Origin of the sequence: Georgenia sp. SYP-B2076 (genome assembly GCF_003991205.1) — a bacterium.
GTDB lineage: Bacteria > Actinomycetota > Actinomycetes > Actinomycetales > Actinomycetaceae > Georgenia.
Genome location: NZ_RXOZ01000036.1, coordinates 1 through 57,443, shown reverse-complemented (window position 1 = coordinate 57,443; position 57,443 = coordinate 1). Strand labels below are relative to the sequence as shown.

Sequence of the window (57,443 nt, the reverse complement as noted above, 5' to 3'; positions counted from 1 at the left end):
CACAAGAGCCCCCGTCCTTCGACGAGGGCTCCGCGGTGCCCCCTACTGGATTCGAACCAGCGACCTTCTGCTCCGGAGGCAGACGCTCTATCCACTGAGCTAAAGGGGCGTGCACCCCTGCGGGCGCCTGACGATGTTATCAGCCGTTTGCCCCCTCCTTCACCTCCGCCCCGCGCTCGGCCGCTCCCCGGGCCGAGAAGAGGGGCGATCCCGCGCCGGGGAGACAGCGCACCGAGCGCGGCCCTAGCCTGGCCACGGGTGCCCGGCGAGACGCCGCGGCGCCGGAGGGAGAAGCAGATGAGCCACGCGCCGTCCGACGACCCGGCAGAGGCGCCGGACGGCCCCCACGGCGCGCCGGCCGGGCAGGGCGCCGGCGCCGCGCGGAGGTGGCTCGCCCCCGTCGTCGCCCTGGTCCTCGTCGTCCTCGTCGCGGCCGCGGCGATGGTGCTCCTCGGCCGGGACGGGGCCGGGCCCGCCGCCCCCGCGACGCCGACGCTCGCGCCCGCGGACGCCCCCTCGGCCCCGGGATCCGCCGCGGCGACCGCCGCGCCGTCGGCCGCGCCGACCGGGACCACCCGCACGGTCAGCCCCGACCCGCTCGAGCCGCGCATGGGCGCCGCGGTGGCCGGCACGGTCTTCACGCTCGCAGCCCCGGGGTGGGGCCCGGACACCGCCGCCACGGCTGCGGGCGCCCGCGAGGCCCTGGCCGGCACCTACACCGATGGCACCACGAACGTGCCCGTCACCGCGGCGGCCTTCGGCACGATCGAGGCGCAGGACGCCTACAGCGCGGCGCTGGTGGCCGACCTCGACGCCGCCGGAGCCACCAAGGGGGAGGAGGGCTCCGTCTATGTCGACGGCACCGGGCACTACTGGTACTACCTCCTCGAGGACGGCGTCACCGCCAGGCTCGTCTGGCGCACGGACGACGGCGTGGTCGTCACCCTGACCGGCCCCGGCAAGCCCCTCGCCGAGCTCTACAAGCACATGCCCCTGTGACGGGCGGCCACGTGCCCCTGTGACGGGCGGCCATGTACCCCTGTGACCGGCGGCGAGGCCGGACCCGCACCCGCCCGTGGCGGCCCGTTCTCGCCGCTGACTGGCCTGCGACTACCCTGTCCTGGTGACCCCAGCTGAACTTGCCGCCCTTATCCGCGCCGTCCTGCTCGACGCCGTCGCCGCCGGCGAGGTCGCCCTCGCCGCGGAGGACGTGCCGGAGCCCAAGGTCGAGCGGCCGCGCCAGCGCGAGCACGGCGACTGGGCCACCAACGTCGCGATGCAGCTCGCCAAGAAGGTCGGCACCAACCCGCGCGCCCTCGCCGAGCTCCTCGCCGCGCGCCTGACCGAGGCCGACGGCATCGCCGCCGCCGAGGTCGCCGGGCCGGGGTTCCTCAACATCCGCATCGAGGCGGGCGCGGCCGGCGAGCTCGCTCGCACCATCGTCGAGACCGGCGCCGGGTACGGGCACAACGACGCCCTCGCCGGCCACGTCATCAACATGGAGTTCGTCTCCGCGAACCCCACCGGGCCGCTGCACATCGGCCACACCCGGTGGGCGGCGCTCGGCGACGACCTCGTGCGCCTGCTCCGCGCCTCGGGCGCGACGGTCGCCCCGGAGTACTACGTCAACGACGCCGGCTCCCAGATGGCCAAGTTCGGCGCCTCGATCCTCGCCCGGGCCACCGGCACCGAGGTGCCGGAGGGCGGGTACCAGGGCGAGTACGTCGCCGAGCTGGCCGCCAAGGTCCTCGCCGAGCGCCCCGACCTGACCGAGCTGCCCCCGGGCGAGGCCGTCGCCGTCGCCCAGGAGCTCGGCTACCGCCTGCAGATGGCCGAGATCGAGCAGACGCTCGCCGACTTCAACGTCCACTTCGACGTGTGGTTCTCCGAGCGTGAGCTGCACGCCAACGGCGCCGTGAAGAACGCCGTGGAGCGCCTGCGCGAGCAGGGGCACGTCTTCGACGACGGCGGCGCCGTGTGGCTGCGCACCACCGACTTCTCCGACGACAAGGACCGGGTCATGGTCCGCGCCGACGGCACGCCGACCTACTTCGCCGCGGACGCCGCGTACTACCTGTCGAAGAAGGACCGCGGCTTCAACGAGAAGATCTACCTCCTCGGCGCCGACCACCACGGGTACGTGGGCCGGCTCAAGGCCATCGCGTCCTGCGCCGGCGACGACCCGGACACCAACATCGAGATCCTCATCGGGCAGCTCGTCTCCGTCTCCGGCGCGCGGATGAGCAAGCGCGCGGGCAACATCGTCGAGCTGCGCGACATCATCGAGTGGATCGGCACGGACCCGATCCGCTACTCCCTCGCCCGGTTCCCCGCCGACTCGCCCCTGACCCTCGACGGGGAGAAGCTCCGCGAGCAGAACCTCGACAACCCGGTCTACTACGTCCAGTACGCCCACGCGCGCACCCGCAACGTGTCGCTGAACGCGGCCGCGCACGGCGTCACCCGGGAGGACTTCGAGCCCGCGGCCCTCGACCACCCGGCCGACGCGGACCTCCTCGGCGTGCTCGGGCAGTTCCCCGGCGTCGTCGCGCACGCGGCGAAGACGCGCGAGCCGCACCGGGTCGCCCGGTACCTCGAACAGCTCGCCGCGGCCTACCACACCTGGTACGGGCAGACCCGGGTCACGCCCCGCGGGGACGCCCCGGTGGAGAGCTCGCACCGCGCCCGGCTGTGGCTCAACGACGCCACCACCCAGGTCCTCGTGAACGGGCTCGACCTGCTCGGCGTGAGCGCGCCGGAGCGGATGTGAGCGGCGCCCACGCCGCCGCGGCGCCCCAGGAGCTCGCCCGCACCGCCCCGGAGCCGGACGGCACCCCGGCCGGCGTCTGGTCCACCTCGGTGCGCCGCGGCGAGGACGGCGCCCTGAGCGTCGCCGGCGTCGACGTGCGCGCCATCGCCGCGGAGCACGGCACGCCCGCCTACGTCGTCGACGAGGCGGACCTGCGCGCCCGCGCCCGCGCCTTCGCCGTCGCCTTCGACGCCGCCTTCGCGCCCGCCGAGGGCCTCGCCGGCGCCGACGTGTACTACGCCGGCAAGGCGTTCCTCTCCGTCGCCGTCGCCCGCTGGGTGCACGAGGAGGGCCTGCGGATCGACACGTCCACCGGCGGCGAGCTCGCCGTGGCCCTGCGCGCGCAGGTCCCGGGCGCCCACATCGGCCTGCACGGCAACAACAAGTCCGCGGGCGAGATCGCCGCGGCGCTCACCCACGGCGTCGGGCGCCTCGTCGTGGACTCCCTGCCGGAGATCGAGAAGGTCGCGGCCGTAGCCGCCGAGCTCGGCGTGCGCGCTCCCGTCATGGTCCGCGTCACCACCGGGGTGCACGCCGGCGGGCACGAGTTCATCGCCACCGCGCACGAGGACCAGAAGTTCGGCCTGTCGCTGGCCTCCGGGGCGGCCCGGGCCGCCGTCGACGCGATCCTCGCCCACGAGGAGCTGGAGCTCGTGGGCCTGCACTCCCACATCGGCTCCCAGATCCTCGACCTGGCCGGCTTCGAGGTGGCAGCCCGCGCCATCCTCGGGCTGCGCGCCGAGATCGCCGCGGACACCGGCGTGCTGGTGGGGGAGGTCGACCTCGGCGGCGGGTACGGCATCGCCTACACCGGCACCGAGGGGGCGCCGAACGCGCCGGGGGCGGTCGCGGCCGCGCTCGCGGACGTCGTGCGCCGCGCCTGCGCCGACCTCGGCACGGCCCCGCCGCGGATCTCCGTCGAGCCCGGCCGCTCCGTCGTCGGACCCTCCGGCCTGACGCTGTACACCGTGGGCACGGTCAAGCCCGTCGCCCTCGACGACGGCGGGTCGCGCACGTACGTCAGCGTGGACGGCGGCATGAGCGACAACATCCGCCCCGCCCTGTACCAGGCGGACTACACCGCGGCGCTGGCCTCGCGCGCCTCCCGCGCGGAGCCGGTCACCGCCCGCGTGGTCGGCAAGCACTGCGAGAGCGGCGACATCGTCGTCCGGCACGTGGCGCTGCCCGGGGACGTCGCCGACGGCGACCTGCTCGCGGTGCCCGCCACCGGCGCCTACGGGCGCTCCATGGCGAGCAACTACAACATGGTTCCCCGCCCGCCCGTGCTGGCGGTGGACGACGGGACGGTCCGGGTGCTCGTGCGGCGCGAGACGGTCGACGACCTCCTGGCCCTCGACCTCGGCTGACCGCGCCGGGCGCCGTCCGTGGACACCGTCCGGGGCACCGGCCGGGCGCCCCCTATCCTGGCCGGGGCCCCGACCGCGGGTTCCGGACAGGCCCGGCTTCGACGAGAGGATCGACGGTGAGCACACCGACCCACGAGACGGCGCAGCGCCCAGGCGGCGTCGTGCGCATCGCCCTGCTGGGATGCGGCACGGTCGGCTCCCAGGTGGTGCGGCTGCTCCAGGAGCACGCCGACGACCTGGCCGCCCGCGCCGGCGCCCGCCTCGAGCTCGCCGGGATCGCCGTGCGCGACACCGCCGCCGAGCGGTCCCCGTGGGTGCCGCGCGAGCTCCTCACCGACGACGCGGCCTCGCTGGTGCGCACCGCCGACGTCGTCATCGAGCTCATCGGCGGCATCGAGCCCGTGCGTCCCCTCGTCCTCGCGGCCCTGGAGTCAGGCGCCACCGTCGTCACCGGCAACAAGGCGCTGCTCGCCGCCCACGGCCCCGAGCTGCACGCCGCCGCCGAGCGCAGCGGCGCGGACCTGTACTACGAGGCGGCCGTCGCGGGCGCGGTGCCGGTGGTCTACGGGCTCCGCGAGTCCCTCGCCGGCGACAACGTGAACGCGGTCCTCGGGATCGTCAACGGCACGACGAACTTCATCCTCGACGAGATGGCCACCCGCGGCCTCAGCTTCGACGACGCCCTCGCGCTGGCCCAGGAGCGCGGGTTCGCGGAGGCGGACCCCACCGCGGACGTCGACGGGCACGACGCCGCCGCCAAGGCCGCGATCCTCGCCTCCCTGGCCTTCCACACCCGGGTGAGCATCGACGACGTGCCCGTCACCGGCATCCGCGCCATCACCGCCGAGGACATGGCCGAGGCCCGCGAGTCCGGCCACGTCATCAAGCTCCTCGCCGTCGCCCGGCGTCTCGCCGACGACGGCACCCGCGGCATCAGCGTGCGCGTCTACCCCGCGCTGGTGCCCACCAGCCACCCGCTCGCCGCGGTGCACGGCGCCTTCAACGCCGTCCTCGTCGAGGCGGCCTCCGCCGGGACGCTGATGTTCTACGGCCAGGGCGCGGGCGGGGCCCCCACCGCCTCCGCCGTGCTCGGCGACGTCGTCGCCGCCGCCAGCCACAAGGTCCACGGCGGCAACGCGCCGCGCGAGTCCGTCTACGCCGCGCTGCCGCTGCTCACCCCGGAGCAGACGCCGGCCCGCACCCAGGTCCAGCTGCGCCTGGCCGACAAGCCCGGCACCCTCGCCAAGGTCGCCGGCGTCTACGGCGAGCAGGGCGTGTCCATCGAGAGCGTGCGGCAGACCGGCGCCAGCGACGGCGACGCCCGCATCACGATCATCAGCCACCTGGCCACCGAGGCCGCGCTGGAGCGAACGGTGGCGAAGCTGTCCGAGGAGCCTCGCGTCCGCGAGGTCGTGTCGGTGATGAGAGTCGAGGGAGTCTGATGGCGCACCTGTGGCGCGGAGTGATCGAGGAGTACCGGGACCGCCTGCCGATCGGCGAGGGCGACCCCGTCGTCACGCTCGGCGAGGGCGGCACGCCGCTGGTCAGCGCCCCGGTCCTGAGCGGGCGCACCGGCGCCGAGGTCTACGTCAAGGTCGAGGGCGCGAACCCGACGGGCTCGTTCAAGGACCGCGGCATGACCATGGCCATGTCCAAGGTCGCGGCGACGGGCATGAAGATGGTGGTGTGCGCGTCGACCGGCAACACCTCCGCGTCGGCGGCGGCCTACGCGGTCCGCGCCGGCCTCGGCTGCGCCGTCGTCCTGCCCGCGGGCAAGATCGCCGCCGGCAAGCTCGCCCAGGCGATCGTCCACGGCGCCACCCTCGTGGCGGTGGACGGCAACTTCGACGACTGCCTGCGCATCGTGCGGGAGATGGCGGAGACCTACCCGGTCGCCCTGGTCAACTCCGTGAACCCGTACCGCCTGCAGGGGCAGAAGACCGCCGCCTTCGAGGTGGTCGACGCCCTCGGTGACGCCCCGGACATCCACGTGCTCCCCGTGGGCAACGCCGGGAACATCTCCGCCTACTGGATGGGCTACAACGAGTACGCGGGCAGGGCGACGGCGGCCTCGGTCGACGACGCCGCCACCCGGCTCGCCCCCGTCGCCACGCGGACCCCGCAGATGTGGGGCGTGCAGGCCGAGGGCGCCGCGCCGTTCGTCAAGGGCGCGCCCGTGGAGTTCCCCGAGACCGTGGCCACCGCCATCCGCATCGGCAACCCCGCGTCGTGGTCGCTGGCCACGGCGGCCCGGGACGACTCCGGCGGGTGGATCGACGCCGTGAGCGACGCCCAGATCCTCGACGCGCAGGCGCTGCTCGCCGCCGAGGTCGGCGTCTTCGTCGAGCCGGCGTCGGCCGCCTCGGTCGCCGGGCTGCTCCAGGCCGCCGAGCGCGGCAAGGTGCCCGCCGGCGCGCGGGTCGTGTGCACGGTGACCGGCAACGGCCTCAAGGACACCGCGACCGCCCTCGGCGAGACGAAGGTCGCCCCGCAGGTCATCGCGCCCACGCTCGAGGCCGCCGTCGCGGCCCTCGGTCTCTGACCCGCGCGCGGCGGCGGCGATGCGGCTGGTGCGCGACCAGGTCCGGGTGCGGGTGCCGGCCACCTCGGCCAACCTCGGCCCCGGGTTCGACTCCCTCGGCCTGGCCCTGGGCGTGTGGGACGAGATCCGCGTGCGCGCGGTCGCGGGCCCGACGACGGTCCAGGTCACCGGCGAGGGCAGCGGGGACCTGCCCGATGGTGAGGCGCACCTCGTGGTGCGCGCCGTCCGGGCGGGCCTCGAGCACGCGGGCGCCCCGCAGGCCGGCCTCGAGCTGACCTGCCACAACGTCATCCCGCACGGGCGGGGCATGGGCTCCTCCGCCGCGGCGGTGGTGGCCGGCCTGCTGGCGGCGCGGGGCCTGGTGGGGGAGCCGGAGTCCCTCGACGACGCCGCCCTCCTGGCGCTGGCCAGCCGGATCGAGGGCCACCCGGACAACGCCGCGCCGGCGCTGCTCGGCGGGGCCACGGCCGCCTGGGTCGACGCGGCCGGCCCCCACGCGGCCCGGGTGCCCCTGCACGAGGGCTTCGCGCCCACGGTCCTCGTCCCCACGAACCAGCTGCTCACCCACACCGCCCGGGCCGTGCTGCCCGCCGAGGTGCCCCACCGGGAAGCCGCGTTCAACGTGGCGCGCACGGCGCTGCTCGTCCTCGCGCTCGGCGGGCAGAAGGACCTGCTCATGTCCGCCACGGAGGACCGGCTGCACCAGGGCTACCGCGCGGACGCCATGCGAGGCACGGCCGAGGCGGTCCGGCTGCTGCGCGAGGCGGGCTGGCCCGCGGTGATCTCGGGAGCGGGCCCCAGCGTGCTCGTGCTCGAGTCGCTCGACGACGCCACCGTCGCCCGGATCGAGGGCCACGGCTGGCGGGTCCTGCGCCCCGGCGTCCCGCGCACAGGTGCGCACCTGGTCTGAGCCGGCGATGGGGCGCGCGCCCGGCCCGGACCGGACCCTGGGACGAGGCTCGCGCCCGGTCCGCGGCGGGCGCCCGCCGCGCGTCGGACGCCCGCTCGCGCCCGGAATGAGGCGTGCCGCACGGTTGTTGCAAACGGTGAGCAGACGGGCGTATCTGCTGATAACATGACGATGCACCGACTCACTGCGGACGTCTTCCGCGCACCTGGGTGCGTCTACCGCGTCTGACAGACGGAGCATCGCCCCGACCGCCGCATCCAGATCTTGTGCTGCGTGCTTGAGTGGCCCCCCACAATCTCCAGCCGTCCTGGCTGGGACCTGAACGCCGTCCCCGCGTCCGCGTGAGGACGTTCACCGAGGGAAGGAACCTCGTGACCGAAATGATCGACGCCCCTGAGAGCGCGGGCCGCACGGCTGCCGCCCCCGCCTCCGGTGGCGGCTCGCTGACCACCATGCGCCTGCCCGAGCTGCAGGCCATGGCCGGCGAGATGGGCCTGAAGGGCACCACGAAGATGCGCAAGAGCGATCTGATCGCCGCCATCCGTGACGGCCGACGTGGCGCCCCAAGCGGGTCGGGCAGCGCGGGCGACGGCGCCGGCCGCACCGCCGAGACCGAGGGCCGCACGAGCAGCACCGCCGAGCCCGCGACCGAGACCCGTGCCCCCGCGAGCGGCGCCACCGCCCCCGCGAGCGGCGCCACCGCCCCCGCGAGCGGCGCCACCGCCCGCACCCGCAGGTCCAGCCGCGCCGCGTCCGCCGCCGCCGAGCCGGTCGCGCAGGCCGCCGAGCCGGCGGTACAGACCGCGCCCGCCGAGCGCGCCCACGACGAGACCGACGGGGCGCGGGCCGACCGCGCAGCCGCCGCCCCCGCCGACCGCGCGGAGGCACCCCGCACCCGGACCCGCGGCTCGCGCCGCGCCACCGCACCCGCGGGCACCGCCGCCGACGGCGCGGCCGCGCCCACCGCTGCGAGCACCCACGACGCCCAGGCCACCCACGACGACGCCAAGGAGGCCCTGAAGCGCGAGCTGCGCGAGAAGGCCGCCCTGGCCGCCGGCGCGGACGCCGGCCACGGCGAGAGCGAGGAGGAGCGGGCACGCCGCGCGCTCGACGCGGTCGGCGAGGCCGCCTCCCGCCGCCGGGGGGCCGACCACAACGAGCCCGGCCACGACCGCCGCGACGGCGGCCACCAGCAGACCGGCGCCCACCAGCCGGCCGGCCAGCAGCACACGCAGCAGCGCACCCGCCGCGAGGAGACCGAGGACGACCGTCGCGGCGGACGTCGGCGCAACCGCGACCGCAGCCGTGACCGCAAGCGCCGCGGCGGGGGCCGCGAGTTCTCCGGCTACGACGAGCCCGTCGAGATCGGCGAGGACGACGTCCTCCTGCCCGTCGCCGGCATCCTGGACGTGCTGGACAGCTACGCGTTCGTGCGCACCTCCGGCTACCTGCCCGGGCCGAACGACGTCTACGTCACCCTGAACCAGGTCAAGAAGAACGGCCTGCGCCGCGGCGACGCGATCACCGGGGCCGTGCGCCAGCCGCACGACGCCGACGTCAACGGCAGCACCCGCCAGAAGTTCAACGCCCTCGTGCGCCTGGACAGCATCAACGGCCAGAGCCTCGAGGACGCCCGCCGGCGCCCCGAGTTCAACAAGCTCACGCCGCTCTACCCCCAGGAGCAGCTGCGCCTGGAGACCACGCCCAAGGCCATCACGCCCCGCGTGATCGACCTCGTCGCCCCGATCGGCAAGGGTCAGCGCGGCCTGATCGTGTCCCCGCCCAAGGCCGGCAAGACGATCATCATGCAGCAGATCGCCAACGCCATCGCCGTGAACAACCCGCACGTCCACCTCATGGTGGTGCTCGTCGACGAGCGCCCCGAGGAGGTCACGGACATGGAGCGGATGGTCAAGGGCGAGGTCATCGCCTCCACCTTCGACCGTCCCGCCTCCGACCACACGATCGTGGCCGAGCTGGCGATCGAGCGGGCCAAGCGGCTGGTCGAGCTGGGCCAGGACGTCGTCGTGCTGCTGGACTCCATCACCCGGCTGTCCCGCGCCTACAACCTGGCCGCCCCGGCCTCCGGGCGCATCCTCTCGGGTGGCGTGGACGCCTCGGCGCTGTACCCGCCCAAGAAGTTCTTCGGCGCCGCCCGCAACATCGAGCACGGCGGCTCCCTGACCATCCTCGCCTCGGCGCTGGTGGAGACGGGCTCGAAGATGGACGAGGTGATCTTCGAGGAGTTCAAGGGCACGGGCAACATGGAGCTGCGGCTCTCGCGCTCGCTCGCCGACAAGCGCATCTTCCCGGCCGTGGACATCAACGCCTCCGGCACGCGCCGCGAGGAGCTGCTCATGGCCCCGGAGGAGCTCAAGATCGTCTGGAAGCTCCGCCGCGTCATGGGCGCGCTCGACCAGCAGCAGGCCATCGACCTGCTCCTGGGCAAGCTCCGCGAGACCGCGTCGAACGCGGAGTTCCTCATGACCGTCCAGAAGACCACCCCGAGCCCGACCCACGAGCCGGAGCTCGCGATCTACTGACGTCCCCGCCCACCGGCGGCCGCGGCGCCCACCCGGGCACGGCCGCCGGCGCGGGTGTGGGGAATGCGGGGCGCTCGTCCCGCGTTCCCACCCCCGGCCAGCATCTGGCACAATGTCTCGTCGGCTTCCGGTTCACGTACGCGCACCGCGTGCGACCCGGGGCACCCACGAACCTAGGAGAGAAATGAAGCAGGGCATCCACCCCGAGTACGTCACCACCACCGTGACGTGCACGTGCGGCAACACGTTCACCACGCACAGCACCGCCACCTCCGGCGAGATCCGCGCCGACGTGTGCAGCGCGTGCCACCCCTTCTACACCGGCAAGCAGAAGATCCTCGACACCGGTGGCCGCGTCGCCCGCTTCGAGGCCCGCTACGGCAAGAAGACGGCCAACTAGCACCCCTCAGGCGCCGGCGGTGACGCCGCGGACCCCGGTCCGCGGCTCCCGCCGGCGTCGTCGTATCTGCGCACGCCAGCCCCGCGGCCGGCCGATGGGAAGGACACCATGAGCGAGGACCTCGCGGCGATCGAGCCGCTGCTGGTCGAGCACGCCGAGATCGAGCGCGCGATGGCCGACCCGGCCGTCCACGCCGACGCCGGGCGGGCGCGCACCCTGGGCCGTCGCTATGCCGAGCTGGGCCGGATCGTGAACGCCTACCACGCGTGGCAGGGCGCCGAGGGCGACCTCGCCGCCGGCCGCGAGCTCGCCGAGTCCGACGAGGCCTTCGCCGAGGAGCTCCCCGCGCTGGAGGCCACCGCCGCGGCCGCTGCGGAGCACTACCACCGGGTCCTCGTGCCCGCGGACCCCGACGACGCACGCGACGTCATCCTCGAGATCAAGGCGGGGGAGGGCGGCGAGGAGTCCGCCCTGTTCGCCGGCGACCTGCTCCGGATGTACCTGCGCTACGCCGAGCGGGAGGGCTGGTCCACGCAGCTGATCACAGCCACCGAGTCCGACCTCGGCGGGTACAAGGACGTCTCGGTCGCCGTCAAGGCCAAGGGCACCGTCCAGGACCCGGCCGAGGGGGTGTGGGCCCACCTGAAGTACGAGGGCGGCGTCCACCGCGTCCAGCGGGTCCCCGTCACCGAGTCGCAGGGCCGCATCCACACCTCCGCCGCGGGCGTGCTCGTGCTGCCCGAGGTCGACGACCCGGGCGAGCTCGAGATCGACCAGAACGACCTGCGCATCGACATCTACCGGTCCTCCGGCCCGGGCGGGCAGAGCGTCAACACCACCGACTCGGCCGTGCGGATCACCCACCTGCCCACCGGCATCACCGTGTCGATGCAGAACGAGAAGTCCCAGCTGCAGAACCGGGAGCAGGGCATGCGCGTGCTGCGCGCGCGCCTCCTCGCCGCCCGGCAGGAGGAGGCCGCGGCCGCGGCGTCGGAGCAGCGCCGCTCGCAGGTCCGCACGGTGGACCGCTCCGAGCGCATCCGCACGTACAACTACCCCGAGAACCGCATCGCGGACCACCGCACCGGCTACAAGGCCTACAACCTGGACCACGTGCTCGACGGCGACCTCGGCCCCGTCATCGCGTCGGCCATCGAGATGGACGAGGCCGAGCGCCTCGCCGCCGCAGCCAGGCCCGCCGGGTCATGACGCCGGCCCCGACCCGGCCGGGCGCCGGGCCGGCGCCCGGCGCGCCCACCGTGCGCCAGGCCGTCGCGGGTGCCGCGCTCGTCCTGGCCGAGGCCGGCGTGCCCTCGCCCGACGTCGACGCGCGCCTGCTCGCCGAGCACGTCCTCGGCCGCTCGTTGTTCCGCGTCCCCGCCACCGCCACGTTCGCGGACCTGGCCGCGCCGGGGGAGGAGGCCTCCCTCCAGGCTCGCTACGCCGGGCTCGTCGACCGGCGGCGGCGGCGCGAGCCGCTCCAGCACATCACCGGCGAGATGGCGTTCCGGTACCTCCTCCTCGAGGCCGCGCCCGGGGCGTTCATCGTGCGGCCGGAGACCGAGACCGTCGCCCAGGTCGCCGTCGACGCCGCCGCCGCGGGGGCCCGCGCCGGCCGGGCCCCCGTGGTCGTCGACCTGTGCACGGGCTCCGGCGCCATCGCGCTGGCCGTGGCCACCGAGGTGCCCGCGGCCCACGTCCACGCCGTCGAGATCTCGCCCGACGCGCACCTCGTCGCCGCCCGCAACGTCGCGCGGCTCGCGCCGCGGGTCCACCTCGTCCTCGGCGACGCCGCCACCGCGCTGCCCGAGCTCGACGGCACGGTCGACGTCGTCGTCTCGAACCCGCCCTACATCCCGCCCGACGCCGTGCCCCGCGAGGTCGAGGTGCGCGAGCACGACCCGGACCTCGCCCTCTACGGCGGCGGCGCGGACGGCCTCGACGTGCCGCGCGCCGTCATGGCGGCCGCCGCGCGGCTGCTGGCCCCGGGCGGGCTGTTCGTCATGGAGCACGCGGAGGTCCAGGCCGACGCCGCGCGCCGGGCCGCCGCCGCCGCGGGGCTGGTCGAGGTCACCACCGGGCGGGACCTGTCCGGCCGCGACCGGTACGTCACCGCCCGCCGCCCGGGCTGAGACCGCCCGGCGCGCCGGCACCGCCCGCGGCCGGCGCGGCCCCCGCCCGCCGCGCCGGCCGGCGCGCGAGCCGTCGGGCGAGGACCCACCCGAGGGCAACGCCCGCCACGTCGGCGACGACGTCGAGCGGATCGCCCGAGCGCCCCGCGAGCAGGAGGTGCTGGACCAGCTCGCTCACGACCGCGTGGGCGAGGCCGAAGCCGACCACGAGCCGGGCCCGCAGCCCCGCGCGCAGCCCGGCCACCGTCACGGCCCCGAAGACGGCCGCGTGCACGACCTTGTCCACGCCCGGCACGCCGGTGCCCGCCGAGGGCACCTCGGGCAGGTAGAGGACGACCAGCTGGACCACGAGCGCCACCGCCAGCGCGAGCAGCGGGCCACGGCGACCGGCGGCGGCCCGGGGACCGGGGGCGCGAGCGGCAGTCATCGAGGGGCAGGATGTCACGTCCACCCCGGCGCCGTGGGAGACTCGCACGGTGACTGTGTACGACTGTCAGGACGCCGGGGAACGAAGCGCCGGTCTCGACGAGGCGGTCAACGCCCTCGGACGCGGGGCCCTCGTGGTGCTCCCCACGGACACCGTCTACGGCATCGCCGCGGACGCCTTCGACCCGCGCGCGGTGGCGGCGCTCCTCGCCGCCAAGGGCCGCGGGCGCCAGATGCCGCCGCCCGTGCTCGTCGGCACCCCCGGCACGCTGGACGGCCTCGCGACCGAGGTCCCCGCCGTCGTGCGGGACCTCGTGGCCGCCTTCTGGCCCGGTCCGCTGACCATCATCTGCCTCGCCCAGCCGTCCCTCGCGTGGGACCTCGGCGACACCGACGGCACCGTCGCGCTGCGGATGCCCGCCGACGAGACGGCGCTGGCGCTGCTGCGCCGCACCGGCCCCCTCGCCGTCTCCAGCGCCAACCTCACCGGCAAGCCCTCCGCGCACACCGCGTCCAAGGCGCTGGAGTACTTCGGCGACACGGTCGCCGTCTACCTCGACGGCGGTCGGGCCGGCGGGGGCACCGCCTCGACCATCATCGACGCCACCGCCGAACGCCTGACCATCCTGCGCCAGGGCGCCCTGAGCCGCGCCGAGCTGGCGGCCGTCGCCCCCGAGCTCGCCGAGGAGGACGCCGCGGACGCGGCCTCGACCGGCGGGCAGGCCGACGCCGGCGCGACGCCGGTGGACGAGCGGGCCGTGCCGGCCGGGGAGGGTGACGGCCCGCGGTGAGGGTCTACCTGCTCGTCATGCTGGTCGCGGCGGCGGTCACGTTCCTGACCACGCCGCTGGTGCGCCGCTTCGCCCACGTGACCCGGGCGCTGACGCCGGTGCGCGCGCGCGACGTGCACACCGTGCCCACCCCCCGCCTGGGGGGTGTGGCCATGCTCGCCGGCCTCGCCGTCTCCCTGCTCGTCGCCTCGCGGGTGCCGTTCCTGCACGGCGTCTTCCACGACACCTCCATGGCGTGGGGCATCCTCGCCGGTGCGACGCTCGTGTGCCTCCTCGGCGTCGCGGACGACATCTGGGACCTGGACTGGATGACCAAGCTCGTCGGCCAGGTCCTCGCCGCCGGCGTCATGGCGTGGCAGGGCGTCCAGCTCATCACGTTCCCCGTCTTCGGCCTGACCATCGGTTCGAGCAGGCTCTCCCTGATCACCACCGTGCTGGTGGTCGTGGTGGCCATCAACGCGGTGAACTTCGTCGACGGCCTCGACGGCCTCGCCGCGGGGATGATCGCGATCGGCGGCACGGCGTTCTTCGCCTACACGTACCTGCTCACCCGCGACGCCTCGCCCGGCAACTACTCGAACCTCGCCACCGCCGTCATCGCGGCGCTCGTGGGCGTGTGCATCGGGTTCCTGCCCCACAACTTCAACCCGGCGAAGATCTTCATGGGGGACTCCGGCTCGATGCTGCTGGGCCTCACCGTCGCGGGCGCCGCGATCGTGGTCACGGGCCAGATCGACCCGGCGGCCGTCTCCACCGAGCAGGTCCTGCCCGCGTACGTCCCGATCCTCCTGCCCGTCGCGGTGCTGCTCATGCCCCTGCTCGACATGACCATGGCCGTGTCCCGGCGGCTGCGGGCCGGCCAGTCACCGTTCCAGCCCGACCGCATGCACCTCCACCACCGCCTCCTCGCCCTCGGGCACAGCCACCGCCGGGCGGTGCTGATCATGTACCTGTGGACGGCGGTGTTCGCCTTCACTGCGGTGGGACTGGCCTTCCTCCCGACGGCGGGGGTCGCCGTCGGCGCGGTGCTCGCCGTGGCCCTCGCGGCCGTCATCACCTACAACCAGCTCCCCGGCCTGCGCCGGGGGCACTCGGAGCCGGACCTGGCCGGGCCGGACGTGGTCGGCGCCGACCGCGCCCCCGACCCCGCCGACCGCGCCCCCGACCCCGCCGACCGCGCGCCCGACCCCGCCGTGACCACGCCGGACCGAGCCGCTCCCGGCCGCGAGACGACCCCCGGTCGCGCCGCGCCGGGCGGGTTCCGCCCGGCCGACCACCAGACCCCCCGCCCGGCGGGCCCGCGACCCGCGGCGGCCCACGCCGGGCCCGCACGGCCCTTCGCCACCCATGACCGTCAGGCGGCCACCGCGCCGCCCAAGCACGAGGACCCCCGATGAACGAGACCGCCGCCGCCACCCGCGCGATGTTCCGCCTCGTCCTGCGGAGGCTGGCGCTCCTCGTCGTCGTCCTCGCCGTCGTCGGCGGCGGGGTGGGCTACCTCGTCGCCGGGGCCGCCGGGCTGTGGGGCGCGCTCATGGGCGCCGGCGTCGCCGCGCTGTTCATGATGGGCACGGCGGCGACGGCGCTCGTCACGGCGGACAAGCCGCTCCACGTCGCCAGCGCGGCCGGCATGGCCGGCTGGCTCGCGAAGATCGTGGTCCTGTTCGTCGCGCTCGTCCTCATCCGCGACAAGGACTTCTTCTCGCCCGGGACGTTCTTCGTGGTGCTCGTCCTCGCGATCATGGGGTCGTTCGCCATCGAGGCCAGCGCCGCCCTGCGCTCGCGCGTGCCCACGGTCGAGCCCGCGGCCGCCGCGCCCCGGGACCCCGACGCGAGCTGAGCGGGGACACGTGCGTGGCTCCGCGCCCTCATGTGCGCGACCGGCCCGCGTCGTCCGCCGCCGTTGTGCGGTCACGGGCCGCGCCGCGACCGCGGGCCGTGGTCGGTGCCACGAGGAAATTACGTTAGGCTCATGCCCGACCCCAGCACCGGCCGTTCGTCGGGCGTGCTCCGGGGGAATCGTGAGTGCCGGAACCGACCACAGGGGGACGTCCTGTCTGTCCAATCTCTCCTGACGCTCACCACCCAGGCGGACATCGTCGCCGCCGAGGGTGGTAGCGGCTTCCACGGACCCTCCTTGGCCGACTTCTTCCCGGCGCCGATCCTGTTCGAGGGCACCGTCTTCGAGTTCAACCGGATCACGCTGGTGCGGCTGATCGCCACCGCGGTGCTCGTGCTGCTTTTCTGGCTCGCCGCCCGCAGCCCGAAGCTCGTGCCCAGCCGGGGGCAGTCCCTCGGCGAGATGGCAATCGACTTCGTCCGCACGAACATCGCCGAGGAGTCCCTCGGCAAGGAGCTGGGGCGCAGGTACGCCCCGCTGCTCATCGTCATCTTCTTCGGCGTCTTCGCCATGAACATCACCGGCGTCATCCCGTTCCTCAACATCGCGGGCAGCTCCGTGATCGGCCTGCCGCTGATCTTCGCGGTCATCGCCTACGTCGCGTTCATCGGCGCCGGCATCAAGGCGCACCATGGCGGCGGCCACTTCCTCAAGTCCCAGCTCTTCCCGCCGGGCGTGCCGTGGCCGGTGTACATCCTGCTGACGCCGATCGAGTTCTTCTCGACGTTCATCCTGCGGCCGCTGACGCTGACCGTCCGTCTCATGGCGAACATGCTCGCCGGGCACCTGCTGCTCGTCCTGTGCTTCGCGGCCACGAGCTTCTTCTTCTTCGAGGTAGCGAGCGGGCTGTCCGTGGTGGGCGTCGTGACCCTGGCCGCCGGCTTCGCGTTCACGATCCTCGAGATCTTCATCGCGTTCCTGCAGGCGTACATCTTCGCGCTCCTCACCGCCGTCTACATCCAGCTGTCGGTCGAGTCCCACTGAACCTCGCGGCGTGCCCCCAGCCCGCCGCGGTGAACCCCACGACGAACCGGGAGTGACCCGGTTTGCACTACGGAAGGAAATCCTCCGAATGATCACCGGAAGCATCGCCACCGTCGGTTACGGTCTTGCGGCCATCGGTCCCGGCATCGGCATGGGCATCCTCGTCGGCAAGACGCAGGAGTCGCTGGCCCGTCAGCCTGAGCTCGCCGGCCCGCTCCGCGTCAACATGTTCATCGGTATCGCCCTCATCGAGGCGCTGGCCCTCATCGGCCTGGCCGCCGGCTTCGTCTTCGCGTGATGGTTGCCACCGACCGGGTGCTGGCTGCGGGGGAGCACAACGTCCTCCTGCCGGCCAGCTACGACATCCTCTGGTCGGCCGTCTGCGTCGTCGTCATCGCATTCTTCCTGCTGAAGTACGCCGTGCCGCGGCTGGCCGGCATGCTCGACGAGCGCGCCGCGAAGATCGAGGCGGGCCTGGCGCAGGCCGAGGAGGCCCAGCGGGCCGCGGCCGACGCCGAGGCGCAGATCGCCGAGGAGATCGGCCAGGCGCGCCGCGAGGCAGCCGCCGTCCGCGAGCAGGCCCAGGAAGAGGGCAAGCAGATCGTGGTGGAGGCCCGGGCGAAGGCCCAGGGCGAGGCAGACCGCGTCACGGCCGGCGCGCAGCGCCAGATCGAGGCAGACCGTCAGGCCGCCCAGATCTCGCTGCGCACCGACGTGGGCATGCTCGCCAGCGAGCTGGCCTCGCGCATCGTCGGCGAGTCCGTCGCCGACCAGGCCCTTCAGTCGCGCGTCATCGACCGCTTCCTCGACGAGCTCGAGGCGCAGACGGCGGCCGAGGGCGCTACGGCAAACGTGCAGGAGGCGTGATGCGGGCGAGCAGCCAGGCGGCGCTCGACCAGGCGGTGGAGCGGTGGGAGCCGGTCCTGCGCCAGGTGGGGGAGCGCTCGCGCGACCTCGGTGAGCAGCTCTTCGCCGTCGTCGACATCCTCGACGGCTCCGCCGCGCTGCGCCGCGCCCTCACCGACCCCTCGCGGCCGGGCGAGGACAAGGCGCGGCTCGCCGCGGCGGTCCTCGGTGGCCGGGTCGACCCCGAGGTCGTGGACCTCGTCGCCGGCCTCGTGCGCGAGCGCTGGTCCGACGCCGGCGACCTCGCGGAGGCCGTCGAGGCCGTCGCGGTGACGTCCGTGCTGGCCGCCGCCGAGCGCGGTGGCCGGCTGGAGACCGTCGAGGACGAGACCTACCGCCTCGTGCGGATGCTCGCCGACGAGCGCGAGCTGCGCATGGCGGTCGAGGACCGTGGCACCGCCCCCGAGCGGCGCGCGGCCCTCATGGACGCCGTGCTCGGCGGCAAGGTCGTCGAGGAGACCCTCGTCCTCGCCGTGCGTGCGGCGAGGTCGCTGCGCCGCCGGTCGGTCACGGCCGCGCTCCGCGGGGTCACCGAGCTGGCCGCGGAGCGCCGCAAGCACCTGGTGGCCTCGGTCACCTCCGCCGTGCCGCTGACGAACGCGCAGATCGACCGCCTCGGCGACATCCTGAGCCGTTCCTACGGCACGCCGGTCGAGGTGCACGTGGGTCTCGACCCCGAGCTCGTCGGCGGCGTGCGTGTGCAGGTCGGCGACGACGTCATCGACGGCACGCTGGCGACCCGCCTGGCCGACGCCCGCCGCCGGCTCGCCGGCTGAGGCCGCACAGAACCTGACCGACCATGAACGACCGGCCGCAGCTGAGCGGCCAACAGAAGCGAAGGAAGAGCAGATGGCTGAGCTGACGATCCGGCCCGACGAGATCCGGGCTGCGCTGGACAGCTTCGTGAGTTCTTACGAGCCCACACAGGCGGTGAGCGAGGAGATCGGGCACGTCACTCTGACCGCCGACGGCATCGCCCAGGTCGAGGGCCTGCCCGGCGCGATGGCGAACGAGCTGCTGCGCTTCGCGGACGGCACCCTCGGGCTGGCGATGAACCTCGACGTGCGCGAGATCGGCGTCGTCGTCCTCGGCGAGTTCACCGGCATCGAGGAGGGCCAGGAGGTCCGCCGGACCGGCGAGGTGCTCTCCGTGCCCGTCGGCGACGGGTACCTCGGCCGCGTGGTCGACCCGCTGGGCCAGCCGATCGACGGCCTGGGCGAGATCCAGGGCGTCGAGGGCCGGCGCGCCCTCGAGCTCCAGGCGCCCGGCGTGATGATGCGCAAGAGCGTCCACGAGCCGCTGCAGACCGGCCTCAAGGCCATCGACTCGATGATCCCGATCGGGCGCGGCCAGCGCCAGCTCATCATCGGCGACCGCCAGACCGGCAAGACGGCCATCGCGATCGACACGATCCTCAACCAGAAGGCCAACTGGGAGTCCGGCGACCCGGACAAGCAGGTCCGCTGCGTTTATGTCGCCATCGGCCAGAAGGGCTCGACGATCGCCGCCGTCCAGGGCGCCCTGAAGGAGGCCGGCGCGCTGGAGTACACGACCATCGTCGCGGCGCCCGCGTCCGACCCGGCCGGCTTCAAGTACATCGCCCCCTACACCGGCTCGGCCATCGGCCAGCACTGGATGTACCAGGGCAAGCACGTCCTCATCGTCTTCGACGACCTGTCCAAGCAGGCCGAGGCCTACCGCGCCGTGTCCCTGCTGCTGCGGCGCCCGCCGGGCCGCGAGGCCTACCCCGGCGACGTCTTCTACCTGCACTCCCGCCTGCTCGAGCGCTGCGCGAAGCTGTCCGACGAGCTCGGCGCGGGCTCGATGACCGGCCTGCCGATCATCGAGACCAAGGCGAACGACGTCTCCGCGTACATCCCCACCAACGTCATCTCGATTACCGACGGTCAGATCTTCCTGCAGTCCGACCTGTTCAACGCGGACCAGCGCCCCGCCGTCGACGTCGGCATCTCGGTCTCCCGCGTGGGTGGTGACGCGCAGACCAAGGCCATGAAGAAGGTCTCCGGCACGCTGAAGATCACGCTCGCGCAGTACCGCTCGATGGCGGCCTTCGCGATGTTCGCCTCGGACCTCGACCCGACCACGCGCCAGCAGCTCACCCGCGGTGAGCGGCTCATGGAGCTGCTCAAGCAGCCGCAGTACACGCCGTACGCGGTCGAGGACCAGGTCGCCTCGATCTGGGCCGGCACCAACGGCTACCTCGACGACGTCGCCGTCAAGGACGTGCGCCGCTTCGAGTCGGAGCTGCTCGACCACCTGCGCCGCAGCACGGACGTGCTGGGCACGATCCTGGCCACCGGCAAGCTGGAGGAGGCCACCGAGGACGCGCTGCGCGCCGGCGTGGAGGGCTTCCGCACGGGCTTCCTCGACGCGGACGGCAACCCGCTCGGCGCCGAGCCGTCGCTGGACGGGGACGACGTCGAGGCCGAGGTCGCGCAGGAGCAGATCGTCCGCGCGAAGCGAGGCTGAGCATGGCGGGATCACAGCGGGTCTACAAGCAGAAGATCAAGGCGACCCAGACCCTGAAGAAGGTTTTCCGGGCCATGGAGTTGATCGCGGCCTCCCGCATCACCAAGGCCCGCAAGGCCGCGCAGGGCACGGACGCCTACACCCGGGCGCTCATGCGTGCGGTCGCGGCCGTGTCCGAGCACGCCCAGCTGAACCACCCGCTGGTGACCGGGCGCACCGACACCAAGCGGGTGGCGGTCCTCGCGATCACGTCCGACCGCGGGATGGCGGGCGCCTACTCCGCCACGGTGCTGCGCGAGACCGAGCGGCTCCTCGAGCGGCTCGAGCAGCAGGGCAAGGAGCCGGTGCTGTACGTGGCCGGGCGCCGCGGCGAGGGCTACTTCCGGTTCCGTGGCCGCGAGGTCGTCCAGTCGTGGACCGGCGGGTCGGACAACCCCCGGCCCGAGACGGCCCGCGAGATCGCCGACGCCCTCCTCGGGGCCTATGCGGCCCCGGCCGAGGAGGGCGGCGTCGCCGAGCTGCACGTGGTGTTCACGCGCTTCGAGACCATGGTCACGCAGGTGCCGCAGGTGCGGCGCATGCTGCCGATCGAGGTCGTCGAGGGCGTCACGCCCAGCGGCGGGGAGCCCCTGCCGCTGTACGAGTTCGAGCCGTCCGCGGAGGAGGTGCTCGACGCCCTGCTGCCCATGTACGTGCGCCGACGGATCTACGCCCAGCTGCTGCAGTCCGCGGCGTCGGAGCTCGCCGCCCGCCAGCGCGCGATGCACACCGCGACCGACAACGCCGAGGACCTGATCCGTGACTACACGCGGATGGCGAACTCGGCCCGTCAGGCTGATATCACCTCGGAGATCACTGAGATCGTCTCCGGGGCCGACGCGCTGGCGTCAAGCTGATGAAACCATCCACCCGGCCGTCGGGGACAAGTGAAGGATTGAACGACATGACTGCCACAGCCACTCAGACGACGAAGCAGGACCGCGGACCCGGCGTCGGCCGGGTCTCCCGCGTGACCGGCCCGGTCGTGGACATCGAGTTCCCCGCCGACTCCATCCCGGAGATGTACAACGCGCTGACCACGGAGGTCGACCTCTCCGGCCAGGGCGAGGGCGAGGCCCTGGGCGTGACGACGATGACGCTCGAGGTAGCCCAGCACCTCGGCGACAACGTCGTGCGCGCCATCGCGCTCAAGCCCACCGACGGCCTCGTCCGCGGCCAGAAGGTCACCGACACCGGCGCGCCCATCTCGGTGCCCGTCGGCGACATCACGAAGGGCCACGTCTTCAACGTGACCGGCGAGGTGCTCAACCTCAAGGAGGGTGAGACCCTCGAGGTCACCGAGCGCTGGCCCATCCACCGCGAGCCGCCAGCCTTCGACCAGCTCGAGTCCCGCACGACCATGTTCGAGACCGGCATCAAGGTCATCGACCTGCTCACCCCGTACGTCCAGGGCGGGAAGATCGGCCTGTTCGGCGGCGCGGGCGTCGGCAAGACGGTCCTCATCCAGGAGATGATCCAGCGCGTCGCGCAGGACCACGGCGGTGTCTCCGTGTTCGCCGGCGTCGGCGAGCGCACCCGTGAGGGCAACGACCTCATCATGGAGATGGAGGACGCCGGCGTCTTCGACAAGACGGCGCTCGTGTTCGGACAGATGGACGAGCCGCCGGGCGTGCGCCTGCGCGTGGCCCTGTCCGCCCTGACGATGGCGGAGTACTTCCGCGACGTCATGAAGCAGGAGGTGCTGCTCTTCATCGACAACATCTTCCGCTTCACCCAGGCGGGCTCCGAGGTGTCCACGCTCCTGGGCCGCATGCCGTCCGCGGTGGGCTACCAGCCGAACCTCGCGGACGAGATGGGCCAGCTGCAGGAGCGCATCACCTCCACCCGCGGCCACTCCATCACCTCGCTGCAGGCCATCTACGTGCCCGCCGACGACTACACGGACCCCGCGCCGGCGACGACGTTCGCGCACCTGGACGCCACCACCGAGCTCTCGCGCGACATCGCCTCGCGCGGGCTCTACCCGGCCGTGGACCCGCTGGCCTCCACCTCCCGCATCCTCGACCCGCAGTACGTGGGCCAGGCGCACTACGAGACGGCCACCCGGGTCAAGCAGATCCTGCAGAAGAACAAGGAGCTGCAGGACATCATCGCGATCCTCGGTGTGGACGAGCTCTCCGAGGAGGACAAGATCACGGTCGCCCGCGCGCGCCGGATCGAGCAGTTCCTCTCGCAGAACACCTACACCGCGGTGAAGTTCACCGGCGTCGAGGGCTCCACCGTGCCGGTGGCCGAGACGGTCGAGGCCTTCAAGCGCATCGCCGACGGCGACTACGACCACGTGCCCGAGCAGGCGTTCTTCAACATCGGTGGCATCGAGGACCTCGAGCGCGCCTGGTCGAAGATCCAGTCCGAGCTTCGCTGACCGGGCCCGACGAGAAGGAGGCCCCACGTGGTCATGAAGGTTGAGGTTGTCTCGACGCACGCGTCCCTGTGGAGCGGCGAGGCCGTGAGCGTGATCGTCCCTGCCGCCAACGGCGACCTCGGGATCCTCACCGGGCGGGAGCCGGTCCTTGCCGTCCTGCGCCCGGGCACGCTCAAGATCACGCCGACGTCGGGATCCCCGGTGACGCTCGACGTCTCCGAGGGCTTCGTCTCCGTCGACGAGAACGCCGTCACGGTCGTGCTCGACACCGCGGACGAGCCCGCGTCGCTGCGCTGGTCCGAGTAGCGAGGGACGTCGTTGGCAGGGACGGGGGCCGTGTGGGGCACCATCGCGGTCCTCGTCCTTGCCGTCGCCGTCGCCGTGGTGGTCCTGTTCGGCCTGCGGGTGCGCCGGATCGGACGGCGGATCGGCTCCTTCGAGTGCGCGCTCCGCCGCGCCGGGGCGAAGGACTGGACGAGCGGCATCGCCTGCTTCGGCGCCGGTCGGGTGGACTGGTACCACCTCGTCTCCCTCTCCCCGCGGGCCACGCGCTCCTGGCGGCGGGACCGCCTCGAGATCCTCGGGCGGGAGCGGCGTCCCCGCCCCGGCGGCGAGGGGCACGTCGTCGAGGCCCGCTGCCGCTACGGCGACGAGGAGTTCGAGCTCGCGATGGTGCGTGACTCGTTCGCGGGGCTCGTGAGCTGGCTAGAGTCGGCGCCCCCCCACTCGGCCCCAATGTACTGACGCCCCCCTTTGGTGCCGACAGGTCAAGTCCTGACAGCTCCCGCGCCGAGCGGGCGCGTCCTCACCCGGCGGGGCGCCGCGCTGCGGAGTCCCCGCCGACCGGAAGGTAAGGTCTTCTCCCGTGCGTGTCGTCATCGCCAGCTGCTCCGTGGACTACTCCGGCCGCCTGGACGCCCATCTGCCCCTCGCCACCAGGCTCCTCATGGTCAAGGCCGACGGCTCGGTCCTCGTGCACTCGGACGGCGGCTCGTACAAGCCCCTGAACTGGATGAGCCCCCCGTGCCGGCTCGATGTCACCGAGCCGGAGGACGCCGACGCCGACCAGGGGGTCGGCGAGGTCTGGACCGTCCAGAGCACCAAGACGGACGACCGGCTCGTCGTGCGCGTCCACGAGGTCGTCGCCGACCACAGCATCGAGCTCGGCGTGGACCCCGGCCTGGTCAAGGACGGCGTCGAGGCCCACCTCCAGAAGCTCCTGGCCGAGCAGATCGACCTGCTGGGCGCCGGCCACCAGCTCGTGCGGCGCGAGTACCCCACCGCGATCGGGCCGGTGGACATCATGGCCAAGGACCCCTCGGGCACGTCGGTGGCCGTGGAGATCAAGCGTCGCGGGGACATCGACGGCGTCGAGCAGCTCACGCGGTACCTCGAGCTCCTCAACCGGGACCCTCACCTCGCGCCGGTCCAGGGCGTGTTCGCCGCCCAGGAGATCAAGCCCCAGGCGCGCGTGCTGGCCACCGACCGGGGGATCCGCTGCGTCGTCCTCGACTACGACGCGATGCGCGGCATGGACGACGTGGACTCGCGCCTCTTCTGAGCTACGCGAGCAGGCGGGCGCGCACCCCCGTTCATTTCGGACGGGCGCGCCTGAGGGTGTTGGATGAACCCATGGCCGACGACGTGCGTGTGCTGCGCGGGCGCGTGGTGACGCCCGGCGGCGTCCTGGACGACGGCGCCGTCGTCCTGGACGGGCGCACCATCGCGTGGGTGGGCCCAGCGGCGGCGGCCAGCGGCGCCGGTCTCGCCGCCCAGGTGGGCGCCGTACCGGCCCCCGCGGACGGCCGGTACGTCCTCCCGGGGCTGGTGGACCTGCACTGCCACGGCGGCGGGGGCGCCTCGTTCCCGGACGCCGGCAACGCCGACGACGCCCTGCGCGCCGTGGGGGAGCACCGCCGCCACGGCACCACGACGCTCGTGGCGTCCCTGGTCACGGCCGCCCCCCGCACGCTCCGCGAGCGCGTGACCCTGCTGGCGGCACTCGCCGACGCGGGGGAGATCGCCGGCATCCACCTGGAAGGCCCGTTCCTCTCCGGCGCGCGCTGCGGTGCGCAGGACCCGTCGCTCGTCATCGAGCCCGACCCGCGGCTGGCCACCGAGCTGCTCGACCTGGGCCGCGGCCACGTCGCCACGATGACCCTCGCCCCGGAGATGGACGGCAACCGCGGCCCGGCGGGCGTCGCGGCCCGCCTCATCGCCGGCGGCGCCCTGCCCTCCTGGGGCCACACCGACGCCGGCCCCGCCGTCACGCGCGCGGCGCTGACGGAGTCCGTGGAGCTGCTCGGGCGCGGCGAGCGGGCCCGCTCGGCACGCCCCACCGTCACCCACCTGTTCAACGGGATGCGCCCGCTCCACCACCGCGACCCCGGACCCATCGCGGAGTTCCTCGCGGCCGCGCGCCGCGGCGAGGCGGTCCTCGAGCTCATCGGGGACGGCACGCACCTGGACCCCTCCGTCGTGCGGGCCGTCTACGAGCTCGTCGGGCGTGACAACGCCGCGCTGGTCACCGACGCGATGGCCGCCGCGGGCATGCCCGACGGCGAGTACCGGCTCGGGTCGATGGACGTCTCCGTCGCCGGCGGCGTCGCCCGGCTCGGACAGGGCGGAGCCATCGCCGGCGGCACCGCGCACCTGATCGACGTCGTGCGCGCCACCGTGTCCGCCGGCGTCCCGCTGGCCGACGCCGTCCACATGGCTGCCGCCGTCCCGGCGGCCGTCCTCGGCGCTGGCGACGTCGGCGCGCTGGAGGCGGGCCGGCGCGCCGACGTCGTCGTCACCGACGCAGACCTACGCCCCCTCACCGTCTACCGCCAGGGCCAGGAGGTCCTCACAGCATGAGCAGCACGAGCAGCACGAGCCCCCGCGCCTTCCCCGCCCGCTTCGTGTGGGGCGCCGCGACCGCCGCTTACCAGATCGAGGGGGCGGCCACCGAGGGCGGGCGGGGCCCGTCCATCTGGGACACGTTCTCGAGGACGCCCGGGAAGACGCTGAACGGCGACACGGGTGACGTCGCCGCGGACCACTACCACCGCTGGCGCGACGACGTCGCCCTGATGTCCGAGCTGGGCCTGGGCGCCTACCGGCTCTCGATCTCCTGGCCGCGCGTGCAGCCGGGCGGGCGCGGCGAGCTGAACGCCGAGGGTGTCGCCTTCTACCGCGACCTGCTCGACGCTCTGCGGGAGGCGGGCATCACGCCCTTCGTCACCCTCTACCACTGGGACCTGCCCCAGGAGCTGGAGGACGCCGGCGGCTGGACGAACCGCGAGACCGCCTACGCCTTCGCCGGCTACGCCCGCGCGATGGCGCGTGAGCTCGGCGACCGGGTCGCGGTGTGGACGACGCTGAACGAGCCCTGGTGCAGCGCGTACCTGGGCTACGCCTCCGGCGTCCACGCGCCGGGCCGCACCGAGCCGGCGGCCGCGCTGGCCGCCGCGCACCACCTCAACCTCGCGCACGGGCTCGCCGCGGCGGCCATCCGCGCCGAGCTGGGGGAGCGGGCCCAGGTCTCCATCACCCTCAACCTGCACGTCACCCGGCCCGCCGACCCGGAGCGCGCGGCGGACCTCGAGGCGGCCCACCGCGTGGACCTCGTGGGCAACCACATCTTCCTCGGCCCCCTCCTCGACGGCTCGTACCCCGTGGAGCTGCGCCGCCTCACCAGCCACCTGAGCGACTGGTCCTTCATCCGTCCCGGTGACCTCGGCCTCATCCGCCAGCGCCTGGACGTCCTCGGGGTGAACTACTACTCCACGAGCTACGTGCGGGCCCGTGAGGCGGGCGCGCCGGCCGCCGGCGGCACCGGCGGTCACGGCGACTCCGCCGTCAGCCCGTGGGTGGCGCTGGACGACGTCGAGTTCCTCGCCCCGGCGGGCCCGCTGACGGCGATGGGCTGGAACATCGAGCCCGACGGGCTCTACGAGCTGCTCGCGGCGCTCGACAACGCCTACGAGGGACTGCCGCTCATGGTGACCGAGAACGGCGCTGCCTTCGACGACGTGGTGGGCCCGGACGGGCAGGTGCACGACGCCGCGCGCGTGGACTACCTCCACCGCCACCTCGACGCCGTCGCCCGCGTCATCGCGGACGGCGCCGACGTCCGCGGGTACTTCCTGTGGTCCCTCCTGGACAACTTCGAGTGGGCCTACGGCTACTCCAAGCGGTTCGGGATCGTGCACGTCGACTACGACACCCAGGTCCGTACGCCCAAGGACTCCGCGCGCTGGTACGCCGCCCTCGTCAGCGCCGGTGAGCTGCTCCCGCCCGTGGAGGCATCCGCGCGACAATAGGGCCATGCCCTCCTCCCGCCGTTCCCGCCGCCGTCCCTACGGCGAGGAGCACGTGCCCCTGGACCCGGACCGGCTGGCCGGGATGACCCGCAGCGAGAGCGGGCCGGACGGCGGCTCGTACTCGGTGCGCCAGGTGCGCGGTTCCGAGAAGGCGTACCGGTGCCCGGGCTGCGACCAGCTGATCGAGCCGGGCACCGTGCACGTGGTGGCATGGCAGAACGACCACATCCTCGGCGCGCGGGCCGGCGTCGAGGACCGCCGGCACTGGCACCGCGCCTGCTGGCAGGCCCGCGGCCGGAGGCGCCCCGCGCGGTGACCCGCCGACCCGCGCCGCGGTGACCCGCCGACCCGCGCCTGCCGGGCGGTCGCCGTGCGGTCCGGGGCGGCGGTGCACCCGCCGTGGCATCCTCGGGGCATGACCGCGATCCTGGCCCTCCACCGACACGGCCCCGACGACGTCCCCCCGCTCGTCCTGCTCCACGGCTTCCCGCTCGACGCGACGATGTGGGACGACGTCGTCGCGCTGCTGCCCGACCTGCCGGTCCTGACCGTCGACGCCCCCGGCTTCGGCGCGTCCCCCGCGCCGGGCGCCGTCGCCGAGGCGCTCGGCCGGTCGGCCGACCCGGCGCTGGAGACCTACGCGGACGCCGTCGCCGCGTCGCTGCGTGACGCGGGGATCGACCGGGCCGTCGTCGCGGGGCTGTCGATGGGCGGGTACGCCCTCCTCGCGCTGGCGGAGCGCCACCGCGGCCTGCTCATGGGCGCCGGGCTCCTGGACACCAAGGCGGAGGCCGACGACGACGCCGCGCGCGCCAACCGGGCACAGGTCGCCGAGGCGGCGGCCGAGCGCGGTTCGGAGGCCGTGGCGCCCATGCTCACCCAGGTGCTGGGGACCACCACGCAGGCCGAGCGGCCGGGCGTCGTCGACCGCATGCGGGACGCGTTGGCGGCGGCACCGCCCGAGGGCATCGCCTGGGCGCAGCGGGCGATGGCGGCGCGCCCGGACCGGCTGGCGGCGCTGGCGCGACTGGACGTGCCCGTCCTCGTGCTGCGCGGCGCGGAGGACGCGATGAGCCCCCAGGCCGCGGCGGGCACCATGGCGCAGGCGCTGACGGACGTCGAGGTCGTCGTCGTGCCCCATGCCGGGCACATGAGTGCCGTCGAGGAGCCGCGGGCCGTCGCCGACGCCCTGCGCCGGCTGTACGAGCGCAGCGTCTGAGCGCGACGACCCCCGTACCGCCGCGTGGCGGTGCGGGGGTCGTCGGTATGGCCCTCAGGTCAGGCCGAGGCCCCGATCATGTCGTTCGGGTTGAGGACGTACTTCTTCGCGGCGCCCTTGTCGAACTCGGCGTAGCCCTGCGGGGCCTCCTCGAGCGGGATCGCCGTGGCGTTGACGTTCTTCGCGATCTGGACCTTGTCGTGCAGGATCGCCTCCATCAGGCCGCGGTGGTACTTCATCACCGGGCACTGGCCGGTGGTGAAGGACAGCGCCCGCGAGAAACCAAGACCGAACCGCATGACGAGGTCGCCGTGCTGCGCGGCCTTGTCCGAGGCGCCCGGGTCACCGGTGACGTACAGCCCGGGGATGCCCAGCGCCCCGCCCGCGGCGGTCAGGTCCATGAGGGAGTTGAGCACCGTCGCCGGCTGCTCCTTCTGCGCCTCCTTGCCGTGCCCGCGGGCCTCGAAGCCGACGGCGTCGACGCCGCAGTCGACCTCCGGCACGCCGAGGATCTGCTCGATCTGGTCCTTCGGCTCGCCCTCGGAGACGTTGACCGTCTCGCAGCCGAAGCTACGGGCCTGGGCCAGCCGCTCCTCGTTGAGGTCACCGACGATGACGACGGCGGCGCCGAGCAGCTGCGCGGCCGTCGCGGCCGCCAGCCCGACCGGGCCGGCCCCCGCGATGTACACCGTGGAGCCCGTCGTCACCCCCGCCGTGTAGGCGCCGTGGTACCCGGTGGGGAAGATGTCCGACAGCATGGTCAGGTCCATGATCTTCTCCATGGCCCGGTCCTTGTCGGGGAACTTCAGCAGGTTCCAGTCGGCGTAGGGCACCAGCACGTACTGCGCCTGCCCGCCGACCCAGCCGCCCATGTCGACGTAGCCGTACGCCGAGCCCGGCCGGTCGGGGTTGACGTTGAGGCAGATGTGCGTCTTGCGCTCCTTGCAGTTCTTGCAGCGGCCGCAGGAGATGTTGAACGGGACCGAGACGAGGTCGCCCTCCTTGATGTACTCCACGTCCCGGCCCACCTGGACCACCTCGCCGGTGATCTCGTGGCCGAGGACCAGGCCCGTCGGGGCGGTCGTCCGGCCGCGCACCATGTGCTGGTCCGAGCCGCAGATGTTGGTCGCCACCGTCTTGAGGATGACCCCGTGGTCGACCTTGCGCCCCACGTTCGCGGGGTTGACGCCGGGTCCGTCCTTGAGGACGAAGTCGGGCATGTCGGTGTCGATGATCTCGACCTTCCCCGGCCCGGCGAAGCTGACAGCCTTGTTGCCACTCATCAGATATCTCTCCATGTCGTCGAACGTCGGTGTGCGTCTCCCTGGAGCGGGCGCCCGCCATCGTCGGCGCGGCCTCCCGTGCCTCCACCTTTGCACGGTCGGGGTCATCCCGGAAGGGTTGGCGACGGGTGACGGCGAGTTCTCGGGGCACCCGTGGGGGCGGCGTCCCGTCCCACCGGGGCACCGCCGGCGCCGCACCACCGGGCGCGGTGTACGGCGCCCTAGGGTGGTGGCATGGCGACCCCCACACCTTCTGCCCGGATCCGTCCGGCCACCGTCCTCGACGCCGCGGCGATCGCCGGCGTCCATCTCCAGGGCTGGCGCGAGACCTACGGCGACCGGATCCCCGAGGGGGTCTACGCCGAACGGGCGGCCACCGGCGGCCCCGACTGGGAGCGTCAGCTGGCGGAGCCCGGCTCGAGCGTGACGTGGGTGGCCCAGCGTGACGGGGAGACGGTGGGTTTCGCGACGGCCGTCGCCACCGGGCCGGGCCACGTGAGGCCCCTCGAGCTCCGGCTGCTGTACGTCCTCGCGGCCGAGCAGGGGCGGCGCACCGGTCTGCACCTCCTCCAGCTGGCGATCGGTGACGCGCCGTGCTTCCTGTGGGTGGCGGAGTCCAACGCCCGCGCCCAGGAGTTCTACGGCCGCCAGGGGTTCGTGGCGGACGGGGAGCGGCGACACGTCGCCGCGGGAGGGCTCCTGCCCGAGATCCGGATGGTGCGTTGATGGCGGCGCGGCTCGAGGTCGACCCGGGATCGCAGGTCCCGCCCTACGAGCAGGTGCGCGCGCAGCTCGCCGCGCAGATCGACGCGGGGGAGCTCAGCCCCGGTACCCGGCTGCCGCCGGTGCGCCAGCTGGCCGGCGAGCTCAACCTGGCGGTGAACACCGTCGCGCGGGTCTACCGCGAGCTCGAGCTGTCCGGTGCGGTCGTCACGCGCGGCCGCGCTGGCACGTTCGTGGCCGACGACGACGACGAGCACGCCGCCAAGGCCGCGGCCGCGGCCTTCGCCGCACGCTCACGCGCGCTCGGGCTGACGCCGGAGCGGGCGCTGGCACTGGTGCGGACGGCGCTGGGGGCCTGAGCACGACGGCGCCCCCGGGCCGGCGTCGTCGGGCGTCGGCGGCCTCGGGAGCGGTGTCGTCCGGGGATGCCTTTCTTAGCGCCGGCCGGGCTTGCGGGCGGGGCGGGGCGGTGTGATCTTTTCCATCTCCTGGGTCTCGCCGATGCGGTCGAGGACCTCCGTCTTGTCGGCCGCCGCGGGCTCCGGCACGGGGGCGGCGGTCATGGGCTCGGCGTCCCCGCTCGGCGGGGCGCTCGGCGCGGCGAGCGGAGCCGGTTCGCCGGCCACGCCGGCCTCGCCGACCGGGGTCGTCTCGTCCGGTGCGGCGGCCTCGTGGGCCTGGTCGTCCGGTGCCGGCACCTCGACCTCCCGGGCCCCGGTCGTCTCGTCCGGTGCGGCGGCGGGCTTGCCGGCCTGGCCGGCCGCCGTCGTCTCGTCGGGTGCCGGGACGGGCACCTCGCCCTGGCCCGCCGCCGTCGTCTCATCCGGTGCCGGTGCCGGTGCCGATGCCGGTGCCGTCCCGGCGTCGTCCCAGTTCGCGGCTGTCGCGGTGCCGCGGCCGGAAGTGAGGAGGTCTCGCATCTCCTCGAGGTACAGCGCGATGGACTCGCGCTGGCGGAGCAGCTCGTCGACCTGACGCTGCGCCGTCACACGCGCCTCCTCCGCCTCTGCCTCGGCCTCTTCGGTGAGGCGGCGGGCCTCGTCGTGCGCCTCGGTGAGCAGGCGGTCGGCCTCGTCGTGGGCACTCGTGCGGCGCTCCCTGACCATCGTGTCGGTCTCCGCACGGAGGCGCTCGGCCCGGTCGACGGCCTCGGCCAGGCGCCGCTCGGCATCGGCGGCGCGGGTCTCGGCGTCACCGACCATCGCGCGTGTCTGAGCCACGGCATCCGCGTGCGCGGTCGCGGCGCTCTGCTCCGCCGCGTCGCGCAGCTCGGCGACCTCCTTCTCGGTCGTCGAGCGGAGCACCCCCAGCTCCCGCTGGAGCGTGGCGCGCCGCTCGCTGACCTCGGCGGTCACGGCGCTGGTCAGGCGGGACGCCTCGCGCTCCGCGCCGGCGAGGAGCTCGTCGGCACGGTGCTCGGCGTTGACCGCCCTGGTCTGCGCCTCGGCCCGGGCCTGCGCCGTGAGCTCCTCGGCCTGCCGGCGCGCGTCGGAGAGCCAGGTCGCGGACTCCTGCTCGGCGCGCTGCGTCGTCGCACGGGCGCTCGCACGGGCACGGGCGAGCACCTTCTCGGCGTCCTCGTTCGCGCGAGCGACGACGTCGAACGCCTGCTGCTCCGCAGAGCGGAGCAGGTGCTCCACCCGGGAGCCCAGGCCGGCGTAGGTCGGGCGCCTGCTCTCCCGCAGCTGCTGCTGGACCTCCGAAAGCTCGGCCCCCAGCTTCAGGCACCGCGCGTCCAGCACCTCGACCTCGTGCCGGGCCTCGGCCAGCGCCTCGGTCAGTGCCTGCACCCGCTGGTCCACCTGAGCGCGGTCGTAGCCGCGCATGACCACCGAGAATGTCGGGATCTCTTCGCTCACTAGGTCCTCCTGCTCGTCATCCCCGGCTCGGCGGGGCCGAAACGCTGAGGGTCCTCGTCCAGGGTAACCACGCAGACGGCGCAGGTCCCCGGGCGGACCCGGGCTGCCGTCCGCCTGCTGGTTGCCGGGCGGAGAGGGGGAGGCGGCCTCCGTCGTCGGGCCGTATCCTGACGCGTTGACGATGCTTCACCCATCCCCGAACGGGAGGACCCTCACCCTCGTGACTCGCCGGATCATCTCCGCAGTCCTCATCGTGGCCGGCCTGGTCGCGATCGCCCTGGCGATCGCCTCCGCGACCGTGTGGCGCCCATCGAGCACCGCGACGCTCTCGCTCCCGTCGCGGCCGGACACGCCGGTGGTGGTCTCCGACGCGGGCGTGCTCGACGCCGTCGCGCCGAAGGTGACGATCACCGCGACCGCGGGCGACGGCGAGCCCGTCGTCCTCGCCATCGGCCGGACGGAGGACGTCGATGCCTGGGTGGGCGGCTCCGCGCACACCCGCATCACGGGCCTGGCCAGCTGGGACGAACTGCGCGTCGCCCCGGGCAAGGCGCCGTCCGGCGCGGCCCCGGCGGAGTCGGCGAATGTTCCCAGCCCCGCCGGGTCGGACCTGTGGGTCTCGGAGAAGACCGGGACGGGCAAGGCCGAGCTGAGGTGGGACGACACGCCCGGCCGGTGGAGCCTGCTGGCCGCCACGGACGGTACCGCGCCGGCGCCCGAGATCACCCTGAGGTGGCCCGTGACGGCGAGCACGCCCTGGCTCGTCCCGGGCGTGATCGTGGGCGCGGTCCTGCTCCTGGCGGGGCTTGCGCTCCTGGTGCTCGACCGTCTCACCAGGCGCGAGGCGGAGCGCCGCGCCGCGGCCGCGGCCGCCCGCGAGGCCGAGACTGCTGAGCTTCCCGTCTCGGGCGCGGGAGCGTCGACGGCGGGGATGACCCGCCGTCAGTTGCGGGAGCACGAGCGGGGCGAGGCCCAGGCGCGTCGCGGGCGCCGCGGCGTCGCGACGGGGGAGATCCCGGTTGTGGCCGCCCAGGACGCCGAGGAGCAGACCGCCGAGCAGACCGCCGTGCCGAGCAACGAGGTGGCGCCGGACGGGCCGCCGGCGATCAGCGTGGCCGGCGCGGCACGTGGCGCGGGGATCGTCCCGGCGTCGAGCCGGGCCGCGCAGTTCCGCCGGGTCCGCGAGGAGCGCACAGACACGTCCGCGGCGGACGCGGTTGGCGCCACGGCCGTCGACGCGACATCCGGGGCGCCTGGGCCCGCGCCTGTGGGCGCGAAGCCGGAGGTCACGCCGGCGGACGCCGCCCCTGGCACAGAGGCAGACGCGGCGGACGCGGGTGTGGCGCGCGGGGGCGTCGTGCCGGCGCTCTCCACGTCGGCCCAGCCCCGCAAGGTCGACGCGACACCCGCCGCGCCCGAGGACGTGACGTCCGCCGCGGCGCCCGATGAGAGCGTCGCCGGCGACGCAGCACAGGACGGACGGGAGGCGCCTGGCGTCCCCGCTGCCGCCGCAGAGGCGGTCGGGGGTCCGGTGACGGAGAAGATGGAGCCGGTGTCTGGTCCGGTGACGGAGAAGATGGAGCCGGTGTCTGGTCCGGTGACGGAGAAGATGGAGCCGGTGTCTGGTCCGGTGACGGAGAAGATGGAGCCGGTGTCTGGTCCGGTGACGGAGAAGATGGAGCCCGTGGGCGGTCCGGCGAAGGAGAAGACGGAGCCCGTGCGGAAGGACGCCGGCCCCAGCGCGGCCCGTGGCGAGGACCGGTCCCACCGGAACGAGCCCGACCAGGACGAACCCGGGACTGAGGAGGAGGAGGGCTCCACGAAGCCCGACTGGCGCAGCATGTGGCGATTCGGCAGGAAGAAGGACGACGACACCGGCGACAAGGGGGAGCGGCGATGACGGCTCATCTGTCCCGACGCCGTCGCGCCCTGGCCGCCGGTGGGGCGCTCGCCCTAGCCTTGCTCGCCGGCTGCAGCGCGGACGTGCCGCAGCCCAAACCCGAGCCCACCGCTGCGACACCTCCGCCGGTGCTCGACGAGGCGCGCACCGACCGCGTGCTCGAGGAGATCGGCACGACCATCGCCGCCGCGGACGAGGCCAAGGACGGCGAGGCGCTGGCCGCCCGCGTGACCGGGCCGGCGCTCGCTATCCGGCGGGCGGAGTACGCCCTTGCCCAGGCCACCGGCGGGCGGACGGCACCGGCCCCGATCACCACCGCGAGCCAGGTGGAGGCGGTCGCGACCACGCGGGACTTCCCGCGCGAGGCCATGGTGATCACCCAGGTCCCCGAGGGCGCCAACCTGCCCCTGCTGCTCGTCCTCGCGCAGGAGAGCCCGCGCGAGCAGTACAAGCTGTGGGGCTGGGTCGAGCTCTTCCCGGGCACCGAGACGCCCGCGTTGATCAATCCCGAGACGGGGTCCGCGCAGCTGCCGCCGGACGCCGAAGGACTGGTCGCCACCCCGAAGCAGGTGATCGAGCGCTACGTGGACACCCTGAACAACCCCAGCAGCGAGTTCGCCGGGCAGTTCGCGGAGGACCCGTACAAGACGTCCTCCGCGAAGACGATCGCCGACCTCAACGCGGGCATCGCCGCCGCCGGCAACGCGACCGTCACGGCGGCGGTGGGCGACGACGGCCCGGTGTGCCTCTCGACCGCCGACGGCGGAGCGATCGTCGTGAGCGAGGTGACGAGCGCCACCACCCTGCGCAAGACGGTCCCCGGTGCGACGCTGACCGCGGGCGGTGCCATCGCCTCGCTCCTCGGCAGCGACACCGAGGTCCGCGGGACCGTCACGGGAACGGCCGACGTGCTGGTGGCGTTCTACGTTCCGCCGGCCGGCGGCGAGAACACGACGATCCAGGTGCTCGGCGCCACAAAACCGGTGTACGTCTCGGTCGCCCGCGACGACGCCGCGGCACCCCAGTAGACGACCACGTCGCCGCCGGGCCCCGCCCGCGCGGCACGGCCCACGAGAGAAGGACGAAGGACACCCCATGAGTGAGCCCATGCCGCGGATGAACCTGCACGGAGCGGTCGACCTGTCCGCCCTGGCGACGCCGCCCGCCGGAGCGCCGGGTCAGCGCCCGGGAGGGCCTGCCGCCGAGCCGGGGGCGGCGGTGCCCGGCCAGCTCGTCGTCGAGGTCACCGAGGCGACGTTCGGCGAGGCCGTCCAGCTGTCCGTCCAGGTGCCGGTCATCATGGCCCTGTGGGCCGACTGGGCCGCACCGAGCCGGGAGCTTCTCCCGGTCCTGGAAAAGCTCGCCGTCGAGTACGACGGCCGCTTCCAGCTCGCCTTGGTCGATGTCGATGCGAACCGCCAGATCGCCGCCGCGTTCCAGGTGCAGTCCGTCCCCGCAGTGGTGGCCGTGATCGGCGGCCAGCCCGTCCCGCTCTTCCAGGGCGCCTACCCCGAGGACCAGCTCCGGCCCGTGCTGGACGAGCTCCTGCGGCTCGCCGCGCAGAACGGCGTCACCGGGGTGCTCGCGATCGACGTCGACGCGGAGGCGGAGGAGACCCCGCAGGAGCCCCCGCTCCCGCCCCTGCACGCCGAGGCGATGGCGGCCATCGAGCGCGGCGACCTTGCCGCGGCCGAGGCGGCCTACACGCAGGCGCTCGCCGAGAACCCCCGTGACACCGAGGCCAAGGCAGCCCTGCTGCAGGTCCAGCTCATCGCCCGCGTGGACCACGACGACCCGGAGGAAGTCCTGGCCCGGGCCGCGGCCGCGGAGCCCGGCGACGTCGCGGCGCACCTCGCCGCTGCCGACGTCGAGGCCGCCACCGGCCAGTTCGCCGCCGCCTTCGACCGGCTCCTCGCCGTCATCCGCGCCACCGCGGGTGACGAGCGCGAGCAGGCCCGGCTGCGCCTGATCGACCTCTTCGAGATCGCCGGCCCGGTGCCCGAGGTCCAGAACGCCCGCCGCAACCTGGCCAGCGCCCTGTACTGACGCCCCGCCCCCTTATCGGCGAGCGGTCAAGTACTCGCGCGTCCCGTCGGCCGGTGTGTCGCCGGCGAGCGTTCGAGCACGCGCGGCGTCTGTGCGGTCCGGCACCACACCCGCGCGCACCAACCCCGTGGACGATGGCGCGGGCGCCTCATCCACGGGGCTGGGTGCGAGTACTTGACCTGTCGGCGGCGTGTGTGGGGGCGAGGGTGGCTATTTGGCCTCGGGGTGGGGGGCGGGGGAGGCGGGGACGAGCCACACGGCGCCCAGCGGCGGGACGCGCAGGCTCACCGACGCCGGCCGGCCGTTCCAGCTCACGTCCTCCGCGGTGAGCGGCCCGACGTTGACCACCCCCGAGCCGCCGTACTCGGCGTCGTCGGTGTTGACGACCTCCAGCCAGTCCCCGCCGCGCGGCAGCCCGACGCGGTAGCCCTCGTGCGGCGTGCCGGCGAAGTTGATGACGCAGGCCATCACGTCCGCACCGTCGGTGTCGCGACGCAGGTACGAGATGACGTTGTGGTCGCCGTCGGCGATCTCGATCCACTCGAACCCGCGGTTGCTGAAGTCCTCCGCCCACAGGGCGGGGTGCTCGCGGTAGAGGGCGTTGAGGCGCCCGACCAGCCGGGCGACGCCGGCGTGGCCCGCATCGTCCATCTGCCACCAGTCCAGGCCGCGCCCCTCGCTCCACTCCGCCTCCTGGGCGAACTCGCCGCCCATGAAGAGCAGCTGCTTGCCGGGGTGGGACCACTGGTAGGCGAGCAGGGCCCGCACGCCGGCGAGCTGCTGCCACCTGTCGCCGGGCATCTTCTGCAGCAGGGAACCCTTGCCGTACACGACCTCGTCGTGGCTCAGCGGCAGGACGAACTGCTCGGAGAACGCGTAGACGAGGGAGAACGTCAGCTCCCCGTGGTGATAGCGCCGGTTGATCGGCTCCTCGGCGACGTAGCGGAGGGTGTCGTTCATCCACCCCATGTTCCACTTCAGCCCGTACCCGAGACCGCCGGCCGACGTGGGGGCGGTGACGCCCGGCCACGCCGTGGACTCCTCGGCGATCATGACGACGCCGGGCACCTTCCGGTAGGCGGTGGCGTTGGTCTCCTGCATGAAGCTGATCGCCTCGAGGTTCTCGCGGCCGCCGCGGATGTTGGGGCGCCACTGGCCCGGCTCGCGGGAGTAGTCGAGGTACAGCATCGAGGCCACGGCGTCCACGCGCAGGCCGTCGATGTGGAACTCCTCGAGCCAGTACAGCGCGTTGGCGACGAGGAAGTTGCGCACCTCGTGGCGGCCGTAGTTGAAGACGAAGGTGCCCCACTCCTTGTGCTCGCCGCGCATCGGGTCCGGGTCCTCGTACAGGGGCGTGCCGTCGAAGCGCGCCAGGGCCCAGGCGTCCTTGGGGAAGTGCCCGGGGACCCAGTCCATGATGACCCCGATGCCCGCCCGGTGGAGCTGGTCCACCAGGTACTTGAAGTCGTCGGGCGAGCCGAACCGGGACGTGGGCGCGTAGTACGAGGTCACCTGGTAGCCCCACGACCCGCCGAAGGGGTGCTCGGCGACCGGCATGAGCTCCACGTGGGTGAACCCGAGCTTCTGCACGTGCGCGAGGAGCTCGTCGGCCAGCTCGATGTAGCTCAGCCCCGGGCGCCAGGACCCGAGGTGCACCTCGTAGACGCTCATCGGGCCGGTGTGCGGGTTGGTCGCGGCCCGGTGCTCGAGCCACGCGTCGTCCTTCCAGGCGTGGACGGACTCGGCGACGACGGACGCGGTCGCCGGCGGCACCTCCGTCTGGCGGGCCATCGGGTCCGCCTTGTGGTGCCAGGAGCCGTCGCGGTAGCCGACGTCGAACTTGTAGCGGGCGCCCGGGCCGACGCCGGGGAGGAAGAGCTCCCAGACGCCGGAGGAGCCCAGGGAGCGCATCGACGTGCCCGAGGCGTCCCAGGCGTTGAAGTCACCCACCACCCGCACGGCGCGGGCGTTGGGGGCCCACACGGAGAAGCTCACGCCGTGGACCTCGCCGAGCTCGCTCGGGAAGTGCCGCACGTGCGCGCCGAGCACCTCCCACAGCTCCTCGTGGCGCCCCTCGCCGAGGAGGTACAGGTCCATCTCCCCGATCGTGGGCAGGAACCGGTACGGGTCGTCGAGCGTGAGGGTCTGCTCGCCGTAGGTCACGCGCACCCGGTAGTCGGGCACCGCGTCCCCGGGCAGGACCGCGACCCAGATGCCGTCGTGCTCGTGCGCGGCGGGGTAGGTCCCGCCGGCCGTGACGATCTCGACGGCGTCCGCGAGGTGGCGCACGGTGCGGATGGTGACGCCGCCGGGGCCCACGTGGCCGCCGAGCACGCTGTGCGGGTCGTGGTACTGGCCGAGGGCGACCTCGTGGAGCAGCCCGGGGTCGACGGGCAGGGGCCCGGTGGCGTCGTTCGAGGGGTCGTGCGCCTGCGGCGCGTGGCTCAGTTCACGGTCCATGCCCCCAACTCTTCCATCACCGGGCCCAGCGCGCGGCCCCAAACGCCCCGCCCGCCGGCGGCCGTCCCGTGCCCGGGCGGGATCGGGCATGGCCGCGGCGACGGCGCACGTCGGCTGTCGTGGCGCAGGGCAGGGCCACCCGCGCAGGGTAGGGCGCCGCGCAGGGCAGGGGGCGCCCGCGCAGGTCTGCGGTGGCGCGGGGAGCGCGCGCCCGTCAGCCCTGCAGCAGGCGCTCGACGCCGGCGAGCGGGATGGGCAGCCAGTCGGGACGGTTGCGCGCCTCGTAGACCGCCTCGTAGAGCGCCTTGTCGAGCTCGAGGGCGCGCAGCAGCGCCGCGTCCGCCCGCGGGTCGGTGCCGGCGACCTCGCCGTAGCCGTCCAGGAAGGCCTCCCGCGCGCGCGCCGCCCACGCCCGCCCGTCACCCCCACGGTCGCCGTCGGACCCGTCGGACCCGTCGGACCCGTCTGACCCGGCGTCCGCGTCGCGGGACGCGGACGCGCCGGCGTAGTCGAAGGAGCGCAGCATGCCCGCCACGTCGCGCTGGGGCAGGTCCGGCAGGGTGCGCTCGGCCAGGGGCCGCAGCGGCTCGCCCTCGAAGTCCAGGAGCACCCACCCGCGCCCGGGCGCGTCGATCACCTGGCCGAGGTGGTAGTCGCCGTGGATGCGTTGCAGGTCCGGCCACGGCGCCGCCGCGCCGGCGCGCAGAACCGCCTCGACCTGGTCGGCACGCTCGGCCAGCTGCGGGACGAACCGGCACGCCGTCGCGTAGCGCCCGCGCCAGGTCGCCAGGACGGAGTCCCGGACGCCGCGGTCGGCGGGCCGGGTGGGCAGCACCGCGGCCAGCGTGGCGTGCACCTCGGCGGTGGCGCGCCCCAGGCTCCGGGCGCGGCCGGCGAAGTCCTCGCCCCGCGCGAGCGCGTCCAGGGCCACCCGCCACGCGTCCTGGACCCCGGGGAGGAACTCCTGCGCGAGGGCGAGGTGCCCCTCGGCCACGGCGTCGGGCTGCCCGCCCGCGCCTTGCGCACCTCCACCGCCGGCCGCGGCCCAGCGGCCCAGCAGGTCGCCGACGGGCCGCGGGACCCGCGCGCTGCCGGCCAGCGCGAGGGCCTGCTGCACCTCGACGTCGGGGTTGCGCCCGGGGTGCAGGACCCGGAAGACCTTGAGGATCACCGGCATGACGTCGCCGTCGCCGGCGAAGATGATCGACGTGTTGGACTGCTCGCCGCGCAGGACGCGGGAGCCGGACGCGGGAAGCGCGGGGAGGGCCCCGGCCACGTGGCCACGCGCCCCGGTGCCGGCGTCGGGGTCCACGTCGCCGATCCGCTCCTGCCCGACGATGGCCCGCAGCAGGGCCGCCGCGCCGGCGGGGTCGTGGCAGCCGTCGTAGACCCACGGGCCGTCCGCCCCGGCCGCGACGAGCGCATCGCCTCGGCCCTCGGCGGGGGCGGCCCGGAGCACGAGCGGCACCTGGTACAGCACGGGCTCGGCGCCCGCGACGTCGCGCACGAGCCAGGACTGGGCCGCGACGCCGTCTGTCCCGCCCGGCAGGGCCAGCCGGCCCACGAGCGCGAGGCGGGGCTCGTGCCCCTTGCCCGTGTACCAGCGCTGCCGCGACATCCAGCCGGGCAGCGCCGCCCAGGCCGCCGCCTCCGCCGGGCTCACAGGGCGGACTCCGGCGTCTCGGCGCTCGGGTCGCTGGTGCGCGGCGCGGTGGCCGGGTTCTGCGCGGCCGGCGCGGCCGGGGTCAGCGTCCCGGCCCCGGGAAGCTCCGGGATCCGCGGGGCGGAGGAGGCCTGCGACGTCGCCGGCACGGCGTACGTCTCCGGGCGCGGGTAGCCGGCCTCCGTCGGGCGCGTGGGGCTGACCGCCGGGGCGGCCGCGGCCTCCTCGGCGGCGGGCGCCGGGCGCACCACCGCGGGCAGGCCGGCCATCGGGGCGGCGACGGCGTCCTCCGGCCGCGAGACGACCAGCCAGAAGAAGTCCCGGGACCCCAGGGTCAGCGTGACGCGCCCGTCGGCGCCCACCGCCGGGAACCGCGCGCCGCCGAAGACGTCGGTCAGGCGCGCGCCCCGGTGCTCCGGCAGCTGCACGGTCGTCGAGCGCGCCGTGTTCGCCAGGTTCATCACGCACAGGACGGTCTCCTGGCCGTTCTCCCGGGTGAACGCGAGCACCGCCTCGTTGTCCACCTGCAGGGGCCGGTAGCTGCCGTTCCCGAACACCGGGTGCTGGCGCCGCACGTCGAGGATGCCCCGCACCCAGTGCAGCAACGACGTCGGCTGTGCGATCTGGGCCTCGACGTTGATGGCGTTGTAGTGGTTGATCAGCGACTGCACCACCGGCAGGTACAACTTGCCGGGGTCCGCCGTCGAGAAGCCGGCGTTGCGGTCCGGCGTCCACTGCATGGGCGTGCGCACCGCGTCGCGGTCGGGCAGCCAGATGTTGTCGCCCATGCCGATCTCGTCCCCGTAGTACAGGGTCGGCGAGCCGGGCAGGGAGAGCAGCAGGGCGTGGCTGAGCTCGATCTCCGCGCGCGAGTTGCCGAGCAGGGGGGCGAGCCGACGGCGGATGCCGACGTTGGCCCGCATCCGCGGGTCCTCGGCGTACCACCCGTACATGGCGGCGCGTTCCTCGGTGGAGACCATCTCGAGGGTCAGCTCGTCGTGGTTGCGCAGGAACGTGCCCCACTGGGCGCTCGCGGGGATCGGGGGCGTGTCCGCGAGGATGTCGCGGATGGCGCCGGCGCGCTGCTCGCGCAGCGCGTAGTACAGGCGCGGCATGACGGGGAAGTGGAAGCACATGTGGCACTCGGGCTCCGCCTCGGTGCCGTAGTACTCCACGACGTCCTCGGGCCACTGGTTCGCCTCGGCGAGCATGATCGTGCCCGGGAACTCCTCGTCGACCATGGCGCGCAGGTCCCGGAGGAAGTGGTGCGTGCGCGGCAGGTTCTCGCAGTTGGTGCCCTCCTCCTCGAACAGGTACGGCACGGCGTCGAGCCGGAAGCCGTCCACGCCAAGGGCGCACCAGAACCGCACGACGTCGTGCATGGCGCGCACGACCTCGGGGTTCTCGAAGTTCAGGTCGGGCTGGTGGGAGAAGAACCGGTGCCAGAAGTACTGGCGGCGCACCGGGTCGAACGTCCAGTTCGACGTCTCGGTGTCGACGAAGATCACGCGCGCGTCCGGGTACTTCGTGTTGTCGTCGCTCCACACGTAGAAGTCGCCGTACGGGCCGTCCGGGTTGGAGCGGGAGGACTGGAACCAGGGGTGCTGGTCGCTCGTGTGGTTCATGACGAGGTCGACGATCACCCGGATGCCCCGGGCGTGCGCCTTGTCCATCAGCTCGGTGAAGTCCTCCACGGTGCCGTACTCGGCGGCGACGGCGGTGAAGTCGGAGACGTCGTAGCCGCCGTCGCGCAGCGGCGAGGGGTAGAACGGCGGGAGCCAGAGGCAGTCGATGCCCAGCCACTGGATGTAGTCCAGCCGGTCGATCAGTCCCCGCAGGTCCCCGGTGCCGCTGCCGCGGGAGTCCGCGAAGGCGCGCAGGAGCACCTCGTAGAACACCGCGGTCTTGTACCACTGGGGGTCGTCGGACAGGCCCGGGCGCTCGTCCCGGTCCAGGTCGGCGACCGGCTCGGCGCGCGGCGGCAGCGCCGCCCAGGGCGAGGGGCCGGCGTCCGTGAGGCTCACAGCGCGCTCACCGAGATGACGTGGGCGCACTGCGCGTGCGGGTCGAGCCGCACGAAGGGCTGCGAGCCCCAGGTGTAGCTCTGCCCGCCGAGCTCGTCGGTGGCCGTCATGGCCGGCGCCTGCGGGTCCGCCTGCGCGGGCAGGCCCAGGGCGGGCAGGTCGAGGAAGAGGAGCGACTCTCGGGTCATGTAGGGGTCCAGGTTGATCACGACGAGGACGGTGTCCGCCCTGCCGGTGGGCGACTGTGCCGCGGTCAGGCGCTTGGAGAAGCACAGCGTGGCGTCGTCGCTGGTGGGGTGGATGTGGACGTCCCGCAACCGCTGCAGGGCGGGGTGGGCGCGGCGGATCTCGTTCAGGCGGGTGAGCAGCGGCGCGATGCCGATGCCCGGGGCCCGGGACCAGTCGCGCTGCTTGTACTCGTACTTCTCGTTGTCGATCTGCTCCTCGGCCCCGGGCCGGGCCACGTTCTCGATGAGCTCGTAGCCGGAGTAGATGCCCCAGGTCGGCGAGCCCGTGGCGGCCAGGACCGCGCGGATCGCGAACGCGGGCGCCCCGCCCTGCTGCATGTAGGGCGTGAGGATGTCGTGGGTGGTCGGCCAGAAGCTGGGGCGCACGTGCGCGTCGGTCTCGGTGGCGAGCTCGGTGAGGTAGTCGCCGATCTCCTTCTTCGTCGTCCGCCACGTGAAGTACGTGTACGACTGGTGGAAGCCGATGGCGCCGAGGGTCCGCATCATGGCCGGGCGGGTGAAGGCCTCGGCGAGGAAGAGCACGTCCGGGCGGGTCGCGCGGACGTCGGCGAGCAGGCGCTGCCAGAAGTCCAGCGGCTTGGTGTGGGGGTTGTCCACCCGGAATGCCGTGACCCCGTGGTCCATCCACACCTGCAGCACGTCCCGGACGGCCCGGTAGATGCCCTCCGGGTCGTTGTCGAAGTTGAGCGGGTAGATGTCCTGGTACTTCTTCGGCGGGTTCTCGGCGTAGGCGACGGTGCCGTCGGCGCGCGTGGTGAACCACTCGGGGTGCTCGTGGACCCACGGGTGGTCCGGGGAGCACTGCAGGGCGAGGTCGAGGGCCACCTCCATGCCGAGCTCCCGGGCGCGGTCGACGAACGCGTCGAAGTCCTCGAACGTGCCCAGGTCCGGGTGGATCGCGTCGTGGCCGCCGTCGGGCCCGCCGATGCCGTAGGGCGAGCCGGGGTCGCCCGGCTCGGCGACGAGGGTGTTGTTGCGGCCCTTGCGGTTGGTGGTGCCGATGGGATGGACCGGCGTGAGGTAGACGACGTCGAAGCCCATCGCCGCGATGGCGGGCAGGCGCTCCGCGGCGGTGCGCAGGGTGCCGGAGACCCACTGCCCGGTGTACTCGTCGCGGTGCGCGCCCTCGGAGCGGGGGAACATCTCGTACCAGGACCCGACGAGCGCGCGCTCGCGGTCCACCTCCAGGGGGTAGGTCGCGGAGCGCGAGACCATGTCGCGCAGCGGGTGCGCGGCGAGGACCTCGCGGACCTCGGCGCTCGTGCCGGCCGCGAGCCGGGCCGCGGCGGGACGGCTCGCGTCCCGCAGCCCGGCGACGGCGTGGCTGAGCACGGCGGCCGCCTCGGCGGGCAGGGGGCGGGCGCCCGCCCGCTCCAGCACGAGCGCGCCCTCGGTGAGCATGAGCTCGATGTCGACGCCGGCGTCGATCTTGATGATCGCGTCGTGCGACCAGGTCCCGTAGGGGTCGGACCAGCCCTCGACCCTGAAGCCCCAGGTGCCCGGCGCGTCGGGGACCAGCCACGCCTCGTAGCGGTCCAGGCCGGGGGCGATGTCGGACATCGCCGTCCAGGACCGGTCGGTGCCGTCGGGCGCGACCAGCACCGCGGTGGCCGCCACGGCGTCGTGGCCCTCGCGGAAGACGGTGGCGCGCACGGGGAAGGCCTCCCCGGCCGTGCCCTTCGCGGGCCAGCGGCCGTCCTCGATGACGGGGGAGACCTCCACCACGGGGATGCGCCCCACCGGGGCGAAGGGGGCCGGCTCCGGTGGGGTGGCGGCGGCGACGGGCGGCGCGGGGCGCGCCCCCCGGTCCGGCCGGTACGAGGTGCCCTCCGTCGTCGCCGGGCGCGCCACCCTCGCCGCCGCGGCGTGCGCCGACGGTGGGCGCGCGGGCGAGAGGGCGGACCGGCGGATGTCCTGGGGGTCTTGCATGCGCCGCTTCGAGGTGCTCACCCCCAGAACCTATCGAGGTCCAGGCCCGATGGCAGGTCCAGCGCGCGCGGCGGGGCGGCGGCGGGGCGCGGCCTGGCGGCGGCGTGGTGCGCGCCCGCGGCGGCCCGGCGCCTGTAACCGACTGCAAGCGGCTGTAACCCTTGCACCGATCCGTCTAGACTCGGCCGGGTGAGAGCCATCCGACGATTCACCGTCCGCACCGTCCTTCCCGAGGCGCTTGCCCCCTTGGACACGCTCGCGCAGAACCTGCGGTGGTCCTGGCACGCCCCGACACGTGAGATGTTCGCCTCGCTCGACCCCCAGCTGTGGGAGTCCGTGCACGGCGACCCGGTCTCCCTGCTCGGTTCCCTCAGCCCCAGGCGCCTCGAGCAGCTCGCCGCCGACCGCGCCCTGGTGGCCCAGGTCCGCGAGCTCGACGCCGACCTCCAGCGGTACCTCACGGAGCCGCGCTGGTACCAGAGCTCCCTCGACGACCCCGACAAGCCGAACGCGATCGCCTACTTCTCCGCGGAGTACGGCATCACCGCGGTGCTGCCCCAGTACTCCGGCGGCCTGGGCATCCTCGCCGGGGACCACCTCAAGTCCGCCTCCGACCTCGGCGTGCCCATCGTCGGCGTCGGCCTCCTCTACGGCGCCGGGTACTTCAAGCAGTCCCTGACCCGGGACGGCTGGCAGCACGAGACCTACCCGCTGCTCGACCCCGACAACCTTCCGCTCACGCTGCTGCGCGAGCCCGACGGCACCGCCGCGCGCGTGGAGCTCAACATGCCCGGCGGGCGGACCCTGCACGCGCAGGTCTGGCTGGCCCGGGTCGGCCGCGTCCCGCTGCTGCTGCTGGACTCCAACGTCATCGAGAACGACGAGACCGCCCGCCGCGTCACCGACCGCCTCTACGGCGGCTCGCAGGACCACCGCCTCCAGCAGGAGCTGCTGCTGGGCATGGGCGGTATCCGGGCCGTGCGCCTGTACTCCCGGCTGACGGGGTCCCCGACCCCGGAGGTCTACCACTGCAACGAGGGCCACGCCGGGTTCCTCGCGGTCGAGCGGATCCGTGAGCTCATCGCCGCCGACGGCGTCTCGTTCGAGACGGCGCTCGAGGCCGTCAAGGGCGGCACGGTCTTCACCACGCACACCCCGGTGCCCGCGGGCATCAGCCGGTACAGCAGGGACCTGATCTCGGCGTACTTCGGCGGCAGCGAGGAGATCGAGGGCATCCCCCTGGAGAAGGTCCTGGCGCTCGGCGCCGAGGACTTCGCCGGCGGGGACCCCGCGGTGTTCAACATGGCGGTCCTCGGCCTGCGCGCGGCCAAGCGCGCCAACGGCGTCGCCCGGCTGCACGGCAAGGTCTCGCGGGCGATGTTCCACCAGCTCTGGCCCGGGTTCGACGTCTCCGAGGTGCCCATCACGTCGGTGACCAACGGCGTCCACGGGCCGACGTGGACCGACCCCGCGTTCGCGGAGATGACCTCGGCGCACATGACGCCGGAGCAGGCGGCCTCCGGGGACGGCTGGCGGCTCACCGAGGCCGAGGGCGGCGTCTCCGACGCCGAGCTGTGGGCCATGCGGCGCCGGCTGCGCGGCAACCTCGTGGACCAGGCGCGACGCCGGGTGCGCAAGTCGTGGCTCGACCGCGGCGCCTCCCCGGCCGAGATCGGCTGGACGGACGAGGTCCTCGACCCCGACGTGCTCACCATCGGCTTCGCGCGCCGCGTGCCCACCTACAAGCGCCTGACCCTGATGCTCTCCGACCCCGAGCGGCTCACGAAGCTGCTGACCGACCCGGAGCGTCCCATCCAGATCGTGGTGGCGGGCAAGTCCCACCCCGACGACGAACAGGGCGTGGGCCTGATCCAGAAGCTCGTGCAGTTCGCCGACGACGCCGGCGTGCGCGAGCGCATCGTCTTCCTGCCGAACTACGACATCGCGATGGCGCAGTCCCTCATGCCGGGCTGCGACGTCTGGCTCAACAACCCGCTGCGCCCGCTGGAGGCGTCCGGCACCTCGGGGATGAAGTGCGCGCTCAACGGGGCGCTCAACCTCTCCATCCTCGACGGCTGGTGGGACGAGTGGTACGACGGGCGCAACGGGTGGGCGATCCCCACCGCCGACGGCGTCGAGGACCCCGCCACCCGCGACCGGCTGGAGGCCTCGGCGCTGTACGAGCTCCTGGAGAGCACCGTGGTGCCGCGGTTCTACGACCGCGACGGCGAGGGCATCCCCCAGCACTGGCTGGAGATGGTCCGCCACACGCTTGGCACGCTGGGGCCGAAGGTCCAGGCCACCCGCATGGTGCAGGACTACGTCCGCGGCCTCTACACCCCCGTCGCCCGCTCGGCGCGCGAGCTGGACCGTGTCGCCGGCCACGGCGAGGCCCGTGACCTGGCGGCGTGGAAGTCCCGGGTGCGCCAGGCCTGGCCCGCCGTGAAGGTGGACCACATCGAGTCCGACGGCATCTCCGACGTCGTCAAGGTCGGGGACACCATCTCCATCTCCGTCCAGGCCTACCTCGGCGACCTCACCCCCGAGGACGTCGAGGTCCAGGTGGTCGCCGGACGCCCCGACGAGGACGACACGCTGCGAGACCCGCAGGTGTTCCCGCTCGCGCTCACCCAGACGCTCGAGGGGGGGCACTACGCCTTCGGAGGCGAGCGCACGCTCGACATGACCGGGCCGTTCGGCTACGCCGTCCGGGTGGTGCCCCAGCACGCGAACCTCGCGGGCTACACCGAGCTCGGCCTGGCGGTCAACGCGGAGTACTGAGTCCCCCACCGCCGAGTGGCACGTCCGGCACCGCTGTGGGTGGGCGGACCCGACCGGAACGTGTCACTCGGCGGGGTGGGTGCGCCGAGTGGCACGTTTGGCACCGCTGTGGGTGGGCGGACCCGACCGGAAGGTGGCACTCGGCGGGGGTGTCCTGCGGAGGAACCTGCGGCCGGGGATGTCAGGCCGAGGTGTCGACGGCGCCCGGGGGCGGCGTCTTCGTGATCTCCTTGTCGCGGGCGTGGGCGGCGTCGAGGATGCCGTCCTTCACCGCCGCCCGCACCGACCAGTAGACGGCGAAGAGCGTCACCAGCCACAGGATGATCCCGCCGACGCCACCGTCCATGGCGCCAAGGTAGGGCACGAGCACCGCCGCCCGACCCGGAACGGTCAGCAGACTCGAACGGCCCGTGAGCAGAGCCGGATCGGCAGGTCAGTAGACCATGCTCATGGCCTCGCGGACCTCCGCCAGGGTGGCCTCGGCGACGGCGTTGGCGCGGTCGTTGCCGCGCCGCAGCACCTGCAGGAGGTAGCCGGGGTCGGCAGTCAGCTCCGCGCGGCGCGCACGCACGGGGGCGAGCATCTCGTTGACGCCCTCGATCGCGGCCTTCTTCAGGGCCGCCCCGCCGCCGTCGCCGATCTCCTCGGCCACGTCCTCGGGCCGGCGACCGGTCGAGAGCGCGGCGAGCAGCACGAGGTTGGAGACCTCGGGGCGCCCGACCGGGTCGTACGTGATGTGGCGGTCGGCGTCGGTGACCGCACGCTTCAGGAGCTTCGCCGTCGTGTCCGCGTCCATGCCCAGCTCGATCGAGTTGCCGCGCGACTTGCTCATCTTCTGGCCGTCGGTGCCCAGCACGCTCGCGGCGTCGGAGAGCAGCGCCTCCGGGCGGGGGAACACGGGCTGCGAGCCGTCCCCGGCCCGGCCGTAGCGCTCGTCGAACCGGCGGGCGATGACGCGGGCCTGCTCCAGGTGGGGGAGCTGGTCCTTGCCCACCGGCACGAGGTTCGCCTTGCAGAAGAGGATGTCCGCGGCCTGGTGCACGGGGTAGGTCAGCATGAGGCCCGACATCGGGCGGTCGCCCGTGGCGTCCAGCTCGGACTTGACGGTGGGGTTGCGGCGCAGCTCGGCGTCGGTGACGACGCTGAGGAACGGCAGCATGAGCTGGTTCAGCGCCGGCACGGCGGAGTGGGTGAAGATCGTGGAGCGCTCCGCGTCGATCCCCACGGCGAGGTAGTCCGCGATGAGGGAGAGCACGCGGTCGCGGACCGGCCCGACGCCGTCACGGTCGGTGATGACCTGGTAGTCGGCCACGAGCACGAAGGTCTCGACCCCGGCCTGCTGCAGCCTGACCCGGTTGAGGAGGCTGCCGAAGTAGTGGCCCAGGTGGAGGTTGCCGGTGGGCCGGTCGCCCGTGAGGACCCGGAACCTCGACGCGTCCTGGACGATCTCCCGCTCGATCTCGTCGCTGCGGCGCTGCGTGCGCTCGAGCGAGGCGTCGTTGGTGGACTCGGCCAGGTCGGTGCCGGCGTCGTCCATGGTCGACGGGGCGGGGGAGGTCTGCTCGGTGGTCATGCGTGTCCTCGTGGGTCGGGGCCGTGGGCGAGGTGCCCGATCGACGGCCACCTCGTGGGACGGCCGGATGGATGGTGCGCGTCAGGCCCGTCGTGTGGACGGCCACCAGGAGCGCAGGGAAGTCGGCACGACGAACACCCTAGTCCGACCCAGGGGCCCGGCCGTCCCGACCCCGGGGCCCCGGCCGTCCCGACCCCGGACCCCGGCCGTCCCGACCCCGGGGCCCCGGCCGTCGCGCGTCGGGGCACGGATCAGGGCCGCGCGAGGTAGAGCCGCATGCTCAGCGACTCCATGGTCACCGTCTCGCCCGGGGAGGCCACCATGCTCAGCGGGTCGTGGTCCACCTCGTTGCGGGAGTACTCGGGACGCTCCCACGCGGAGTCCCAGACCAGCTCGTAGTCCCGGCCCCGGCCCGGCGTCAGCGCGACGGGCTGCTGGTCGAGCGACCCGTTGAGGATGATCAGGGCGTCGGAGTCGTCCACCGGCCGGCCCGAGCGCAGCATCTGCAGGACACGGTGGTGCGGGTCGTGCCACTGCTGCGTCGTCATCGCTGAGCCCGTCGCGTCGAACCACGCCAGGTCGGGCAGGTCGTCGCCGTCCGCCGGGCGCCCGGACGCGAACCGGGTGGGGTGCAGCACCGGGTGCTCGCGGCGCAGGCGCAGGAGGTACTCGGTGGTGGCACACATGTCCTCGCGCCAGGGCACGGGGCTCCAGTCCACCCAGGAGACCTCGTCGTCCTGGCAGTAGGCGTTGTTGTTGCCGTCCTGGGACCGCCCGATCTCGTCCCCGGCCGTGAGCATGGGCGTGCCCGCCGAGAGCAGCAGCGTGCCCAGGAGGTTGCGCATGGACCGACGCCGGACCGGCAGCACCGCGGCGAAGGGGGAGTCGCGCGGGACCGGCCCCTCGACGCCGTGGTTCCACGAACGGTTGTCGTCGGTGCCGTCCCGGTTGCCCTCGAGGTTGTCCTCGTTGTGCTTGTGGTCGTACGTCACCAGGTCCGCCAGCGTGAAGCCGTCGTGCGCGGTGACGAAGTTGATCGACGCGAGCGGCCCGCGCCCGCCCGGGACCTCGCCCAGGCCGAACAGGTCCGCGGAGCCGGACATGCGGGTGGCCAGCTCCCGCAGGTCGCGCCCCGTGGTGCCCTTCGACTGGGCCGCGGCGTCGGATAGCCAGAACGTCCGCGCGGCGTTCCGGAACCGGTCGTTCCAGTCCGCCATGGGGGCCGGGAACTGGCCGGTGCGCCACCCGCCCGGGCCGAGGTCCCACGGCTCGGCGATGAGCTTCGTCTGGTTCAGCACGGGGTCGGTGGCCATGGCGACGAGGAACGGGTGGTACGGCGTGAACTCCGCCCCGTTGCGCCCGAGCGTGACGGCCAGGTCGAAGCGGAAGCCGTCCACGCCGATCTCACCCGCCCAGTAGCGCAGCGAGTCCAGCGCCAGCTGGACCACCCGCGTGCGCCGGAAGTCCAGCGAGTTGCCCGTGCCCGTGACGTCGGCGAGCCGGGCGGGGCTCGAGCCGTCGTGCAGGTAGTACCCCGTGTTGTCCAGCCCGCGCAGGCTCAGGGTCGGGCCGTCCGCGCCGGCCTCCGACGTGTGGTTGTAGACGACGTCGAGAACGACCTCGAGGCCCGCCGCGTGCAGGCCCCCGACCATGGCGCGGACCTCGTCGAGGACCGCCCGGGGCCCGGCGTCCTGCGCGGCGCGCGTGGCGTAGCGCGGCTCGGGCGCGAAGAAGCCCAGGGTGTTGTAGCCCCAGTAGTTCGTCAGCCCCTTGTCGGTGAGGAAGGGCTCGGACATGCTCGCGTGGATCGGCAGCAGCTCGACCGTCGTGATGCCGAGGCCCAACAGGTGCGCGATCGTGGCCGGGTGCGCGAGGCCGGCGTACGTCCCGCGCAGGTCGGCGGGGACGCCGGGCAGCCGCATCGTCAGCCCGCGCACGTGCGCCTCGTAAAGGACGGTCTGGCACCACGGCACCCGCGGCGCGGCGACGGCGGGGGAGACGGCGTCCATCACCACGCCGTGCGGGACGAACGGCGCCGAGTCGGTCCGGTCGGCGCTCGTGCGGCCGTCCAGGGGTGCCCGGTACCGGTCGACCGTGTGCGAGTAGATCGCGGGCACCACCCGGGCCTGCCCCGTGACGGCGCGCGCGTAGGGGTCGAGGAGCAGCTTGGCCGGGTTGTGCAGGAGTCCCACGGTCGGGTCCCAGTGCCCGTGCACCCGGAAGCCGTAGCGCTGGCCCGCGCGCACGCCGGGGACGTGGCCGTGCCAGATCCCCGTCACGGGGCCGCGCAGGCGGTAGCGGCGCTCGGTGAGCGAACCGTCGTCGGCGACGTCGACCAGGCACAGGTCCACCCGGTTCGCCCGGGCCGCGTGCACCGCCACGTCGATGCCGTCGCCGACCAGGTGGGCGCCGAGGCGCCGGGGGTTGAGGGCGCGGCCCGGCGCGATCGGCGCCGGCCGGTCCACGTACGGCAGCCCGGCGGCCGGCGTCACGGCAGTCGCCGGGCCCGGAGGTCGGAAGTGTGTGGTGGTCACCGGCCCATTCAACAGCACACGTCAGGCGTGTTCGCGCGCGGGACGGCCGCGGCCGGGGCACCGGCTCGGGGCGGGGCCGGCGCCATGGGGGGTGGCGGGGACGGTGCCGTGGGGGCGCGGGCCGGACCGCGGGGCCGGACGGCGGCCGCGCGGGGGACCTCCGTCCCCCGTCGCCGCCGGGGCGCCGTGCCCGGGGGGCCGGGGGACGCGGGTGAGAGTGCGCACACGCGCGCGGCGGCGCGGGCGCCGATTGCGACCCGTCCGCCGCCAGGTGGCAGGCTGGGACCATGAGGATCGTCGTCTGCGTCAAGCATGTCCCCGACCTGCAGTCCGAGCGAAGCCTGGGCTCCGACGGCCATCTCGTGCGCGGGGAGGACGACGTCCTGAGCGAGCTCGACGAGAACGCCGTCGAGGCCGCCGTGTCCCTCGCCGAGGAGACGGGCGGGGAGGTCGTCGCGCTGACCGTCGGCCCGGGGGGCGCCGTCGACGCCGTCCGACGCGCCCTGCAGATGGGCGCCCACTCCGGCGTGCATGTCAGCGACGACCGAATCGCCGGCTCCGACGTCGTGGGCACGGCCCGTGTGCTCGCCGCCGCCGTGCGCAAGCTCGGCGGCGAGGTGCCGGTGGACCTCGTCGTCACCGGCATGGCCTCGATGGACGGGCTCACCGCGATGCTGCCCTCCGCGCTCGCCGCGGCCATCGACCTGCCGCAGCTGACCCTGGCGAGCGAGGTGACGCTGTCGGAGGGGACCCTCACGATCACCCGCACGATCGGCGAGGCGGACGAGGTCCTCGCCGCCGAGCTGCCCGCCGTGCTCTCGGTGACCGACGAGGCGAACGAGCCGCGCTACCCGAACTTCAAGGCGATCCTGGCGGCGAAGAAGAAGCCCGTGACCCTCTGGGACCTCGACGACCTGGCCCTGGCGTCCACGGGCGCGGAGGCCGACGGCGGACCCGAGGTCGGCACCGCCGGCGCGGGCACCCGGGTGCTCTCCGCAGCGGCGCGGCCCCGGCGGGCGCAGGGACAGATCATCACCGACTCCGGCGACGCGGGTGTGCGGCTCGCCGCGTTCCTGGTCGAGAACAAGCTTGTCTGAGGCAGGAGAGAACATGACCGAGCCCACCACGCTCACCGCACCCGTGCTCGTCGTCGTCGACCACGTCGGCGGCGCCCTGACCGCGCCGTCCGCCGAGGTCCTCACCCTCGCGCGGACGCTGGCCGGGCCGGCCGGCGTCGCCGCCGCGGCCCTGACCGACGCGCCGGACCTCGACGCGCTCGGCCGCTACGGCGTGGGCACCGTCCACGTCCCGGAGCTGGACGGGCTCTCGCCCGAGGTGACCGCCGTGGCGGCCGAGGCGGTCCTCGCCGTCGCGAGGGAGGTGGAGCCCGCCGCCGTGCTGCTCGTCTCCACCTTCGCGGGCAAGGAGCTCGCAGCGCGCCTGGCCGTGGCGCTGGGCTCGGGAGCGATCGTCGACGCGACCGGTGTCGCCGTCACGGCCGACGGCACGCTGGCCGTGTCCAAGACGGTGCTCCAGGGCACCTGGGACACCACCTGCGCCGTGACCCGGGGTGTCCCCGTCGTGGCCCTCAAGCCCACCGCCGCCGAGGCGGTCCCCGCCCCCAGCGGCGCGGCGACCGCCGTCAGCGTGCCGGTCGGCTTCTCCGCCGGCGCCCGGGCGGTCCGGGTGGTCTCGCGCACCGAGCACCCCCGCGGCGGGCGGGCGCCGCTGTCCGAGGCGAAGGTCGTGGTCGTCGGCGGCCGGGGCGTGGACGGCGACTTCACCCTGGTCGAGGAGCTCGCCGACGAGCTCGGCGCCGCCGTGGGCGCGACCCGCGTGGCCACCGACGAGGGGTGGATCGAGCACTCCGCGCAGGTCGGCCAGACGGGCGTGACGATCTCCCCGCGCCTGTACATCGGCGCCGGGGTCAGCGGCGCGATCCACCACACCGCCGGGATGCAGGCGGCTGAGACGGTCGTGGCGATCAACAACGACCCCGAGGCCCCCATCTTCGAGATGGCCGATCTCGGGGTCGTCGGTGATGTGAGCGACGTGCTGTCGCAGGCGATCGCCGAGCTCCGCCGGCTGCGGCAGGGCTGAGGGGCTCAGCGCGTCGGGCGGCGGGCGTCCGGCGGGGCGGGGGCCCGCGGCGCGTCACCGATCGGGCACCCGCAGCGCGTCACTTGGCCGAGTCGGCGTGCTGGTCGCCGATGTGCCCCGAGGCGTTGGCATCGAGGACGCGCTCGACGAAGGCCCCGTACTCGTCCATGTAGTGGCGCAGGAACGTGGCCGTGGACTCGTCCTTGACGTCGCCGTCCTCGCCGAAGGCCTCTGCCCTGAAGGTGATGTAGGCCTCGGGGGAGTTGAGCTGGGGCGCGTCGAGGAAGCTCAGCACGCTGCGCATGCTGGACTGCATCACCGCGGTGCCGATGCCACCGGGAGAGGCGCCGATGATGCCCGTGGGCTTGCGGGCGAACGAGTTCTGGCCCCACGGCCGCGAGCCCCAGTCGATGGCGTTCTTGAGCCCGCCCGGGATGGAGCGGTTGTACTCCGGGCTCACGAAGAGGATCCCGTCCGAGGCGCCGATCGCGTCCTTGAGCGCGCGGGCCACGGGCGGGAAGTCCGAGTCGTAGTCGTAGCTGTACAGGGGGAGGTCCCGGATGGGGATCTCCGTGAACTCGAGGGACTCCGGCGCGAGCTTGAGCAGCGCCTTGGAGAGGGTGCGGTTGATCGAGGCGGTGGCGAGGCTACCGACGAAGTAGCCGATCTTGTACGTGGCCATGAGGTGTTCCTTCCACGCCGACCCGCCGGAGGTCCGACCGGTCGGCATCGATCTGGTGATGGCACTCGCAGGCACGATCTTCGTCGCCGACCTGGCTTTTGTCGCCCCTCCGGTCGCCGGCCGCCGACGCCGCCGGTGCCCGTCGGTGCGCCCCGCTCACCGCCGTGTCGACCGGGGCCCGGGTACCTAGACTGGGTGATCGTGACCGGCAGCCAGCACTACCTCGACCATGCGGCCACCACCGCCGTGCGCCCGGAGGTCGCCGCCGCCTACGCCGAGGAGCTCACGCACCTCGGCAATCCCTCCTCCCTCCACGCCGACGGGCGCGACGCCCGACGCCGGCTCGAGGAGGCCCGCGAGCAGCTCGCCGCGGCGCTCGGCGCGGAGCCCGCCGAGGTCCTCTTCACGTCCGGCGGGACCGAGGCCGACAACCTCGCCGTCAAGGGCACCTACTGGGCCCGGCGCGCCGCGGACCCGGCCCGCACCCGCCTGGCCGTCTCCGCCGTCGAGCACCACGCCGTCCTCGAGGCGGCGCACTGGCTCGCGAGCCACGAGGACGCCGACCTCGACGTCCTGCCCGTGGGCGCCGGCGGCGTGCTCGACCTCGACGCGCTCGAGCGCCACCTGGCGGACCATGCGGACGCGTCCGCCGTCGTGTCGGTGATGTGGGCCAACAACGAGACGGGTGTGGTCCAGCCGATGGACCGCGTCGTCGCCCTGTCCCACGCCGTCGGCGTGCCGGTGCACTCCGACGCCGTCCAGGCGGTCGGGCACATTCCCGTGCGCTTCGACCGCTCGGGGCTCGACGCCTTGAGCCTCTCGGGCCACAAGCTCGGCGCCCCGGTGGGCACGGGCGCGCTGATCGCCCGCCGCGAGCTTGCCCTGACCCCCGTCGAGCACGGCGGCGGGCAGGAGCGCGGGGTGCGCTCGGGAACGCTGGCGGTGGCCGGTGCGCGGGCGCTCGCGCTCGCGGTCGGCGGTGCCGTCGCCGAGCAGGAGGCCGAGGCGCACCGCCTGCGTGCGCTCAAGGGCCGGCTGATCTCCGCGGTGCTCTCCTCCGCGCCCGGGGTGCACCTGAGCGGCCCGGACGGCGCCGACGAGAGCGCCTGGTTGCCGGGCACCGCGCACTTCACCGTGGACGACGCCGACGCCGACGCTCTTCTCTTCGGCCTCGACATGGCCGGTATCGCGGCGTCGTCCGGCTCGGCGTGCCAGGCCGGTGTCCAGCAGCCGTCGCACGTGCTGCTGGCCATGGGCCGCACCGAGGAGCAGGCCCGCGCGGCCGTCCGGTTCTCCCTGGGGCGCACGACGACGGCGGACGACGTCGACGCCGCGGTCGCCGCACTGCCGGGCGTCATCGCCGGCGCCCGCCGCGCGCACGCCACCCAGAGGCACCGGACGGCCGGGCCGCCCGGCGTGACGTCGCCGACGCCGCCCGTCGCGGGTTCGGCTTCGTCCCGCCCCGCCGCACCCGGCGCGTCTGCGGCACACCTGGCCGTCCCTGCCTCGCCCGTCCCCGACCCGAAGGTGAACTGATGCGCGTCCTGGCAGCCATGTCCGGCGGCGTCGACTCCGCCGTCGCCGCGGCCCGCGCCGTCGACGCCGGGCACGACGTCGTCGGGGTCCACATGGCGCTGAGCCGGTCGCGTGCGCAGCACCGGAACGGCTCGCGCGGCTGCTGCTCCATCGAGGACGCGGGGGACGCGCGCCGCGCGGCCGACGTCCTGGGCATCCCGTACTACGTCTGGGACCTGTCCGAGGAGTTCGAGGAGACGGTCGTGGGGGACTTCCTCTCCGAGTACGCCGCCGGGCGCACGCCCAACCCGTGCGTGCGCTGCAACGAGCACATCAAGTTCTCCGCCCTCCTCGACCGTGGGCTGGCGCTCGGCTTCGACGCCGTCGCCACCGGGCACTACGCCCGGATCGAGGTCGCCGGCGGGGGCCGCCGCGAGCTGCACCGGTCTGCCGACCCGCTCAAGGACCAGTCCTACGTCCTCGCCGTGATGGGCCCGGAGCGTCTTGCGCGCTCGCTCTTCCCCCTCGGAGACGCGCCGTCGAAGGAAGCGGTGCGCGCGGAGGCCGCGGCGCGCGGCCTCAGCGTCTCCGCCAAGCCGGACTCTTACGACATCTGCTTCGTCGCCGACGGCGACACCCAGGGGTTCCTCCGGGACCGGCTCGGTGCAAAGCCGGGTGAGGTGGTCGACGCGGACGGAAAGGTGCTCGGCGAGCACGACGGCGCCTACGCCTACACCGTCGGCCAGCGCAAGGGCCTCGGGCTCACCAGGCCCGCGGCCGACGGCCGCCCCAGGTACGTGCTCGAGGTGCGCCCGCAGAGCAACCAGATCGTCGTCGGGCCCTCCGAGCTCCTCAGTGTCGACGAGATCAGCGCCGGCAAGACGGTCTGGCTGGCTGACGACGTCCCGGCGGGGGAGTGGACGGACGTGCAGGTGCAGGTCCGCGCGCACGGGGAGCCGGTTCCGGCGCAGGTGCGCCGCCGCCCCGCGGACGACGGCGCAGGTGCGACGGGCACCGGGGAGGCGGTCTCGAATGTGGGCGGTGCCGGCGCGGCCGCTGCCGGTGCGGACGGCGCTCGTGACGGGGGTGCGCTGGAGGCACGGCTGTCGACGCCGCTGCGGGGCATCGCGCCCGGGCAGTCGCTCGTGGTCTACTCCGGCACACGCGTGCTCGGGCAGTCCACGATCACACGAGCCCGGCGCGGGGCGCCGCTGCCGGCGTGAGCGCTCGGCGTCACGTCGTCTCCTGCTGGCCTGCACCGACCCCACGCGGGGGATCGTGGGTGATGTCCGCCCCCACCGGGGCGCGACCTGCCGAGCGCTCCGGTTGAGGCGGGGCGTCCCGCCGCCCTAGGGGTGCTGCGACGCCAGGGGTGCCACGGTGGCCGGCGCGCCACGACGGCCGGGCGGCGACAACTCCAGTGGTCCATTGCCGCATCACGCCGCTGCTCGCGCGGCCGCCTCAGTGGGTGGTTGCGGCGGTTCCGCTGGCCGCGTGCCCGCCCGCCTCACACATACCTTCCCGTCATACCGTGGCCTTGCTCCGCCATTCTTTCCATAGGGCGATGATGCCATTCTTTCCACAGGTGGCGATGATGCCATCGTTTCCACAAATTTAATTCACAGGTCAAAATCTCTTGTGCTGCCGTACGAGTGTTCAATAGGCTGGGCTCAGAAGACTTACCCATCGGTATCTTTTGGGGAGGTGCTGGACATGTCGCTCCTCGAGGACCGCACCCCGGCCGCAGCCCTCGAGGACGGGCTGGCCCAGATCCAGGAGATCCTGGTCGGGCTGCAGGCCATCGATCTCCATGACGTTCCCGGCCAGTCGGTGCTCGCGGTGCTTGACGGTGTCGAGCAGGTCCGGCGCAAGGCAGAGGCGCTCGGCGCCCGCGCGCTGGCGACCATCGAGGCGGACGGCCTCTGGGCGCTCGACGGCGCACGGTCCATGACCGCCTGGTACCGGGCACGTT

At 74.0% G+C, this 57,443-nt stretch carries 49 protein-coding genes and 1 tRNA gene; 38 read left to right on the top strand and 12 right to left on the bottom strand.

Features of this window, described 5'->3' with window-relative positions:
• Positions 1 to 36 precede the first annotated feature (36 nt).
• Positions 37 to 109, bottom strand: a tRNA-Arg gene (locus EJK16_RS17690).
• 188 nt (positions 110 to 297) lie between these two features.
• Between EJK16_RS17690 and EJK16_RS17685 the strand changes: the two genes are divergently transcribed.
• The 10 genes from EJK16_RS17685 (at position 298) to prmC (ending at position 12,703) form a co-directional block, all read left to right on the top strand.
• The gene (locus EJK16_RS17685) at positions 298 to 999 is read left to right on the top strand and encodes a hypothetical protein (protein WP_127131747.1); all 702 of its coding nucleotides are present in this window, start codon (positions 298 to 300) and stop codon (positions 997 to 999) included.
• Positions 1,000 to 1,123: 124 nt separating this feature from the next.
• Entirely contained in the window at positions 1,124 to 2,770 is a 1,647-nt protein-coding gene (gene argS / locus EJK16_RS17680) for an arginine--tRNA ligase (protein WP_127131745.1), read from the top strand.
• Complete coding sequence (lysA, locus tag EJK16_RS17675; RefSeq protein ID WP_127131743.1) at positions 2,767 to 4,176, top strand: diaminopimelate decarboxylase; 1,410 nt, start codon at positions 2,767 to 2,769, stop codon at positions 4,174 to 4,176. The genes argS and lysA overlap by 4 nt, the downstream gene beginning before the upstream one ends.
• A gap of 116 nt (positions 4,177 to 4,292) precedes the next feature.
• Positions 4,293 to 5,618, top strand: coding sequence for a homoserine dehydrogenase (locus tag EJK16_RS17670; RefSeq protein WP_205739826.1), 1,326 nt, complete (start codon positions 4,293 to 4,295; stop codon positions 5,616 to 5,618).
• Entirely contained in the window at positions 5,618 to 6,718 is a 1,101-nt protein-coding gene (gene thrC, locus EJK16_RS17665; protein ID WP_127131741.1) for a threonine synthase, read from the top strand. Before EJK16_RS17670 ends, thrC begins: the two co-directional genes overlap by 1 nt.
• Positions 6,719 to 6,737: 19 nt before the next feature.
• On the top strand, positions 6,738 to 7,628 hold the full coding sequence (thrB, locus tag EJK16_RS17660) for a homoserine kinase (RefSeq protein ID WP_127131739.1): 891 nt from the start codon (positions 6,738 to 6,740) through the stop codon (positions 7,626 to 7,628).
• A 380-nt stretch (positions 7,629 to 8,008) separates the two neighbouring features.
• Positions 8,009 to 10,171, top strand: a complete 2,163-nt coding sequence (gene rho, locus EJK16_RS17655) for a transcription termination factor Rho (protein ID WP_127131973.1) — start codon at positions 8,009 to 8,011, stop codon at positions 10,169 to 10,171.
• Positions 10,172 to 10,355: 184 nt separating this feature from the next.
• The gene (gene rpmE, locus EJK16_RS17650; RefSeq protein WP_127131737.1) at positions 10,356 to 10,571 is read left to right on the top strand and encodes a 50S ribosomal protein L31; all 216 of its coding nucleotides are present in this window, start codon (positions 10,356 to 10,358) and stop codon (positions 10,569 to 10,571) included.
• Positions 10,572 to 10,679: 108 nt separating this feature from the next.
• Positions 10,680 to 11,780: a peptide chain release factor 1 gene (prfA, locus tag EJK16_RS17645; protein WP_127131735.1), complete on the top strand. Its 1,101-nt coding sequence runs from the start codon at positions 10,680 to 10,682 to the stop codon at positions 11,778 to 11,780.
• Positions 11,777 to 12,703 (top strand): peptide chain release factor N(5)-glutamine methyltransferase, encoded by a 927-nt coding sequence (gene prmC, locus EJK16_RS17640; RefSeq protein WP_127131733.1) that lies wholly within the window; start codon positions 11,777 to 11,779, stop codon positions 12,701 to 12,703. Before prfA ends, prmC begins: the two co-directional genes overlap by 4 nt.
• Here prmC and EJK16_RS17635 read toward each other — a convergent pair.
• Positions 12,681 to 13,130, bottom strand: coding sequence for a VanZ family protein (locus EJK16_RS17635; RefSeq protein WP_127131731.1), 450 nt, complete (start codon positions 13,128 to 13,130; stop codon positions 12,681 to 12,683). The two genes, prmC and EJK16_RS17635, sit on opposite strands and share 23 nt — an antisense overlap.
• A gap of 55 nt (positions 13,131 to 13,185) precedes the next feature.
• Between EJK16_RS17635 and EJK16_RS17630 the strand changes: the two genes are divergently transcribed.
• The 17 genes from EJK16_RS17630 (at position 13,186) to EJK16_RS17550 (ending at position 28,151) form a co-directional block, all read left to right on the top strand.
• Positions 13,186 to 13,920: an L-threonylcarbamoyladenylate synthase gene (locus tag EJK16_RS17630; RefSeq protein WP_370276102.1), complete on the top strand. Its 735-nt coding sequence runs from the start codon at positions 13,186 to 13,188 to the stop codon at positions 13,918 to 13,920.
• Complete coding sequence (locus EJK16_RS17625; protein ID WP_127131727.1) at positions 13,917 to 15,317, top strand: MraY family glycosyltransferase; 1,401 nt, start codon at positions 13,917 to 13,919, stop codon at positions 15,315 to 15,317. Before EJK16_RS17630 ends, EJK16_RS17625 begins: the two co-directional genes overlap by 4 nt.
• A complete protein-coding gene (locus EJK16_RS17620) occupies positions 15,314 to 15,760 on the top strand; it encodes a hypothetical protein (protein ID WP_127131725.1) in 447 nt (148 codons plus the stop codon). The genes EJK16_RS17625 and EJK16_RS17620 overlap by 4 nt, the downstream gene beginning before the upstream one ends.
• Positions 15,761 to 15,991: 231 nt before the next feature.
• A complete protein-coding gene (atpB, locus tag EJK16_RS17615) occupies positions 15,992 to 16,804 on the top strand; it encodes a F0F1 ATP synthase subunit A (protein ID WP_370276100.1) in 813 nt (270 codons plus the stop codon).
• An 88-nt stretch (positions 16,805 to 16,892) separates the two neighbouring features.
• The gene (atpE, locus tag EJK16_RS17610) at positions 16,893 to 17,102 is read left to right on the top strand and encodes a F0F1 ATP synthase subunit C (protein ID WP_164737404.1); all 210 of its coding nucleotides are present in this window, start codon (positions 16,893 to 16,895) and stop codon (positions 17,100 to 17,102) included.
• A complete protein-coding gene (locus tag EJK16_RS17605) occupies positions 17,102 to 17,671 on the top strand; it encodes a F0F1 ATP synthase subunit B (RefSeq protein ID WP_127131721.1) in 570 nt (189 codons plus the stop codon). Before atpE ends, EJK16_RS17605 begins: the two co-directional genes overlap by 1 nt.
• Positions 17,671 to 18,486 (top strand): F0F1 ATP synthase subunit delta, encoded by an 816-nt coding sequence (locus tag EJK16_RS17600; protein ID WP_127131719.1) that lies wholly within the window; start codon positions 17,671 to 17,673, stop codon positions 18,484 to 18,486. The genes EJK16_RS17605 and EJK16_RS17600 overlap by 1 nt, the downstream gene beginning before the upstream one ends.
• A 73-nt stretch (positions 18,487 to 18,559) precedes the next feature.
• A complete protein-coding gene (atpA, locus tag EJK16_RS17595; RefSeq protein WP_127131717.1) occupies positions 18,560 to 20,200 on the top strand; it encodes a F0F1 ATP synthase subunit alpha in 1,641 nt (546 codons plus the stop codon).
• 2 nt (positions 20,201 to 20,202) lie between these two features.
• Positions 20,203 to 21,096 (top strand): F0F1 ATP synthase subunit gamma, encoded by an 894-nt coding sequence (locus EJK16_RS17590; protein WP_127131715.1) that lies wholly within the window; start codon positions 20,203 to 20,205, stop codon positions 21,094 to 21,096.
• 47 nt (positions 21,097 to 21,143) lie between these two features.
• On the top strand, positions 21,144 to 22,625 hold the full coding sequence (gene atpD, locus EJK16_RS17585; protein ID WP_127131714.1) for a F0F1 ATP synthase subunit beta: 1,482 nt from the start codon (positions 21,144 to 21,146) through the stop codon (positions 22,623 to 22,625).
• Between the two features lie 33 nt (positions 22,626 to 22,658).
• Complete coding sequence (locus EJK16_RS17580; protein WP_127131712.1) at positions 22,659 to 22,931, top strand: F0F1 ATP synthase subunit epsilon; 273 nt, start codon at positions 22,659 to 22,661, stop codon at positions 22,929 to 22,931.
• 30 nt (positions 22,932 to 22,961) lie between these two features.
• Positions 22,962 to 23,369 carry a DUF2550 family protein gene (locus EJK16_RS17575; RefSeq protein ID WP_127131709.1) on the top strand — a complete coding sequence of 136 codons (408 nt, stop codon included), beginning with the start codon at positions 22,962 to 22,964 and terminating at the stop codon, positions 23,367 to 23,369.
• Positions 23,370 to 23,490: 121 nt separating this feature from the next.
• Entirely contained in the window at positions 23,491 to 24,186 is a 696-nt protein-coding gene (gene nucS, locus EJK16_RS17570) for an endonuclease NucS (protein WP_127131707.1), read from the top strand.
• A gap of 71 nt (positions 24,187 to 24,257) precedes the next feature.
• On the top strand, positions 24,258 to 25,484 hold the full coding sequence (locus tag EJK16_RS17565) for an N-acetylglucosamine-6-phosphate deacetylase (protein ID WP_127131705.1): 1,227 nt from the start codon (positions 24,258 to 24,260) through the stop codon (positions 25,482 to 25,484).
• The gene (locus EJK16_RS17560) at positions 25,481 to 26,932 is read left to right on the top strand and encodes a GH1 family beta-glucosidase (RefSeq protein ID WP_127131703.1); all 1,452 of its coding nucleotides are present in this window, start codon (positions 25,481 to 25,483) and stop codon (positions 26,930 to 26,932) included. Before EJK16_RS17565 ends, EJK16_RS17560 begins: the two co-directional genes overlap by 4 nt.
• Positions 26,933 to 26,936: 4 nt before the next feature.
• A complete protein-coding gene (locus EJK16_RS17555) occupies positions 26,937 to 27,248 on the top strand; it encodes a hypothetical protein (RefSeq protein WP_127131701.1) in 312 nt (103 codons plus the stop codon).
• Between the two features lie 99 nt (positions 27,249 to 27,347).
• On the top strand, positions 27,348 to 28,151 hold the full coding sequence (locus EJK16_RS17550; protein WP_127131699.1) for an alpha/beta fold hydrolase: 804 nt from the start codon (positions 27,348 to 27,350) through the stop codon (positions 28,149 to 28,151).
• A gap of 59 nt (positions 28,152 to 28,210) precedes the next feature.
• Here EJK16_RS17550 and fdhA read toward each other — a convergent pair whose 3' ends face one another.
• Entirely contained in the window at positions 28,211 to 29,434 is a 1,224-nt protein-coding gene (gene fdhA / locus EJK16_RS17545) for a formaldehyde dehydrogenase, glutathione-independent (RefSeq protein ID WP_127131697.1), read from the bottom strand.
• A 234-nt stretch (positions 29,435 to 29,668) separates the two neighbouring features.
• Between fdhA and EJK16_RS17540 the strand changes: the two genes are divergently transcribed.
• Both EJK16_RS17540 and EJK16_RS17535 read left to right on the top strand, forming a co-directional pair.
• The gene (locus tag EJK16_RS17540) at positions 29,669 to 30,160 is read left to right on the top strand and encodes a GNAT family N-acetyltransferase (protein WP_127131695.1); all 492 of its coding nucleotides are present in this window, start codon (positions 29,669 to 29,671) and stop codon (positions 30,158 to 30,160) included.
• Positions 30,160 to 30,516, top strand: a complete 357-nt coding sequence (locus tag EJK16_RS17535) for a GntR family transcriptional regulator (RefSeq protein ID WP_127131693.1) — start codon at positions 30,160 to 30,162, stop codon at positions 30,514 to 30,516. The genes EJK16_RS17540 and EJK16_RS17535 overlap by 1 nt, the downstream gene beginning before the upstream one ends.
• A 75-nt stretch (positions 30,517 to 30,591) precedes the next feature.
• On the opposite strand, the gene EJK16_RS17530 is transcribed toward EJK16_RS17535, so the two are convergent.
• A complete protein-coding gene (locus EJK16_RS17530) occupies positions 30,592 to 32,016 on the bottom strand; it encodes a hypothetical protein (RefSeq protein ID WP_127131691.1) in 1,425 nt (474 codons plus the stop codon).
• Between the two features lie 220 nt (positions 32,017 to 32,236).
• Here EJK16_RS17530 and EJK16_RS17525 point away from each other — a divergent pair, with 220 nt between their 5' ends.
• The 3 genes from EJK16_RS17525 to EJK16_RS17515 all read left to right on the top strand — a co-directional run bounded on the left by EJK16_RS17525 (position 32,237) and on the right by EJK16_RS17515 (position 35,962).
• Positions 32,237 to 33,916, top strand: coding sequence for a hypothetical protein (locus EJK16_RS17525; RefSeq protein WP_127131689.1), 1,680 nt, complete (start codon positions 32,237 to 32,239; stop codon positions 33,914 to 33,916).
• On the top strand, positions 33,913 to 34,944 hold the full coding sequence (locus EJK16_RS17520) for a hypothetical protein (protein ID WP_127131687.1): 1,032 nt from the start codon (positions 33,913 to 33,915) through the stop codon (positions 34,942 to 34,944). Before EJK16_RS17525 ends, EJK16_RS17520 begins: the two co-directional genes overlap by 4 nt.
• Positions 34,945 to 35,011: 67 nt before the next feature.
• Entirely contained in the window at positions 35,012 to 35,962 is a 951-nt protein-coding gene (locus tag EJK16_RS17515) for a tetratricopeptide repeat protein (RefSeq protein WP_127131685.1), read from the top strand.
• Between the two features lie 210 nt (positions 35,963 to 36,172).
• Here EJK16_RS17515 and glgB read toward each other — a convergent pair whose 3' ends face one another.
• The 4 genes from glgB to EJK16_RS17495 all read right to left on the bottom strand — a co-directional run bounded on the left by glgB (position 36,173) and on the right by EJK16_RS17495 (position 44,286).
• Positions 36,173 to 38,422, bottom strand: a complete 2,250-nt coding sequence (gene glgB, locus EJK16_RS17510) for a 1,4-alpha-glucan branching protein GlgB (protein ID WP_127131683.1) — start codon at positions 38,420 to 38,422, stop codon at positions 36,173 to 36,175.
• A gap of 214 nt (positions 38,423 to 38,636) precedes the next feature.
• Positions 38,637 to 40,085: an aminoglycoside phosphotransferase gene (locus tag EJK16_RS17505; RefSeq protein WP_240646145.1), complete on the bottom strand. Its 1,449-nt coding sequence runs from the start codon at positions 40,083 to 40,085 to the stop codon at positions 38,637 to 38,639.
• Positions 40,082 to 42,040: a maltose alpha-D-glucosyltransferase gene (treS, locus tag EJK16_RS17500; protein ID WP_240646159.1), complete on the bottom strand. Its 1,959-nt coding sequence runs from the start codon at positions 42,038 to 42,040 to the stop codon at positions 40,082 to 40,084. Before treS ends, EJK16_RS17505 begins: the two co-directional genes overlap by 4 nt.
• 65 nt (positions 42,041 to 42,105) lie before the next feature.
• Positions 42,106 to 44,286 (bottom strand): alpha-1,4-glucan--maltose-1-phosphate maltosyltransferase, encoded by a 2,181-nt coding sequence (locus tag EJK16_RS17495; protein WP_127131968.1) that lies wholly within the window; start codon positions 44,284 to 44,286, stop codon positions 42,106 to 42,108.
• Positions 44,287 to 44,475: 189 nt separating this feature from the next.
• On the opposite strand from EJK16_RS17495, the gene glgP reads away from it, so the two are divergent.
• Positions 44,476 to 47,067, top strand: coding sequence for an alpha-glucan family phosphorylase (glgP, locus tag EJK16_RS17490; RefSeq protein WP_127131679.1), 2,592 nt, complete (start codon positions 44,476 to 44,478; stop codon positions 47,065 to 47,067).
• Between the two features lie 181 nt (positions 47,068 to 47,248).
• Here the strand turns inward: glgP and EJK16_RS19725 are convergent, their stop codons facing one another.
• From EJK16_RS19725 to glgX, 3 genes are all read right to left on the bottom strand, one after another.
• Entirely contained in the window at positions 47,249 to 47,413 is a 165-nt protein-coding gene (locus EJK16_RS19725) for a hypothetical protein (RefSeq protein WP_164737403.1), read from the bottom strand.
• Between the two features lie 87 nt (positions 47,414 to 47,500).
• On the bottom strand, positions 47,501 to 48,604 hold the full coding sequence (gene trpS, locus EJK16_RS17485) for a tryptophan--tRNA ligase (RefSeq protein WP_127131966.1): 1,104 nt from the start codon (positions 48,602 to 48,604) through the stop codon (positions 47,501 to 47,503).
• Between the two features lie 287 nt (positions 48,605 to 48,891).
• Positions 48,892 to 51,105, bottom strand: a complete 2,214-nt coding sequence (gene glgX / locus EJK16_RS17480; protein WP_370276099.1) for a glycogen debranching protein GlgX — start codon at positions 51,103 to 51,105, stop codon at positions 48,892 to 48,894.
• A gap of 356 nt (positions 51,106 to 51,461) precedes the next feature.
• Here glgX and EJK16_RS17470 point away from each other — a divergent pair, with 356 nt between their 5' ends.
• Entirely contained in the window at positions 51,462 to 52,271 is an 810-nt protein-coding gene (locus EJK16_RS17470; RefSeq protein ID WP_127131675.1) for an electron transfer flavoprotein subunit beta/FixA family protein, read from the top strand.
• Between the two features lie 13 nt (positions 52,272 to 52,284).
• A complete protein-coding gene (locus EJK16_RS17465; protein ID WP_127131673.1) occupies positions 52,285 to 53,274 on the top strand; it encodes an electron transfer flavoprotein subunit alpha/FixB family protein in 990 nt (329 codons plus the stop codon).
• Positions 53,275 to 53,353: 79 nt separating this feature from the next.
• Here EJK16_RS17465 and EJK16_RS17460 read toward each other — a convergent pair whose 3' ends face one another.
• A complete protein-coding gene (locus EJK16_RS17460) occupies positions 53,354 to 53,956 on the bottom strand; it encodes an NADPH-dependent FMN reductase (RefSeq protein WP_127131671.1) in 603 nt (200 codons plus the stop codon).
• Positions 53,957 to 54,157: 201 nt separating this feature from the next.
• Between EJK16_RS17460 and EJK16_RS17455 the strand changes: the two genes are divergently transcribed.
• From EJK16_RS17455 to EJK16_RS17445, 3 genes are all read left to right on the top strand, one after another.
• Positions 54,158 to 55,492 (top strand): cysteine desulfurase family protein, encoded by a 1,335-nt coding sequence (locus EJK16_RS17455; protein WP_370276086.1) that lies wholly within the window; start codon positions 54,158 to 54,160, stop codon positions 55,490 to 55,492.
• On the top strand, positions 55,492 to 56,694 hold the full coding sequence (gene mnmA, locus EJK16_RS17450) for a tRNA 2-thiouridine(34) synthase MnmA (RefSeq protein WP_127131669.1): 1,203 nt from the start codon (positions 55,492 to 55,494) through the stop codon (positions 56,692 to 56,694). The genes EJK16_RS17455 and mnmA overlap by 1 nt, the downstream gene beginning before the upstream one ends.
• A 490-nt stretch (positions 56,695 to 57,184) precedes the next feature.
• Positions 57,185 to 57,443: hypothetical protein (locus EJK16_RS17445; RefSeq protein WP_205739824.1), on the top strand; the 259-nt coding region annotated here is incomplete at its 3' end.

Excerpts from the sequence above, each read along its gene's own strand:
- EJK16_RS17685 (WP_127131747.1), top strand. The coding sequence starts at position 298 with ATGAGCCACGCGCCGTCCGACGACCCGGCAGAGGCGCCGGACGGCCCC.
- thrC (WP_127131741.1), top strand. The coding sequence starts at position 5,618 with ATGGCGCACCTGTGGCGCGGAGTGATCGAGGAGTACCGGGACCGCCTG.
- thrB (WP_127131739.1), top strand. The coding sequence starts at position 6,738 with ATGCGGCTGGTGCGCGACCAGGTCCGGGTGCGGGTGCCGGCCACCTCG.
- rho (WP_127131973.1), top strand. The coding sequence starts at position 8,009 with ATGATCGACGCCCCTGAGAGCGCGGGCCGCACGGCTGCCGCCCCCGCC.
- rpmE (WP_127131737.1), top strand. The coding sequence starts at position 10,356 with ATGAAGCAGGGCATCCACCCCGAGTACGTCACCACCACCGTGACGTGC.
- prfA (WP_127131735.1), top strand. The coding sequence starts at position 10,680 with ATGAGCGAGGACCTCGCGGCGATCGAGCCGCTGCTGGTCGAGCACGCC.
- prmC (WP_127131733.1), top strand. The coding sequence starts at position 11,777 with ATGACGCCGGCCCCGACCCGGCCGGGCGCCGGGCCGGCGCCCGGCGCG.
- EJK16_RS17635 (WP_127131731.1), bottom strand. The coding sequence starts at position 13,130 with ATGACTGCCGCTCGCGCCCCCGGTCCCCGGGCCGCCGCCGGTCGCCGT.
- EJK16_RS17620 (WP_127131725.1), top strand. The coding sequence starts at position 15,314 with ATGAACGAGACCGCCGCCGCCACCCGCGCGATGTTCCGCCTCGTCCTG.
- atpE (WP_164737404.1), top strand. The coding sequence starts at position 16,893 with ATGATCACCGGAAGCATCGCCACCGTCGGTTACGGTCTTGCGGCCATC.
- EJK16_RS17605 (WP_127131721.1), top strand. The coding sequence starts at position 17,102 with ATGGTTGCCACCGACCGGGTGCTGGCTGCGGGGGAGCACAACGTCCTC.
- EJK16_RS17600 (WP_127131719.1), top strand. The coding sequence starts at position 17,671 with ATGCGGGCGAGCAGCCAGGCGGCGCTCGACCAGGCGGTGGAGCGGTGG.
- atpA (WP_127131717.1), top strand. The coding sequence starts at position 18,560 with ATGGCTGAGCTGACGATCCGGCCCGACGAGATCCGGGCTGCGCTGGAC.
- EJK16_RS17590 (WP_127131715.1), top strand. The coding sequence starts at position 20,203 with ATGGCGGGATCACAGCGGGTCTACAAGCAGAAGATCAAGGCGACCCAG.
- atpD (WP_127131714.1), top strand. The coding sequence starts at position 21,144 with ATGACTGCCACAGCCACTCAGACGACGAAGCAGGACCGCGGACCCGGC.
- EJK16_RS17580 (WP_127131712.1), top strand. The coding sequence starts at position 22,659 with ATGAAGGTTGAGGTTGTCTCGACGCACGCGTCCCTGTGGAGCGGCGAG.
- EJK16_RS17565 (WP_127131705.1), top strand. The coding sequence starts at position 24,258 with ATGGCCGACGACGTGCGTGTGCTGCGCGGGCGCGTGGTGACGCCCGGC.
- EJK16_RS17560 (WP_127131703.1), top strand. The coding sequence starts at position 25,481 with ATGAGCAGCACGAGCAGCACGAGCCCCCGCGCCTTCCCCGCCCGCTTC.
- EJK16_RS17555 (WP_127131701.1), top strand. The coding sequence starts at position 26,937 with ATGCCCTCCTCCCGCCGTTCCCGCCGCCGTCCCTACGGCGAGGAGCAC.
- EJK16_RS17550 (WP_127131699.1), top strand. The coding sequence starts at position 27,348 with ATGACCGCGATCCTGGCCCTCCACCGACACGGCCCCGACGACGTCCCC.
- fdhA (WP_127131697.1), bottom strand. The coding sequence starts at position 29,434 with ATGAGTGGCAACAAGGCTGTCAGCTTCGCCGGGCCGGGGAAGGTCGAG.
- EJK16_RS17540 (WP_127131695.1), top strand. The coding sequence starts at position 29,669 with ATGGCGACCCCCACACCTTCTGCCCGGATCCGTCCGGCCACCGTCCTC.
- EJK16_RS17535 (WP_127131693.1), top strand. The coding sequence starts at position 30,160 with ATGGCGGCGCGGCTCGAGGTCGACCCGGGATCGCAGGTCCCGCCCTAC.
- EJK16_RS17520 (WP_127131687.1), top strand. The coding sequence starts at position 33,913 with ATGACGGCTCATCTGTCCCGACGCCGTCGCGCCCTGGCCGCCGGTGGG.
- EJK16_RS17515 (WP_127131685.1), top strand. The coding sequence starts at position 35,012 with ATGAGTGAGCCCATGCCGCGGATGAACCTGCACGGAGCGGTCGACCTG.
- glgB (WP_127131683.1), bottom strand. The coding sequence starts at position 38,422 with ATGGACCGTGAACTGAGCCACGCGCCGCAGGCGCACGACCCCTCGAAC.
- EJK16_RS17495 (WP_127131968.1), bottom strand. The coding sequence starts at position 44,286 with ATGCAAGACCCCCAGGACATCCGCCGGTCCGCCCTCTCGCCCGCGCGC.
- EJK16_RS19725 (WP_164737403.1), bottom strand. The coding sequence starts at position 47,413 with ATGGACGGTGGCGTCGGCGGGATCATCCTGTGGCTGGTGACGCTCTTC.
- trpS (WP_127131966.1), bottom strand. The coding sequence starts at position 48,604 with ATGGACGACGCCGGCACCGACCTGGCCGAGTCCACCAACGACGCCTCG.
- EJK16_RS17470 (WP_127131675.1), top strand. The coding sequence starts at position 51,462 with ATGAGGATCGTCGTCTGCGTCAAGCATGTCCCCGACCTGCAGTCCGAG.
- EJK16_RS17465 (WP_127131673.1), top strand. The coding sequence starts at position 52,285 with ATGACCGAGCCCACCACGCTCACCGCACCCGTGCTCGTCGTCGTCGAC.
- EJK16_RS17460 (WP_127131671.1), bottom strand. The coding sequence starts at position 53,956 with ATGGCCACGTACAAGATCGGCTACTTCGTCGGTAGCCTCGCCACCGCC.
- mnmA (WP_127131669.1), top strand. The coding sequence starts at position 55,492 with ATGCGCGTCCTGGCAGCCATGTCCGGCGGCGTCGACTCCGCCGTCGCC.